Below are 57,671 nucleotides of genomic sequence, written 5' to 3'. Positions count from 1 at the left end.
TGGTTCGGAAAATGGGAAACAAAAGACGGCGTCAGGATTTGCATATATCTTGCCAGAACGATAAGTTCAATCTGATATCTCTCTAACAATTCCAGCTGTTTTGTTTCAACTTCCTTGCGAATTTCTTTATTTGCTTTCATATAATGGAAAGGAATATGTAATGATTCAACGATTTCCCTGGCTTCCTCATGGTTGCTGATCACAAGCGCAATATCCGCCATTAAATTCCCGCTTTGCCACTCCCAAATCAGCTCATGGAGGCAGTGAAGCTCCTTCGAAACAAAGATAGCCATTTTTTTCAGCTCGTTTGCCAAAGTAATTGACCAGTGCATTTGGAATTGCTCAGCAATCGGCGTGAATTTTTGTTGAAGCTCCAAGATTTCTTCTTTTATATTATTTTTCTCAAATAAAATTCTAAGAAAAAAACGGCCGTTTTCAGGATCGGTCGTGTATTGATGTGATTCAATAATATTCGCTCCGTTTTTAAAAAGAAAGGCAGATACGGCTGCGACAATACCCGGCTGGTCAGGACAGCTAACCAACAGCCTGACATTTCCTTCATTCGATGTTTTGTAATGATCTAATTTCTTGTTCATATACGATTTCATTTGCAGTTACCCTCATTATTGTAAGAATTTAAAGCCATTATACTGAAATTTTCATGAAAAATAAATCTGATTTTCTTAAGCAAAGAAAAATACAATCATTCAAGAGGATGAATGATTGTATTCCACTCTGCCGAACCATTGATACCGATTTTCAGAAATAAACTTGTAAACAGGATCTCCGATTTTCGAAACAAACGGAAAAAAAAGAAGGATGCCTATCGGGAGAGTAAGCGGAAGAAGTGATAATATTTTTCTTACGGTATCAAAGCCTTTGATTAGCTCCCCTTTTGAAGTTACCATATGGATTTCATCATAAATATTCCGATCCTTTAACGTTTGATAAAAGACGGACTGATCAATTTTCTGTACTGGAAACCATTCCAATCGCTTTGCCCAATCCAATTTGAGAATGACAGCTCTCACACTTCTGCATAGCGGGCACTCCGCATCATAAAAGACAAGATGTTTTTTCATCAGACGATATGCCTCCTTTATACTCCTATTCACTAAATAAAAGCAAGTTAAACGTATGGTTCAGCGCATTTCTTCTCCAATTGCTTTTGCCAGTGCTTTGCTGTGTTGAAGCCGATTCTTTCTCTCTTTTCCCCTTTGGACAGCGGTATTGAAAAGCATAATTTCTTCAGGTGATTCCGGAATCACCTGGGGTACTTTTTTGGGTTTTCCTTTTTCATCCAATGCAACAAACGTAAGAAAGGATGTGGCAGCAAGCGTACGTTCCCCCGTAATCAGATGCTCTTTGATTACTTTCACAAATACTTCCATAGAGGAATTGCCGACCCAGGTCACATATGATTCAAGACAAACACAATCTTCCTGGCGAATCGGCTGCAGGAAATCAACAGAATCTGTAGAGGCGGTAACCGTTTCGCAGCGAGAATGCCTGGCTGCAGAAATCGAGGCATTGTCGTCGATATAACTCATTAGCTTTCCGCCGAATAATGTATTGTGGTTATTTGTATCTAATGGAAAAACCCTGCTCGTTTTTACGACTCTGGAATCAGAGCAATACTTCGGTTTTAGGTTGTTCATATGTACCATCTCCTATTCAGGCATTTAATTTTATTTAACACGAACGATGCAATTTTGTCTAAAATTTAAACTTTATCCATTTTGTCATATTTTTGCACACTTTACTATACAGGACGTTTAATTTAAGCTTAAATAAGGAAAATACGATTGAATACGCATTTTAGGAGGTTTCTATGGCTTCTACGATCCCGCTAAGTGATAATCAACCATTTTGCTATAACGAATACGACATGCTGCAAAAGGTCGTTTTATGTTCACCTGAGCATATGTCGATTAAACGAATTATCAATGAAACACAAAAGTACTATGAAAATGAAAATATTCAAGCAGAAATCGCCATCAAGCAGCATCGAGAACTCTTGGCTGTACTTAAGAAGAAAGGAATTAACGTCATTGTTCTCCCTGCTTTAGAACGTTTTCCTGAGCAGGTATTTACGAGAGATATCGGTTTTACGATAGGGTCTGACATATTTATAGCTGAAATGGCAACAGATATTCGCGAAGGAGAACAAGAGGCGCTTATCGAGTGGCTGAAGACGCAAGGGATGCAATATCGCCAAATCACCGAAGCGAAAATTGAAGGCGGTGATGTAATCGTACATGAGGATACGGTTTACGTCGGGATCAGCAATCGAACTGAAATGGCAGCAGTCAATCAGCTGCAGAAGATGCTCCCCTCCTACCAGGTAATTCCTTTGCCAATTCATGATGAATTTTTGCATTTAGATTGTGTTTTCAATATTATTTCCCCTACAGAAGCGATTATTTATCCGGATGCATTCAATAAAAAAGAGTATGACATGCTTGCAGAACGATTTGATTTACTGCCCGTGACAGAAGATGAACAGTTTACGCTTGCTACAAATGTGTTGTCGCTTGGAAATAAACAGCTAATCAGCCTGTCTATTAACAAAAAAACAAATCAAGAGCTCATCAGCCGGGGGTATAAGATCATCGAAGTCGATATATCTGAAATCATCAAGTCGGGCGGCTCATTTCGCTGCTGCACTCTGCCAATTGTTCGGAAACAAGCGTAAAAAGAGTCTAAAAAGGCTCTATTTTTTGAACGTGGCGTAATGCTTGTTCATCCTAAAAAAAGGAACATTATTTTAGGCCAAAGGAGAACTATGATGATTCGTTTTGAAAATGTTTCAAAGCTATACGGAGGCGGAACGAAAGCCGTTAACGAATTAAATCTACAGATTGATGCTGGTGAATTTTTTGTTTTGATCGGTCCGAGCGGATGCGGAAAAACGACATCGTTAAAGATGATTAACCGCTTAGTTGATTTATCGGAAGGCACTATTTCGATAAATGGTAAAAAAATCAGCGATTATGATATCCATGAATTGCGCTGGAATATCGGCTATGTCCTTCAGCAAATCGCCCTTTTTCCCCACTTGACGATCGAGGAAAATATTTCGATTGTTCCAGAACTGAAAAAATGGAGCAAACGGAAAATTTCAGACCGAGTGGAAGAGCTCATGCATATGGTCGGGCTTGATCCAGACAAATACCGGCACAGAAAACCAAGTGAACTTTCAGGCGGACAGCAGCAGAGGGTCGGTGTCGTTCGTGCATTGGCGGCTGATCCTGAAATCCTTTTAATGGATGAGCCTTTCAGCGCACTAGATCCTATAAACAGAGAAAAGCTTCAGAAGGACATTGCAGATTTGCAAAGAAAAATTAAAAAAACGATTCTTTTTGTAACTCACGATATCCAGGAGGCGCTTGAGCTTGGTGATCGTTTAGCAATTATGAACGAGGGGGAACTTGTTCAATCCGGCACCCCTGAGGAAATCATCAATCATCCAGTAAACGATTTTGTCAGAAATTTTGTCGGGCTTCGTGCATCCAAACATCAATTTCTTGATCAACTTACGGCAGAAAGCTTGCTTGATCATACTGGAGATGAAGTGGCCGATCCGTTGCCTACTGTCTATTCGAATGCCTCTCTTGAAGAAGTTATCCCGCTTTTGGCCGCTGAACCAAGGGCAGCGGTTATGAAAAATGGTGAAGTGATCGGGACTATTACGAGGAAATCGGTGTTTCAGTATATAGCGAATCGAACGGTTAGAGAAAGGGAGAGAGGATGAATAGTTTTATAGATGCGTTTTACGGAAGGAAGGAGCAGCTTGCCAGTGCACTCATTGAACATATTCAAATCTCATTTGTTTCCTTGCTGCTGGCCATTCTTATTTCTATACCGCTTGGAATTTTTCTTACACGGAAAGACAAACTCGCTGAACCAATAATCGGTGTTACCGCCGTACTGCAAACGATTCCTTCCCTCGCACTGCTTGGTTTGTTGATTCCGTTAGCCGGGATAGGCAAAATTCCGGCTGTCATCGCGTTAACGATTTATGCGCTTCTCCCGATTTTACGGAATACATACACGGGAATTAAAGAAGTAGATCCGTCTCTCATTGAAGCTGCGAAGGGAATGGGAATGAACAGCAGAAAACGCCTTTCCAAGGTTGAAATCCCGCTTGCATTTCCTGTGATTATGGCTGGAGTTCGTACAGCCATGGTACTAATCATCGGCACCGCCACCTTAGCAGCATTAATCGGAGCTGGAGGACTCGGGGATATCATCTTGCTTGGAATTGATCGAAACGATAATGGGTTAATCTTAATTGGTGCTGTTCCGGCAGCTGTTCTAGCCATTCTATTTGATCTTCTCCTGCGTTTAATCGAACGAGCTTCTTCGAAAACAACTATAAGGATTGCTGGCCTCTCTCTAGCAGCTGTTATCCTGATCATATCAGCTCCTTTGGCTTTTGGCTGGGGAAAGAAAGACTTAGTGATTGCAGGAAAGCTCGGATCAGAGCCGGAAATTTTGATCAATATGTATAAGCTTCTTATCGAAGAGGATACCGATTTAAAGGTCGAATTGCAGCCCGGCCTTGGCAAGACCTCTTTTTTATTCAATGCACTAAGGTCCGGGGACATTGACTTATATCCCGAATTTACAGGAACCACTGTCGTCTCTCTCTTAAATGAAGATCCTGTAAGTACAGATGCAAAGGAAGTATTTGAACAGGCAAAAAATGGGGTGAGAGATCGATTTAATTTTACCTATCTTGAGCCTATGAGCTATAACAACACGTATGCTGTTGCTGTTACAAAGGAAGCAGCCGAACAATTTGGCCTGAATACAATATCAGATCTTACTCAGGCAGAAAGACAGCTGAAAGCAGGATTCACTGCCGAATTTGCTGATCGTGAAGATGGGTATAAGGGGATGCAGAAGCTATATGGGCTGAACCTTCCCAATGTCAGCAAAATGGAAGCCAGCGTGAGATACTCTGCCATTCAGTCCGGTCAGCTCAATCTTATAGATGTGTATTCAACAGACAGTGAAATCGAAGAATACAGGCTGAAAGTTCTTGAGGATGACAAAGGATTATTCCCTCCTTACCAAGGAGCACCTTTATTAAGAAATGAAACGCTGGAAGAATTTCCCGAGCTGAAGGACATTTTAAATCAGCTGTCGGGGAAAATTACCGATGACGAAATGAGAAAAATGAATTATGCCGTCAATTCAGAAAATCGGTCTGCCGAAGAAGTTGCTAGGGAATACCTTGAGCAACAGGGTCTGCTTAACAAGTAAAGCTGACAGAAATTTGTTTTCTGTCAGCTTTTTTCTAGAAGTAGCTATTTTCGAAGGACTTTATGAAAATTCCGGCGATTTGACGTGGCTTTCCGGCGATCCCCTCAATATTCAAGCGATCTTCAATCATCTGCTGCCAATCGTCACCTTCATCGCTTCGTTACGGTCTCCACTCGATTCTTTGCTGTACAAATGACAGGCCACATAATGATCGGAAGCAACTTCCTGCATCTCCGGTTTCTTCATTGCACATACATCCATGGCGGCGGGACAACGTGTTCGGAAGACGCAGCCTGAAGGAGGATGAATCGGGCTCGGAAGCTCTCCTTTTAAGATGATCCTCTCCCGTTTGTCTTCAATATCTGGATCAGGTATCGGAATCGCAGACAAGAGCGCTTGTGTGTATGGATGGAGCGGATTTTGATACAGTTCTTCACTAGCCGAAATTTCAGCCATATGCCCAAGATACATAACCCCGATTCGATCGCTTATGTGCTTTACCATTGACAAATCATGGGCAATAAATAAATATGTTAATCCGTTTTTTTTCTGAAGGTTTTTCAAAAGGTTGACGACTTGCGCTTGTACGGAGACGTCAAGCGCCGAAATTGGTTCATCTGCAACGATAAATTCCGGCTCCAAAACAAGTGACCGGGCAATTCCGATTCTCTGCCTCTGCCCTCCACTGAATTCATGGGGATATCGGTTCGCAAAATCACGGTTTAACCCGACGGATTCCAACAGCTCGTCCACTTTTTTCATCCGGTTTTTCTTCCCTTGGTGCAATCCGTGGATCTCCATTGGCTCTGTCAGTATTTCTCGGACGGTTAATCTAGGATTTAACGAAGCGTAAGGATCTTGAAAAATCATTTGTATTTTACGTTTGAATAAAAACTGGTCCCCTTCATGAACGCTGTGAAGATTCTGGCCATCGTATGTAATGGTACCTTCTGTCGGTTCATAAAGTCGCATTAGCATCCTTCCTGTTGTTGATTTTCCGCACCCTGATTCGCCGACAAGCCCAAAGGTTTCCCCTTTATAGATTTGAAAAGAAATGCCGTCAACAGCTTTTAGTGTAAGTCCTTTGGACAAATCAAAATGCTTTTTAAGCCCCTCTACCTTCACTAATACTTGATCGTTACTCATCGAATCCCTCCGCATCATACGTACAGCGGCGAGCTGCACAAAGCTCTTGTTCATATATCGTGCCGCTTAAAGTAATGATTTCCACAGTCCGACCTGTTTTAGGAGAATGAAGCATTTTGCCATCGCCATAATAGATACCGACATGATGAATACGGCCTCTCCCCTTCTCATAGGCAAAAAACAAAAGATCCCCCGGCAACAGTTCGTGTAACGGAACTTCTTTGCCATCCAGAACCTGATCGCTTGCATCTCTTGACAATCGATAGCCGTTTACTTTGCACATACTGTAAACAAAGCCTGAACAGTCGAACCCGAATCCGCTCATACCGCCCCAAAGGTAAGGCAAACCGAGAAATGCCTCACCGCTTGTAACGATGTCTGTTCCTGATCCTGGCGAAACAGGCTCTTTATGATCGATGATTGCTGAACCTTCTGTTTTTATCAATCTTTCTCCTCTTGGAGTATGTACATGAAGCCATTCCCCGCCATTTTTTGTTATGGGCAGCTCTGTTAAAAAACTAATCTCAAAATCAATTGAATCCGGATTGTGATATAGATTTGCCGTCGGCTTACTAATGACTGCCGTATGATCAGATCGGACCTTGCCTTCATTCGAAAGCTGGCAGCTGGGAATCCACCCCGGATATCCCCATGCATTCTTCGAGGACTTCTGTGCAGGAACAACAACCTTAGACCATTTCTCTCGTTCTTCCGTCACGATTACTTCCTGTCCGAACAAAGCTTGGGACTGGAGCAAATTTTTTGTGCAAAGCTCAAGTCTCTGATCATAATTAAGCATATCCAGCCATTCTCTTATATCAACCGGATTAGAAGTCACTAGATGATCGATTTCTCTCGGAGATTCAGGATCTGTCCATACATTTGCAATCGAAGTGCTGACAAACATAGTAGTATTTTGTTTCATTGCGTTTGCTCCTTTCTTGTATGAACTTGACTGATTCCGAGTCCGGGCCGGTCAAAAAAGGATATCATTCTTCCCGTATATTCAATACCGCCAACAACCCACTCTTCTTTAAGCATGAGAGGGGCATCAAAATCATATCTTGTAATATTTTTTTTGCTGGCCGCAAAATGAGCAGCAGCGCTAATGCCAATCTTCGTTTCAATCATGCTTCCAACCATGCACTCTACTCCGCAAGCCTCTGCAAGTGCATTGATTTTCGTTGCCCTGTGGATTCCGCCTGCTTCTCTGTAAAAACACTTTCATCAGCCATAATCAGTGTTTCAACGGCATCAGTCACTGCCTTTAGCCCTTCTATGTCATCTTTATGGACAGGCTGCTCAATAAGCTCGATTCCAAATCCAATGTCTTCCATTTTACGAATGGCAAAAATGGCCTCCTTAACGCTCCAGCCTTGATTCGCATCCAGTCTGATTTTTATGTCCTTCCCTATACGCCTTCTGATTTCCTTTATTCTTTCGATATCCTTATAAATGCTGTCTTTGCCAACTTTTATTTTAAGGACTTGAAAGCCTTCCGCAATATATCGCTCTGCATCCTCTGCCATCTCTTTCGGGCTGTTTACACTGACTGTATAGTCGGTTTCCAGCTGGTTTCTGTATCCACCCAAAAATTGATACAGAGGCATGCCGCAATATTGTGAAATTCCGTCGTATACCGCCATGTCAACAGCAGCTTTTGCACTTGAATTATGAATGAGCAATAGATTCATATCTTGGAGGATAGCTTCAAAGTTTAAAAGGTTTTTTCCGATAAGAAACGGCTTTAACACATTGTGAATCGCCGCATCTATACTTTCTGCACTTTCGCCTGTAATAACTACGGTAGGAGGAGCTTCTCCCCAGCAGATGATCTGATTTTCAATGGTCATTTTTACGACTACTGATTCAGCAATGCTGACTGTTCGGAGTGCCGTTTTAAATGGTTTCTTTAAAGGAACAGCGATACGAAATGTTTCGACGTCAGTAATTTTCATTCAACGATCCTCCACCCGTTGTTATTTCACGCCGGATTCAATGACCACTTCTTTATTCCGTGTCTCCATTTTTGCTTTTGCTCCCACCGGAATCGCGAAGTTTGGCTTTGAGTGGCCGATCTTAAACCCCATGATCGCAGGTCTATTTACACGGATTACATAATCATTGATCACTTCTTCAAGAGTAAGAGATTCTTCTCGATTCTTTGGCTCACAGCCGTTGAAATCACACACAAGAATTCCCGCAGCCTCTTCTAATTTTCCTGCCATATGTAATTGGTTCAGCATCCGGTCTACCCGGTATGGTTCTTCATCAATATCCTCGAAAAAAAGCAGCTTGTTCTTCGTATCGACCTCGTACTTTGTTCCTAATGTGCTCGTTAAAAGAGCCAAATTCCCCCCAATGAGCCGACCTTCAGCAGATCCCGCTGCCAAGACGGTTAATGGAGAAATCGTCTCGTCATACTTCAGTTGATCCAATTGAAAAAGCTGCTTGAACGACTCTTTCGTTAAGTCATGAACGTCTTCTTTTCCAATGTCAGAGCTGAGCATCGGACCATGAAAGGTGACAAGCCCCGTCTGCTGGTGAATCGCTGTGTGCAAAAAGGTAATATCGCTATATCCCCAAAATATTTTCGGATGTTTCTTCAGTAAGGAATAATCGATCTTTCCGGCGATTCTCCCCGTTCCGTAGCCGCCACAGGCACATATAATCGCTTTGATCGATGGATCCCGAAACATAGTGTGTAAGTCTTTCAAACGGCTCTCATCATCTCCGGCTAAATAGCCAAAACGTTGGCGAATGGAAGTACCCAACTTAACGTTTACCTCTAATTCTTCTAAAAACGATAACGCTTTGTTAAGCTTGCTTTCATTTGGAGGGCTTGCCGGTGCAATAATTCCGACAGTATCCCCTTTATTCAGCTTTTCCGGTTTTATCATTTTCAAATTTGATCTCCCCTTAAAAAATACCCTTAGTATACACAAAGAGATCGGCAAAAAGGGCGATGATTTTGTATATACGGGCAGATGAGTGTTCAACTGCCCGAGATACAATAGAGTAACTGTAATCTGATTAGGATGATTTTTCCGCCCACTTTAATTCAAGGTAACCGACAGGATGTCGGACGATCCCTTTGACACCTTCCGCTTCTAAGTTCACTTGATTGTAGAAGTGAATTGGAATGATCGGCATCTCGTCAAATACTAGTTTTTCTGCCTCATACATGAGCTGAAATCGTTTAGTCTCATCCGCTTCATTTTTGGCGTCCTTAATGAGCTGATCGTATTTTTCATTGCTCCAGCCGGTCCGGTTCATCGAATGTCCGGTCTGGAAGTTCTCGACAAAATTAATCGGATCGGCATAATCCGCTAAGAACGAGCTTTGCGAAAGCTGGAATTTTAATTTCTTTTGTTCAGCTGAGAAGACTCCCCATTCCATATTAGCAAGCTTTACTTCTACTCCAAGAACATCTTTAAATTTTTGCTGAATCGCTTCTGCCATTAGTTTATGCTGAGGAGTTGAACTATAGGTCAACGTAATCTCAGGTAGTTCAGAGTATTTTTCTTCTGTCATGCCTTCCTCGAGCAATTTTTTTGCTTCATCCGGATTATAGGTAATGAGATCTCCGCTTGTTTCTCTAAAATCGTTTCCGCTTGGATCGGAAAATCCAGGAGATACATAGCCTCTTGCAGGTTTTTCACCGTTTTTCGTAACATAGTCTACAATCTCCTGCTGATCAACAGCCATAGCAAATGCTTTTCTGATTTTTTCGTTTTGGAAAGGCTCCATCTTCACATTAAACCTGTAGTAATACAACCCAGCCTGATCATCTACTTTCACGTTATCCTGCTTAAGCAATTGCTCAGCCATTTCTGCGGGTACACTTGCCGTATCGAGCTCGCCGTTTTGGAACATTTGATAGTCGGTATTTTCATCATCTACCATTGCCCACGTAACCTCATCAAGCTTCACCGTGTCTTTGTCCCAGTACGTGTCGCTTTTCGCCATTTTTATGCTTTCGTTATGCTTCCATTCTGTCAGCTTGAAAGGTCCGTTTCCGACAAACGAATCATCTTCTGCAAACCATTCTGGATTTTCTTCATCAACTTTTTTATTTACCGGAAAAAAAGCCGGATTAGAGATGACACTCAAGAAATACTTCTGCGGGCTCGTCAATGTCACTTTAAGGGTCTTTGCATCCTCGGCTGAAACCTGAACATCCTCTGCAGAGCCTTTATCGCTGTTATAAGCTTCCCCGCCTTCAATAAAATAGCCTAAAAATGCTGAATCATATGCTTTTTCAGGGTCTAAAAGCCTTTTCCAGGCGTATTCAAAATCCTCTGCAGTGACATCGTCTCCGTTCGACCATTTGGCATTCTCACGAATTTTAAACGTATACGTTTTTCCGTCATCAGAGACTTCCCATTTTTCTGCGGCAGCTGCTTCAGGCTCATGGTTTTTCCCCAGGCGGGTCAATCCTTCCATAATATTATTCAGAGATTGCCAGGAGAGATTATCAAACCCTTTTGGCGGGTCATAGGATGTAGGTTCCTTTGTATTGTTGAGCCTCAGAACCTGCTTCTCCTCCGAGTTTCCTCCGCTATTTTCACCTGCCTGCTCATTTGCTGTACATCCTAATAAGGCAAAAGCAAACAGCAATACACTTAGAAAAACACTTAATCTTTTCAAAGAAATTCCCCCTTTTTCATTATCTATTTAAAGGCTTTCGCCTGCTAATAAAGTGTGGTTTTTACGGGCAGTTATCCCCCACCTAGGAATACTCGTTTACACTCAAAACCTTGAGGTGGGGGTCTTACTGCCCGTTAATACTGGATAACTGGACTGCCTTTGCCCGTTTGTCCTGAAGCCAGCAATAAACATGGTGATGATCTGACAAATAGGTTTCTACCGGATAAACCTTCTCACATACCTCCATGGCATAAGGGCATCTGGCGGTAAACGGACAGCCAGAAGGAGGTGAAAATAAATCCGGCGGTGTACCAGGCACCGGAATTAATTCCGCACCTTTTAGATCGAGCCGAGGCACAGAGTGTAAAAGACCTTTCGTATAAGGATGCTGAGGATGATAAAAAATCTCTCTCCTCGTTCCGGTTTCGACCATTTTCCCTGCGTACATTACGGCAATACGATCTGCAACTTGAGCGACGATACCCAGATCATGCGTTATTAAAATGATCGCTACGCCGGTTTCCTTTTGAATTTTTTTAAAAAGCTCAAGAATTTGCGCTTGGATCGTTACATCTAATGCCGTAGTTGGTTCGTCAGCAATGATAACCTCCGGCTCGCACATTAACGCCATGGCAATGACAATTCTTTGTCTCATTCCCCCGCTGAATTCGTGCGGATACTGTTTAAACCGTTCGTCAGGATTCGGGATACCTACCAAATCCAGCATAGACAATACCGCTTTTTTTGCTTCTTTTCTAGTTATCTTTTTGTGCTGAAGAACAGCTTCCATCAATTGATCTCCTACAGTTAATGTCGGGTTCAAGGCTGTCATCGGATCCTGAAAAATCATCGAGATTTCCGCACCCCGAATCGTTCTTATCTCTTTTTCAGACACTTGAGTCAGATCCGTTCCTTTAAATAGTATAGAGCCTTTCGTAATTTTTGCTGAATATGACGGCAAAAGCCCCATAATGCTTTGCGAGGTGACACTCTTTCCGCAGCCAGATTCGCCAACAATCGCAAATGTTTCCCCTTTATTCAGAGAAAAGCTGACTCCGCGGACCGCTTGAATCGTGCCTCCATAAGTTGTAAAAGTAACGTGAAGGTCTTTAACTTCGAGTACACGCTCCATATCATTACCTCCTTAATTTAGGATCCAGCGCATCCTGAAGCCCGTCTCCCAACACGTTAAAGGAAAACATTGTAAGTGAAATAAAAAATGCCGGAAAGAACAGCCTCCACCAATGTCCCGAAAGGATCGTAGGCAAACCATCATTCGCCATAACACCCCAGCTTGCAAAGGGGGCTTGGATTCCAAGTCCCATAAAGCTTAAAAAAGCTTCAGCGAAAATGGCACTTGGTACTGTAAGCGTCATCTGTACAATGATTGGACCCATCGTGTTAGGCAAAAGGTTTTTTCGAATGATTCGGAAGGTCTTCGCTCCAAATGTTTTTGACGCGAGGACATATTCATAATTTTTCAATTGCAGAACCTGGCCTCTGACAATCCTAGCCATGCCTACCCAGCCGGTGACTGTAAGCGCAACAATGATCGTGCCAAGCCCTGGTCCCATTAAAACCATTAATAAAATGACCACCAATAAATATGGCAGCCCGTACAATATTTCAATGATTCTCATCATGATATGATCCGTTCGTCCACCTTTATAGCCGGAAATGCCGCCATAAATCACACCAATGACAAAATCAATGATCGCCGCCATGATCCCGACAAAAAGAGAAACACGTGCCCCATACCACGTTCTTGTAAATACATCGCGCCCCAGCCCGTCAGTTCCAAACCAATGCTCAGCCGAAGGAGGTTTGTTTTGCTGGGTTAAGACTTGGAAATTTGGATCGTGCGGCGAGACGTGCGGTCCGATTATGGCCATAATGACTAATCCGGCTAAGACTCCAAGTCCCGCCATCGAGAGCTTATTCTTTCTCAATCTTCTCCATGCGTCACCCCAGTAGGATAAACTAGGCCTTCTAACAGACTCTGCTTCTGCACTGTCTTTTCTAACAGGGTTGAACCATTCATCAGGGATGTCTGTTGAGACTTGGTCATTGTGCTGAACAGGCATCGACATCGTCACTCATCCTTTCTTATGAAGCTTGATCCGCGGATCAAGAATACCGTAAGCAATATCAACTAAAAAAAGCATTACGATCAAAAAAATGCTGTAAAACACCGTCGTGCCCATAATGACCGGATAGTCTCTTGAATTAATGCTCTCTACGAAATATCTCCCCATCCCCGGTATCGCAAAAATTTTCTCGATAACAAAGCTTCCTGTTAATATTCCGGCGACAAGAGTTCCTAAAATCGTAATGACTGGCATCAATGCATTCTTTAGTGCGTGCTTAAAGACAATTTTTGCGGGCGATAATCCTTTCGCTTTTGCCGTTCGAATGTAATCCTGGGTTAAAACCTCGATCATACTCGAACGGGTCAGCCTTGCAATGATTGCCATAGGTCCAGTAGCAAGTGCCAGCGTCGGAAGCACCATATGCATAGGGCTTGTCCAAGTCGCCGTTGGAAATAGCTTATATGTTACTGCGAGCTGTTGAATCAGCAATGAAGCAAGAACAAAGTTTGGAATAGATATTCCCAAAACAGCGAAGGTCATCGCCAAATAATCGATGAACCCATTGTGTTTTAACGCGGCTATTACCCCTAGTAATATCCCGGAAACGACAGCCACTAACAATGCAAGCATTCCAAGCTCGAACGAGATCGGAAACCCTCTGCCAATCAAATCATTAACGGTTTGGGAAGGCTGTTTAATAGACGGTCCAAAATCAAATGTTATAAGTGATTTCATATAATCAAGATATTGCACGATTAAAGGCTGGTCGAGCTTGTAGTACGCTTCAAGATTTCTTTGAACGTTCTCATTGGTGTTTCGCTCTTCATTAAATGGAGAGCCAGGAATAGCCTTCATTAAAATAAACGTTAACGTTGTTATTACCCAAATCGTAAGAAGCATTGCGACCAGACGTTGTCCTATGTATTTTGCCAATTGTTATCCCGTCCTTTAACAAAAAGCCGTGTGCATCGCCAGCTCTGTCATGACTAGCATCGCTTTATAGGCTTCGAGGATATTCTCAGCCTGAAATTTAACTTTTGTCGTACCGCTGATGATTTCCGTTCCCGGCATCAACGCTGCCCATTCGGCTTGTCCGTAATTCGCAAATTCAATCGTTAATAGAGGATGATCAAGGGGAATTAAAGGCTGTACACTATTTCTGTTCTTTATCGCTTCTGCCGTTTTTTCCTTTAATAGCTTGCCTGACTGCTCAGGTGTAAGACTTAAGACAGAAGATCGGGAAATCGTTTCTTTTACAACTGCAGTTGTTACGTTTGGAATTAATTGCTCCGCCTCTAGAGCCGCTTTGTCATCTCCGGCAACCATTAAAACCGGTACCTCGTAATACCCCGCCACATAGGCATTAAATCCAAGCTCACCCACTTCAATATCATTAATGTAAAAATGCCGGACACCGAATATCATACTGTGAGACATTACACCTTTCATTGAGGCGCGGGCATGGTAGCCGATAAACATGGCGCCCGTATATGTATCGTCCAAGCACTGAACCATTGAAAAAGGCTTAACATCACCCGTTATCAGTTTTGCATCCGGGTGAAGCCGCTCAATCATCAGATTATTCATCTTTGAATGGCTGTCATTTACGATTACATCCTTGCAGCCTTGGTCAAACGCCTCCGCGATCACATGATTTGCCTCATCTGTCATCAATCGTCTGCCGCGCTCATAATTCAATTTGCGGCTGTCAACAAACGTGTCATCCCCTAATCCTGTAATCCCTTCCATGTCAACTGATAAAAATAGCTTCAACTCTATACCCCCCTAACACAAAACTTTTCTGAAAATATACAATGTTGCGATTATATTAATATTCTTACAAATTATATTGGAAAATCTCTTGGATTGCAAGGCTATTAGAAGATTTTTCCGCAAATCATGTTAGATTTTCTGACAAATTTTAAGAAAAATGATTACTTTTCATAAAAAGATCCACCTTTCCTTATTCATTTCTAAATCTTTATTGTCGGAGATTGATATTTTAAAAAAATGATATTGAACACATTTTTGTTGATCTGCTATTTCACTTGATCTGCCCGAGGGTAAATCTATCACGATCCACCAAAAAGCTATTAAATTATCCATTACTACTTTCCCAGCTGACTGCAAATGTAAAGAATCCCCTCAGACAGAAGGGATTCCTATTGGAATTGGCAGCTCTTATGCAAGATAAGCTTCATGAATTTGCTTATCATGGATCAGGTCACTGCCAACCCCTTCTAAAATAATTTGCCCTGTTTGCAATACGTATCCCCGATTCGCAATTTGCAGTGCTTGAAAGGCGTTTTGTTCAACCAGCAGAATTGTAACGCCTGCATTATTTAACTCTTTAATGATTTCAAAAATTTGTTCCACAATGATCGGTGCAAGGCCCATGGAAGGTTCGTCCAGCATTAATAAAGCAGGATCCATCATAAGAGCCCTTCCTATTGCCAGCATCTGCTGCTCTCCGCCGCTCATCGTTCCCCCTCTTTGATCGAGTCTTTCCTTTAATTTAGGAAAATAGTGAAATACTTTTTCCATTCTCTCCTCGATCAATTTTTGGCTCTTCACTGAAAATGCACCGATTCTTAAATTCTCTTTTACCGTCATTCTAGGAAAAATCCTTCTCCCCTCCGGAACATGGGCGATACCTAGGAGGGTTGTATCATGAGCAGGCATCGAGGTAATGTCCTTACCATTATACAGAATGCTTCCTTCTTTCGCTTTTACCAGCCCGCTGATTGTTTTTAAAGCCGTCGATTTTCCAGCACCGTTGCTTCCGATTAAGGTAACAATCTCACCTTTATCCACTTCAACATTCATTCCATTTAAGGCCTGGATCACCCCATAATAAGCAGACATGTTTTTTATTTCAAGAAGTGCCATTGTTCTACCTCCTATGCCAATTCCGCTGCTCCCTTGCCAAGGTAAGCTTCAATTACCTTCGGGTTAGTACGGATGTCTTCCGCATTGCCTTCTGCTATTTTTTCGCCATGATCCAAAACAATGATGTGATCAGAAATCTGCATAACGAGCTTCATGTCATGCTCGATTAATATGATCGTTATTTCAAGCTCTTCTTTTATTCGGTTAATTAATTCTGTTAATTCTCGTGTTTCCCGCGGATTCATCCCTGCTGCAGGTTCATCAAGCAGTAATACCTTTGGTTTAGTGGCCAGTGCACGGGCTATTTCGAGCCTTCGCTGAGCCCCATACGAGAGACTCCCTGCTTTTTCATTGTAATATTCCTCCAATCCTACGTATTGAAGGAGTTCATACGCATTTTTTTCCGCTTCATTTTCTTCCTTGCGAACGTGAGGAAGATTGAACAAAATCCCGAATATCCCAGCTTTCAGATGATTGTGCATACCGGAAAGAACATTCTCCAACACGGTAATTTCGCTAAATAAACGGATGTTTTGGAAGGTACGGGATATTCCTTTTTTAGATACCTCATGAGGCTTAAGCCTTGTAATCGATTCTCCATTTAAATGAATGGTTCCTGAAGTCGGCTGGTAAACACCTGTAATCATATTGAAAAAAGTAGTTTTTCCGGCTCCGTTTGGACCGATAACAGCTGTAATCGAATCTTTTTTTATATCCATTGAAACGTCTTTGTTTGCAACTAAGCCGCCAAATTGTTTCGTAAGCTTGTTAACCTCCAATATTCCCATGCTTGCTTCCTCCCGGGAGTTCTTTTTCGATCTTTTGAGTTTGAACTTCTTTTCCTTTAGAAAGGAATTTATTTTTGTCGTATTTGACATTTTTATATGGAATTAATCCCTGCGGTCGGTAGAGCGCAAATAGGATGAGCAGTCCTCCAAATATAAATCGCTGCATTTTCGAAGGAGACAATGCTCCCGGCAGTTGAAACGAACCGCTTTGGCTCATCTCATTAAACCAGCTTGTCATCTCAGTCAGCACTTGTGTGTTCAGAATCGTTACAACCGCTGCACCCAGAATGACTCCCGGTACACTTCCCATTCCACCTAAAAGCACCATGACGAGTACCGTAATGGACTCTAAAAGTGTAAAGCTGGTTGGATCAATAAACGCTTGCTTTGCTGCAAAAACAACTCCCATAAGGCCTGAGAAGGAAGCTCCGATTGCAAATGCCTTTAGTTTTGTTCTTACAAGCGGAATCCCCATTGCTTGCGCAGCAATCTCGTTTTCCCGAACAGCTTTCCATGAGCGGCCAAGCTTCGAAGCTTCAAGTCTTCGAACAAAAAATACCGTAAAAACAAGCAAAATTAGAACGATAAAATAGTAATCACTCGGAAACTTGATTTGGTAGCCAAATATTGACGGCGAAGCTATTGAAGTCAGCCCCATTGCACCTCTCGTGATATCGACCGGCTTATCAAGGTTGTTAAACACAATCCGAATGATTTCACCAAACCCTAAGGTTACAATCGCGAGGTAGTCGCCTTTTACCCGCAAGACAGGTATACCTAGCAAAACTCCGAATAGTGCAGCAACAAACACTCCGATTATGAGAAATATCCAAAAGCTTTCCCCCGAGAGCGGATAAGTTCCAAACGGCATAAAGTTTGCCGCTTGTGCGGTAGCAAAAATCCCGTATGTATAGGCTCCGACTGCAAAAAAGGCAATGAATCCAAGATCTAGCAGCCCTGCAAGGCCTACGACAATATTCAGACCTAATGCCATCGCGACAAAGATTCCTACCATCACGGCTACGTTCATATATTCTTGATAGGCAGGTCCCTGACTTGCCGAAAAAGGCAGAACGAGAACAAGGATCACCAGCGCTGCCGCCCATTTAATCCGATTGCTGAAGGAGGTAAGATAAAGCAGCAGCAACGAGAAGAGAATCAATAAAAATGATGTCACAGACCTTTGGGCGAAAAACAGACTTGCGCCAGTGACAGCTACGTAAAGAATGAGAAGGCCGCCTTGCGCTTTTTTGTTTTCTTTAAGAAGGTTTTTTATGTGTGTCATTTCTTTCACCTACACTTTCTCAACTACGGCTTTTCCAAATAAGCCTTCAGGTTTAAAAATTAATACGATGATTAAAATCGAGAAAGCAAAAACGTCTTTATATTCCGCTCCGAATACGCCACTTGTGAGCAAAGACAGGTTTGCGGCTGCGAACATTTCCAATACTCCTAGCAGCAAGCCCCCGACCATTGCGCCGCGGATGTTTCCGATCCCCCCGAGCACTGCGGCAGTGAAAGCTTTCAGCCCAAGAATAAAGCCAATATAAGGATCGATCGTACCATAATGGACTGCAAACAATACACCGGTTGCTCCCCCAAGTGCTGATCCAACAAAAAAAGTGATCGATATGACTTTGTTTACGTTGATGGACATTAGCGAAGCCGTATCCGGATCCTGAGCGACTGCTCTCATTGCCATGCCCCACCTCGTTTTGTTGACAAAAATTTCGAGTCCTACCATTAATATAATTGCTACTATTAGCACAACCAAAAAGGAAGTTTTTAATGATACATCGCCAAAAACGGATGAAATGGATGATGTTTGCAAATTGAAATTCCCGGGAAATATCGAAGGAGTATTCACGATAAAATTCCCTCTGCTTAACTCGGTAATGAATCGCACAATATCCTGTAAAAGAAATGAAACACCAATCGCAGTAATCAAAGTAATCAGTTTTGTTGCTTTTCGTAAAGGGCGGTAAGCGATCCGTTCAATGCCCATTCCTAAAAATCCTGTTGCCATACTTGTAATAAGCAGTATGAGTACGAGTGTGACAACGCCTGGCAGAACAGAGATCCACCCCAATCCAGTCATGGCAAGAAGTATAGCTGTGCCGATAAATGCCCCTGTCATGAAGATTTCTCCATGGGCAAAGTTTATAAGCTCTAAAATCCCATAAACCATCGTATATCCGAGGGCAATGATGGCATAAACAGCCCCGAGAGTAAGTCCGTCAATTAAAACTTGCGGCAGGGTTTGAAGTAAATGCTCCATACGCATTCTACCTTTCCGAATATCTTGTTTTTTTTAAAAAAGTGCTGAACAATAGCTTCTATTAAGAGAAAAAGAGTATAGGCGTGAAGACTATACCCTTTCTTTGATTCTTATTTTGAGATTTCCCCCTCTAATTTTGGAGGGTATGCAGCTTCTGCAAACTTGTAAATAAAGATTTTCGCGAACTTGTTGTCTCCTTTTTCATCAAAGCCAACCTCAGTCATTTCCCCTTTGTAATCGGAAACAGATCGGACTGCCTTTGCAACAACATCTTTTGCCGGAATCTCTCCGTCATTTTCTTTAATCGCATTTTCAATCCCTAACAGCATAACCTTCATAGAATCATAGCCATAGATCGAATATGATTCAGCGTCTTTATTGAACTTTTCTTTGTAGTTTTTCGCGAATTTCGTATCTGTTGAAACCCCGGCTACTGAAGTAATGTACGTATCTTTTACTGCGTCGCCTGCTATATCTACAAGGCTTGATGAATCAAGACCGTCTCCGCCCATAAATTTTGCAGTAATCCCTTTTTCACGAGCCTGTTTGATCAGCAGCCCGCCTTCAGCGTACAGACCGCCAAAATAAACAAGATCAGGCTTAACTGAAGCGACTTGGCTTAATACGCCATTAAAATCCTTTTCCCCAACTGTGATGCCTTCTTCACCAATAATTTCTGCGCCAAGCTCTTCTGCTTTGCCTTTAAAATTTTCGGCGAGTCCTTGTCCATAGGCCGTTTTATCTTGAATGATAAATATCTTGTTGACTTTAAGGGTTTCCATGGCAAATTGTGCACCGGCAGGACCTTGGAAATCATCTCTTGCGACGATTCGGTTTGCCGTTTTCAATCCCCTGTCAGTCACATCAGTAGCTGTAGCCGCAGGAGAAATCATTGGAATGTTGTACTTTTCGTAAACTTCAGATGAAGGAATGGTAACACCGGAATTTAAATGGCCGATGATCCCGTAAACGTCACTGTCAGAACCAATCTGTTCGGCATTCGCAACTCCTTTTTTAGGATCTCCCTGGTCGTCAAGCGGCTCAAACTGCAACGTATACCCCAGTTCTTTAAACTTGTCCTTTTCTTCATTTAAAGCCAGTTCAGAACCATTCTTCAAAGCATCTCCAAGCGTTGCGCTTCCGCCTGATAACGGAGACTGCGATGCGATTTTAATAACTTTATTAGATGAATCCCCTGATGCTCCGCTGTTGTTTCCGCACCCTGTAAGTGCAGCTATTCCTAAAGATGCTGTTACCAATAACGATAATGCTTTCTTATTAAGCATTGTTCCCCCTCCAAATCCATTGTTTTAAATTTACAAGCATATATGTAGGTCTTAAGGACTCCCTCCTATCCCTAAACAAAAGTAATCTTTTTCAAATTATAAAATTTCGTAGATTAGATCACACCAATTGTGAGAGATAATATGACAAAGTTTTTTGAATTTTATTATTTTTCTGAATAAATTACTGTTCGCCAATTGATAAAAGTATATATTTTACAATGCGAAAAATAGGGCATCCTAATCACACTAGGACTTTTTACGCCTATACATGAGTCTTACAGCCCGTTAGCGCAGGATGAAATTTAAATCTCTATGATTTCCAATCTTTTTTTTCTACAAATTCTGTTTTTTTTCGACAAGAAAATGTATAATGAAAATTTGTGAAGGAATTGGCTATATAAAGATGGAGGGTTTTCAAATGATAAAAAGAAAAAAAGATAAATTTTCATTGCTCTTAATGGAAATGGCAAAAATTCTTGATGAGACAGCGGAATACTTTGTTAACTATAAAGTAACCAATCTTACCACACTGAAAGAATTTGCTGATACTTTAAAGGAGTATGAAACGAAAGGCGACAATCAAGTTCACATTATCATTAAAGAATTAAACCAAGCATTCATTACACCGATTGAAAGAGAAGATATTCTTCAGCTGACAAATAGTTTAGATGATGTATTGGATGGAATCGAGAATTTTTCCGCTCAAATGGAAATTTATTCGATTACTTCATCTGACGAACATATTGATAAATTCTCAAGTAATATCCGAGAGTGCACGAAAGAAATCTTAATTACAATGGATCTGCTTTCGAATAACCGCCTAAAAGACATCCGAGAGCATGCGATCAAAATTAAAGAACACGAACATAACTGTGACAATCTATTTAGAAAATCGCTAAAAAATCTATTTGCTAAAGAAACAAATCCAATCAAAGTCATTCAATACAAAGAAATCTATGAAACGCTTGAGGAAATTGCTGATTCCTGCCAAAGCGTTGCAAATAACCTTGAAACCATCATTATGAAGAATGCGTAGAGTGTAAAGTCATGGATATTCTTTTTGTTTTAACCATACTTATAGTAATTTTCGCTTTAGCTTTTGATTTTATCAACGGTTTTCATGATACAGCAAACGCGATTGCCACATCTGTCTCAACAAAGGCGTTAAAGCCCCGCCATGCGATTATATTGGCTGCAGTCATGAATTTCGTCGGCGCGATGACCTTTACAGGTGTTGCAAAAACGATAACGAGTGATATTGCGGATCCTTTCAAGCTTGAAAATGGATCAGTTGTCATTCTGGCGGCTCTTATTGCTGCTATCACATGGAACCTTTTAACATGGTACTACGGAATACCAAGCAGCTCATCACATGCCATTATTGGTGCGATTGCAGGTGCAGTCATTGCTTCAGCAGGATTTGCAGCAATTAACTTTAAAGGGTTTCTTAAAATTTTACAGGCCTTGCTCTTTTCACCTATCCTTGCTTTTGTTATGGGATTTATCGTCTACAGCATTGTTAAGGTGATATTCAGAAACAGCAATCTGGCAAAAACAAACCAACGATTTCGCCATATTCAAATCGTTACAGCTGCTTTGCAATCATATACGCACGGCACTAATGATGCACAAAAAGCAATGGGGATCATTACGATGGCATTGATCGCAGGGAATCTTCACAGCTCAACCGATATTCCCTATTGGGTTCAAGTGTCCTGTGCTATCGCCATGGGGCTCGGTACGTCTGTTGGGGGTTGGAAAATCATTAAAACCGTCGGAGCAAAAATTATGAAAATTCGCCCGGTAAATGGGGTTTCCGCCGACTTAACCGGCGCTGCAATTATTTTCGGCGCAACCTTTATCCACCTCCCTGTGAGTACGACACACGTTATTTCTTCTTCTATATTGGGAGTTGGAGCGTCTCACCGGGTAAAAGGCGTAAACTGGGGCACTGCAAAACGGATGCTGATTACGTGGGTGATTACATTGCCGATTAGCGGAACGCTTGGAGCAATTGCTTATTATATCTTAAATATCTTTTTCTAAAAGATTAGATTTCTTTGCCGCCATAATAGGCGGTTTTTTTTATTCCAATTTTTCTTAAATTTTTCTGTTCAATTCTTTAAGAGAATGGTATAAATGAACTGGATAAACTATTTCATCCAACCCTAAATTCAAATTGGAGGCAGCAACAGATGACAACACATCCATCTTCAGCATTATTGAAGCTGTCCGTTATTTTATTCCTTTTTCTATTATTTGTATCTAATCCTGCTTTTTTGAGGGCAAAACCTACCGTGGACAAAAATCCGATCATTTTTGTTCATGGCTATGGAGGATCCGGTTCCAGCTTTGCCACGCTTCAATCATATTTGATCGATCAAGGCTGGAATAAGGATGATTTATATACGGTCAATTTCACAGACCATTTTGGAAGCAATGTAAGAAACGCGGCCGAGCTCTCCTATCATATTGAGATGGTAAAAAAACGGACGGGAAAATCCAAGATTGATCTTATTGCTCACAGTATGGGCGGGCTGAGTGTCCGCTACTATCTTGAGCATATGAATACGCACGATTCGATTGATCATGTTATTACCTTAGGCTCTCCTCATCACGGGATCCCAGGTGACAGATTCAAAGGCACAGACGGCGGAAATGAAATGGCTCCAACCAGCACGTTTTTGGCGCAATTAAATAAAAATGATGAAACTCCTGATGGATCAAATCGTGATCATATCATAAGATATACGTCCATTTATAGCAAAGGAGACAAAGTCGTTCCTTATCTTTCTTCCCCGCTTAAAGGAGCGAATAACATACAAGTTTCGAAACCCAGCCATGTTGGAATACTGTCAGACTCGCTCGTGATGTCTTACGTAGCAGAAGCCCTAAGATAGACATATAAGCTGTAAAAAACCCCACAGACATTTCTGTGGGATTCTTTTTTATATTTAATGTTTTTTCCTAAAAGAAACAAAAAGACTGACCGTATAACACGAATTTGGAATTAAAGTAATTGTGGCCTGTTAACACTATATTTGTGTTTTTCGGACACACCTTTTTTTACAAAATCCACAGTGGGAGTTAGCTTATACCTGGCAAAGAAGAACGTATAATTAAAAACTCTCTGATTTCCTGAGAGGATATTCCTGCCTCTAAGGCTTCACGTATTAATTCTATCCATTCTTCATCCAAATGCAATTGTCCTTCTTTACTCACCACAGGCACTCCTTTGCTGCTTTTTTGCATAATCATAACGCTTTGGGAGTGAATTTTATGTAACTCTTTGTCGATAGAAAAAAATTTTTCAAAGCTTGTTTTTTTTAAAAAAACATGCAGATTAAATAAATAACAATAAGCTAAGTGCCATCACTGCCATTCCGCCAATCAATCCGTAAATTGACATATGAGCCTCATCATATCGTTTAGCAGCCGGAAGCAATTCATCAAGGGATATAAAAACCATTATGCCTGCAACAGAAGAAAAGATTAAACCAAACATTAAGTCATTTAGAAAAGGCATTAATATCAAGAAAGCAAGGAGCGCGCCAATTGGTTCCGACAATCCAGACAAGAACGACAGCTTGAATGCCTTCTTTCTATCACCTGTGGCAAAGTAAACAGGGACTGATACGGCAATTCCCTCCGGAATGTTATGAATCGCGATTGCAAATGCAATTGCGATGCCGAGCCCCGGATCTTGAAGAGCAGATGTAAAAGTAGCTATCCCTTCAGGAAAGTTATGGATAGCAATTGCGAGCGCGGTGAATGTCCCCATTTTCAATAGCTCAGGATCTCTCACTACCGATTTTTCCGGCTTTTCCATATCCTCCACTTTTTTCAGCTCATGCGGATTTCCCTGCTTAGGAATAAATTTGTCAATCATAGCAATCAAAAGCATTCCGCCAAAAAAACCAGCCACTGTCAGCCAATTTCCTAATTGAACCCCCATTGATGATACAAGCGCATCCTTTGCTTTCACAAAAATTTCAATCATTGATACATAAATCATGACCCCAGCAGAAAATCCAAGAGTTAGTGATAGAAATTTTGTGTTTGTGGTGGATGTTAGAAACGCAAGAACACTTCCGATACCCGTCGCAAGGCCAGCGATTAATGTTAATAAAAATGCGACAATCAAATTTTCTGCCATCAATTATATCTCCTTATACAGGTTATTATGTGTAAAATATAAACCGTCTTAACAAATCATTCACAATTATTTCAAAAGGCACGAGAATATATCATTATTGATTTTTCGAAACATTTTTGCTATTTGCTTCTCAAGCGGTAAGGAAACCATTACAATAATCATATGTAATGACTATTTTAGGATGCAACTATTTTAACATTTATTATCTTACAAAGGGACTTCAATAAAAAATTCACCATAAGACAGAGTCAAGCTGAAAATCTGACGAGAGGAATGGAGAAAAAATGAGTGATAATCACTATTATGTAAACAGGCGTAAAATCCAGGAAACTCTTAATAAGACAGAAGATATTGCTGATTTTGTAATAACGAATAATTACATCGTGGTGAATCTAAAAACCGGAGAAAAGATCGTCATCAGCGGCAAGGAAGAATCAGGATTGCGATTTGATATATTAAAACAAGGCCATAAAAGTTCATAGCATTATTTTGTTGAAAGCTTTATGGTGAGACATTTAAAAGCATGATCTATCATTACGATTTCATCCTCTTCTGCTCAATCGTAATGGCTCCAGAAAAAAAACCCGACAAAGTCGGGAGACGGCCATTAAAACTCAATTTTAATTTGCCTAGAATCGGTGATTTTTTTCTTATCTTTGTCAAACAACCTGCTCTATCTTGAATCAGAATCTGCTAACAATTTGTCTATTTCAGCCGCAGCACGATCCAAACCTTCCTTGACGGATAATTTCCCTTTGAATATTTCACTTAAGTAGTATGTGTATACTTCTTCGATTTTGCTCCAGTTCTTGACCGGAGGCCACGAGAAGGCCTGATCAGCAGTTTCTGAATAAGGAAAGTGATAAGAATCCTGCATTGATGTAAATGTATCGACTGCCGCCTTATTCGTTGGTATTAATCCGCTTTTCGTCATGGTGAGCTGCGTTTCTTTTTCTGTCATCCATTTTAAAAAGGTCCAAGCTTCTAATCTGTGTTTGGTCCCCTTCATCATAACTAAATTTTCGCCGCCAATGACGTTAGCAGGTCCTTCATTATGTGGAAAGGGTGCAGGAACGGTCAGTTTCAAGGCTCGATTCAATTCCTCTTCACTTTGTAAATTGTAGTAAAACCAGGGACCTTCATCAACCATCAACATTTTTCCGTTCATAAGCTCGTCCCAATTTTCAATTTGATCCAAATTTACGTCGGAATATTCAGGAATATTAATAACATGTTCCTTGTTAAGTGATTTCAGTTGCTCTACCGCTTGAATTGTTCTTTCACTGTTCAAATAACCGGAAGTCTTACTGAACTTCTCGTCTGAAATAACCCCGCCAAGACTTTCAATATATGGTATTGTGTCCCAAGTATCCAACCCTCCGAGACCAATTGTATAGTTATGCTTGCGGGCAATCTTTAATACGTCATCCATTGTACTTGGAGGTGTAGAATATCCTGCATCTTTTAATAACTCTTGGTTAAAGATAGCCGCCTTCGTATATAAGTTAAGCGGAATGGAGTAATAGTCACCTTTATAATAGCCTGTTTCCATTGCTTCAGGTTGAAACCTTTGGCGTATACTTTTGAAATCCGGCAGCTCTGATAAAGGTTCAAGAAGCTCTTTATTTGAAAATTCGGCAATCAAGCCTACATCTAGCCTGGCAACATCCGGACCGCGCTTTGAAGATGTTTGGGCCACCAGGATGTTATTTAATTCTGAATTTGAAGCTAAATTAATCGACTCTACGTGAATGTTCGGATGTGCCTTTTCAAAAGCTGGAATGATATTCTGTTCAAGCAGATCGGTTTCTTTGTCGTTATATGTGTGCCAAAACGTAATGGACGTTTTTTGGTTCTTATGAAGCTTTTCAACCTCTTTTGGATTAGAGATCACTGACTGGTTTCCGCAGCCGGCAATTAATCCTATGATCAGAAAAATCGATATCCACTTGAGGGCCATTCTTAATTCCAACCTTTCTTAATCGATAGACATTCGTTTTTTATGGTGCTTTTCCCTGTATTCATGAGGAGTAGATCCAGCTACTTTCTTGAACACCTTACTGAAATATTTAACGTCTTTAAAACCTGCGGCCTTGGCTACATCGTAAATCCGGCTATCATTTTGCGTCAATTGCCGCTTGGCTTCCCTTATCCGCAGATCAATTAAATAATCAATAAAGTTTCGTCCGGTGTGTTTTTTGAAAAAGAGGCTGAAATAACTTCTACTTAGATGAACATACTCGGCTACACTCTGAAGCGTTAAATTCTCTCGATAATTAGCGGCAATATATTCGAGCGCCTTCGTGATTAATTGCCCATCTTGGCCGTTATTAGGCAATTTCGGAATAAAAGGCTTCGTAATTTCTTCCAAGTGAAAAATTAGAAGGGATACGAGTTGTTCCAATGTCTCTGTTCGTTTGAGTTGATCATGTTGTTCAGAAAGCAGAATGCCCGAATCCTCATACAGATCATATACTCCCTTAAGCAGGCTGCATGCTTCTTGTTGTACTTGTTCCGGATTCAGATCCCCGCTATTCCACCGTTTGAGTACAATTTCAATAGCGGATGAAACCGGATCGCCATTACGAATCAATTCATAGAAAGATGTTAAAACATTTTCACTATCTATTTCAGCATCCTTGATTTCAGCCTCTTTTTTTGCACCATCCATAATATATAGCTTACCCAGCCCTTCGAAAAAACGTCTGTGGCAGGCTGATTTGCTTTGCATGTATCCTTGGATAATGCATTCCTTTCCTTTCTTCCTCACAAGACCGATTGAAGTTGAAATGTTCCACTGTTTTTCCACTGAATCCTTCCACTGAAGAAGCTCTTGCTCAGATTCACCATTGTTATCAGGGAGAATTAAAAACATGCCCGTTTCAGATACTATCAGTGCCATACCTGTATCTATCTTATTATAGAAATCTTCTTGCAAATCCTCTAACAGGACATTCACATAAAGATATCCTTGATTTTCTCTCCATTCTTCGGCATGATCCAACATAAGATAAATACAGTCATATGTTTTTTCCAACCAATGTGGTGCCCAGATCATTGGCAATTCAGGACTACGTTCCTGAACGATCAATCTTTTGATTTCATGCTCTACCTTTTTTCGTTCCAGATAGATTGCTCCCTCTTGATAATCATTCATCTCACGTTCTAATTTCTGTTCTTTCTCAAGCATGGAAATACATCTCCGAAGGACAGAAAGAAGATCTTCTTGTTTCAAGGTTAGCTTCAATAAATAATCGACAGCCCCAAGTCTCATCCCTTCTTTGACGTATTCAAAATCGCTGTAGTTGCTGATCATGATTACTTTTATCGAAGGATAGCGTTTTAATGCTTGCTCCATAAGTTCAATCCCGTCAATTATCGGCATTTTAATGTCGGTGATGAGAATATCACAGGGGCTTCTATCCAAAGCATCCATTGCTTCCTTTCCATTAGCGTAATGGTCTTCAGCTTGCATACCTTCCTTTTCCCAATCAATAATGGAAGCTATCCCTTTTCGAATGGCAGGCTCGTCATCTACAATAAGAACTCGATACATGATTATTCCCCCTGTTTGCTAATTCTAGTAGCAGATTTCATAACGTTTTTCAATACAATACATACTTCTGTTCCTTGATCTGGTGTACTTGAGATCGACCATTTCCAATCTTTTGTATAATAAAGCCTCAGCGTATCAAAGATATGGCGGAGCCCAATTCCGATTTTTCCCTTTAAGGCGGCCTCCGGATCGTTTAATATCTTCAGCTTCTCTTTTTCAATACCTACGCCGTCATCCTTGATAAGAAATTTCAAGTCACCTTCACTTAGACGAATTCGTATAAAAATTAGGCCGTCCTTATTTTTCGGCACAATGCCATGAAATATGGAATTTTCCACAATAGGCTGCAACAGCATTCGGGGAATGATGAATTTCTCTGTACCCGATTCAACATCTAAATCCAAGTGGAATGTTTTTTCGTAACGAAGCTCTAATATCGTCAAATACTTCCGAATAATGTCCAGTTCTTCTTCAACGGTTATCATGTTTCCGCTTTTGCTCATATTTGCCTCTAACAAGTGGTTAAGTGCCGATAAAACATGAGAAGCACGATCGTTTTGATTCGAATGAATAAGCCAGCGGAGTGTGCTGAGTGTGTTATATAAAAAATGAGGATGTACTCTATGAATGACAGCACGAAGCTCCGCATGATGCTTCTCACTCTGTTCTTCCTCTACCTGTTGCATTAAAAGTTCGATTTTATCAAGCATTTTATTAAATTGCATACTTAAAAAACCAATTTCATCTGATGATTTGACGGGCGTTCTAACTTTTAGTCTCCCTTGCTGTACAAGCTGCATACTCTGGGTTAGTTTTTTTACTGGGCCCGTGACCCAACCGGCAATAATAAGTCCGATACCGATAGCTATCAGCGAGAAAATAGCCGGAGAAAGAAATATCCAAGATTGCAGCCTGTCCAACTGACCGCTGATTTCATGAATCGGGACCGTACCAACAATTATCCAGCCATTGCTTAATAACTGCTTTACACCGTAATAAGGAACGCCATTAACGTCATATTCGAATTCTGCTGCATTCCCAGACACAATATGTCGATATAACTCAGGATTGTCCACTTTTTTATTTATCAAATCGAGATTAGAATCAATCATGATCCTTCCTTCGGTATCGACGACGAAAAATTTTCCAGTTTTACCCAGATTTAATTGGCTGATCGTGTCCAAAATCGAGCGGCCATCTAAATGAACCTGTACGATCCCTATATTATTCAGAGTTTCAAAATCCTTTAGAACCCTACCCATTGGCAGAACTAAATCTGTATTGGCACTCCCGCCTTTGAAACGGTCATACTGAAGCCCCTGCCAAACCAATTCTCCGTTCTTTCGTTTGGCTTCCTTTACAAGCTGTTGATTGGAAAAATGCCCTTTCTTAAGCCTGGCTTCAGAAAAGGTGCCGCTCCCCCATCCTTCTCCTTTCTCGTTAAAAATGTAACCGATACTGACAAAGGAATTGGAATAGACCAAATTGTTTAGTAAGCTATTTATATATTGGGAATTCTCTCCTTGTTCGTATGAGGAACGTTCATCCAATTGTAAAACGGCTTGTTGAATCTTCAAATCGCTGCTAATGAAATCTGAAGTATCTATCCCCACGTTTAAGATAAAAGATAGAGATTCCGCGGTCTGTTTCGTGATTTGTATAGTGGACTCCCTTACGTTCTTCTTCAAAATAGTATTTGATTCCCAATAGAAAGACAAACAAGTAAAAAGAATCGGAATGAGAATTAGAAGAAGAAAGGGTACGATTATTTTAGTTGAAAAGCTCCAAGTTGTAAAAAATTTTCTGGACATAACACCCCACCTAGTTCAAATCTTTCTTTCACCATTGTACAGGTATAGACACGTATTCTACCAATGCAGGATATGGAAATTAATATCCCTATTCTTCATATCCAGATAACACCTTATTGTTTTTTCTTACAAACTTCATAAAATATCCCATTTTTACAATTAATTCAATAAAAAAGGTGCCTTGGTGTTCTTTTTTTACAATATATCCATATATAAGAGAGTATTAAAATGCAATAAAGCATTAAAGACTATAGTCCTTTAGTTCGTACAGGCTATTTTTTCCCATATTCAACCACGATTACATTAAAAATCGTAAAAAATTTACCTGTTAGATAAACAATGCCCTAATCCTTTAGTCACGCTAAATTAGTTCTGTTAAATCGTAATATTGAAACTATTTTTATTCTTTTGAAAGCGCTTATCAATTTAATAGGATTTAATCCCCATTGTTCTTGTCGAATTTTGTTGCTAATTTTGAATAGGCGTAACGCAATATATCTATTTTTACTATTTTTTTAGTTAACTCCTTTTCTTGGAGTTTTCTATAAAAATTTTTTGTAAAGTCGGTGATAAATAAAAACGAAATGAACTAGTGAAAACGAGAAAAATGTTGCCGTAGACCGTATCTCTCAAAAATGTATTACAAAAAAAGAATAGTTTGAGGTGTTTTTGTGTTAAAAGTAAAGAAATCACTCAGAGCATTATTCGTAGTAACTATCGTAACAATTGTCGCATTAACTTCCAACATTAACGCAGCATTTGCAGCAGAGCCAGATCCAGACACTCCGCTGAATCAGGAAAACTTGCAAAAGCTCTCTGCCACAGAAGTTAAAAAATTAGAAAATGGTGTCCAATTTGATCTGGGAGAATATAATGCTTTTATTCGTATTTACTCTGAAGATCTAGTAAAGGTTTCCGTGTTAAAAGATGGCCAAGAGGAAAAAGATTCTCCAGCTATTCAAAAGAAAGATTGGAAGACACCTAGATTTAAAACTACCGATGGCGAAAATGAGTATACGATTTCAACTAAAGAACTCACAATTAAAATCAGCAAATCGCCTTTTGGTGTGAAATTTTTAGACAAGCAAGGTAACGTGATCAACGAAGATTACATGAAAAATGGTGCAAGTTCCGGTTACGAGAACGGAAAGCCTTACGTTTACAAAAAAACGTCCAAAGATGAGAACTTTTATGGATTTGGAGAACAAACAGGCAGTACGTTAAATAAACGTGGTAAAAGTTTGGGCATGTGGAACATGGATTCATATGGATATACCAATAAAACAAAGTATGTTTATGCTTCCATCCCATTCTTTATGGGCCTAAAAGATGGGAAAGCATATGGAATTATGTTCGACAATTCACACCGCTCTTATTACGAAATGGCAAGCAAGTCTGACGATTACTACTATTTTTATGCAAATGGCGGTCCGTTAACTTACTATTTTATGAATGGACCTGAAATTTCCGACGTTCTTGAACAATACACAGAATTAACTGGTAAGATTAAGCTTCCGCCAGAATGGTCTTTGGGTCTCCAGCAAAGTGCATGGGCTTATACGCCAGAACAACTTGTTGACATTGCCAAAACTTATCGTGATAAAAAGATTCCGCTCGATACGCTGAATTTTGACATTGATTATATGGATGGATACAGAGTCTTTACGTGGAGCGACCGATACAAGAACGCTTTTAAAGAAATTGAAAATATGAAAGGCCTTCACACTGTAGCCATTAATGATCCAGGTGTCAAAAAAGATGAAAATTATTCCATTTATAATGAGGGAATAGAGAATAACTACTTTGTGAAACAATCAGACGGAAAGCCTTATATCGGTCCTGTCTGGCCAGGAGATTCCGCATTCCCTAACTTTTTGAATAGCGATGTGAAGAACTGGTGGTCTGACCATATTGCCTCCTCCCTTCTGAATGAGGGTGTTGATGGTATTTGGAATGATATGAATGAACCAGCTGTATTCAATGACGCTGATGGATATTTCCACACGCTGCCGCTCGATTCATATGGAGAAGATGATCAGAACAACAAGGTGCTTCATTCTGAATTCCATAATCTATATGGACACTTAGAAAATGAAGCAACTTATGATGCTTGGAAGAAGAGCAAGCCAAATGAAAGACCATTCATCTTAACTCGTGATATGTTTGCCGGATCCCAGCGTTATGCTGCAATTTGGACAGGCGATAGTATGAGTACTTGGGAACATTTACAAATGTCTCTACCAATGAATATGAACCTTGGTCTCTCCGGAGCATCTTTTGTCGGAAATGACATCGGTGGATTTGGCGGCCAAGCAAATTCTGAATTATTCGCTCGCTGGATCGAACTAGGCTCATTCTTGCCGTTTGCACGTGTTCACTATGACCAGTGGAGTGATCGAAACTATCATCAGGAGCCATGGTCATTCGGAAAAGATGTAGAAAATATCAGCAAAAAATATATTGAAATGCGCTATCAGCTCATGCCTTACCTATACAATGCATTTAAAGACGCTTCTGAAACTGGTAAACCAGTTCAACAGCCGCTTGTCTATCATTATCAAGAAGATGAGAACACTTATAATATTAGTGACCAATTCATGTTCGGTGACTCTATGATGCTTGCACCAGTTGTTGAAGAAGGAAAAACGAGCCGTGAAGTTTACCTACCTGAAGGCGAAACATGGATCGATTACTGGACGAAGAAAGAATACGAAGGCGGTCAAACGATTTCTGTCGACGCTCCGCTTGATCACTTGCCAATCTTCATGAAAGAAGATTCAATTGTGCCTACTCGTGAAGTTCAGCAGCATACGGGTGAAAAAGATTTAACAAACCTTGTGCTCGATACTTACGTAGATGATGAAGCAAGCTATAGCTTCTATGAAGACGATAGCAAATCGCTTGATCATGAAAAAGGTGAATTCGATGTAACGAACTTCAACATTGAACAAAAACGAAACAAAATCGAATTCTCGAAATCACTGGAAGCTGATCATTTTGATTCTAAAATTGAGCAATATACAATTAAGCTCAACAATGAAGAAGCTCCGGAAAAAGTACAGGCAGGCGGCAACAAATATCAAAAGGTTAACTCTTTAGATGACCTGACAAATACAAAACGTTCCTTCTTCTACGATGAAAAGACGAAAACAGTCTATGTTAATATTCCTGTAGAAGAAAAGAAAAAAGTGCAAGTGAACTTCAACAACAAAGTGGAAGTGAACGCCAATTTAACAAATAACTAATCACTCTTGTGATATGTTCCTGTTAAATTATTAAAACTCATAAAAAGCTTAAATTCGACTAGTTTATCTAGTTCGAAACTAGGCATAAAAAGGAAACTTGGCTTTCGCTAGTAGTAATAGGCGAAGCCAAGTTTTTCAATAAAGTTGGTGAAACAAAATGAAATGGAAAACAATAATTTTAATTCTCGGTGCAGTACTCCTCTCCCTTTTTGCAATCTATAGCAATAAAACACTTTTAAGTGAAAAGGCATCTCCCAAAATCGATCTCATTCCAGTACAAAACCTATTTACCAACCTGCAAACAAATAAATCACACTACTCTCCCGGTGATGCAGTCACTTTTAGCCTAAGCAATCAAACGAAGTCCGAAACAATAAAAATAGCTTACTATCATTTAGATCGCAAAATAGAAGAGCAAACTCTTTCAGTGAACGATTCAACCGAACAATCGTGGTCATGGAATCCTCCTAATGATGATTATAAAGGATACTTAGCTGAGATCACTATGTTTAAAGGTAATCACGTGCAGACGGAAACGATTGCAGTCGATGTTTCAAGCGATTGGAGCAAATTCCCCCGCTATGGGTTTCTCTCTGAATTCGGCGAATCGACTGGGGAAAATGTAAGCCATGTCATCTCTTCTTTAAACCGATATCACATAAATGGATTGCAATTTTATGACTGGCATGAAGAGCATCAACAGCCGCTTAAAACAGAGGGAGATTCCCCTGCCTCACACTGGCAGGATGTCGCGAACCGTGACATTTCACTTGAAACCGTCAAGCAATACATTGACTTTGCCCATCAGAAAAACATGAAAACAATGGCTTATAACTTATTGTATGGTTCTTTCGAAAACAAAGACATTCCACGAGAATGGCACTTGTTTAAAGACAGTCAGCATGAGATCATTGACCAGCACCCGCTGCCTGACCAATGGAAAAGCAATGTAAATATTATGAATCCGACGAATCCTTGGTGGCAGGATTATATTATTAATCAACAAAAAAACGTATATCGTCGTCTTCCGTTTGATGGCTGGCATATTGATCAATTGGGAGATCGCGGTGATGTATTTAACGAGTGGGGAAGTCCAGTACAAATTGTTGACGGCTTTCAACCGTTTCTCTCAAAAATAAAACAAGAGATTCCCGATAAAGAGATTGTGATGAATGCTGTCAATCAGTACGGGCAATCAGCGATAGCAGAAGCTTCACCTTCTTTTCTATATACAGAGGTGTGGGATGAATACAAATCATACAGTGATTTAAAACGAATCCTGGATGAAAATGCTTCCCTCTCAAAACGAGATGAAAGCTCTGTTCTAGCAGCTTATATGAACTATAATCATTCCAACCAGCCTGGTTCGTTCAATGAAGCAGGAATACTATCGGCGAATGCAGTGATTTTTGCAAATGGAGGAGCCCATCTCGAGCAGGGAGAGCATATGCTGTCAAAAGAATACTTCCCCCTTCATCAATTAAATATGGAGGCAAGCTTGCAAGAGAAAATGATTGATTACTATGATTTTTTAACAGCATACGAAAACATCCTGCGAGAGAATGTGACAAATTCAAGCATTGAATTAACCTCTAATGAAGGAATTCCTTTATCATTCGGGGATGCTGTGCAAGGACAAATATGGATCTTGCCTAAACAAAAAGAGAAACAAAAAATCATTCATTTTATTAACTTTTTAGACGCCAAAACGATGGAATGGCGCGATTCTGATGCTGCTCAGCCCGCTCCGTCTGAACGTACCAATTTAGATTTCACGATAAAGGAAGAAAAAAAGATTAACAGAATGTGGCTGGCATCTCCGGATACAAAATCCTCAATGCCGATTGCTGTTCCATTTGTACAAAAAGGCAAGGACGTATCGTTCACTCTACCTTCGTTAACGTATTGGGACATGTTAGTTATCGAGTACGAAGAATAAGATTGTATAAAAAAACATCAGTTTCGCTAATATTAAGCTTACTGACGTCATGAAAGCATTCCAACAGGGCATGTCCAAAAGGCATTTGCCCTGTCGATTTTTAATAGTGATAATTATTTGTTAATATCTGCTGTACTTCTATTCCTCATCTTCCTTCACTCGATATGCCTTATTAAACAGCATCAGCTGGCTATCTATTTCCGGATCATCCTCGTTTCTTTCTACGTAATGATACTCTCCTGTATCGTCCTGCTCGCGTGCTTTCATATTATCTGCAAGTGAAGCATCCAAAATTTCACGAATACGCTGCTTATTAGGACCGTCAAATATCGGAAATAAAATTTCTACACGTTTTTCCATATTACGGGTCATCATATCAGCAGAAGAAAGAAAGATTTTCTCTTCGCCGTTGTGATGAAAATAATAAATACGACTGTGTTCTAATAATCTTCCGACAATACTGCGTACTGTAATGTTTTCACTGGCTCCTTTAAGTCCCGGACGCAAACAGCAGGTTCCGCGTACGATTAAATCAATTTTAACCCCGGCATTTGATGCTTCATATAATTTCATAATTATGACTTTATCGGTTAATGAATTCATTTTTATAATGATCCGGCCATTCGAATATTGTTTTTGAAAGTTGATTTCCTCATCGATCAACCGAATAAAGTCATCTCTAATTTCAAATGGTGCCACGGATAAATGGTGATAGGTCGGATTTTCTGTATATCCGCTTAAATGATTAAAGAAATTGGTAGCGTCAATTCCAAACTTCCTTTTAGAAGTAAACAAACCTAAATCGGTATACATTTTTGCTGTCTGATCGTTATAATTACCGGTGCCGAGGTGAACAAAACGCTCGATTCGATTATTCTTCTTACGAACCACAAGCGTAATTTTACTATGTGTTTTTAAATAAGTCATTCCGTAAATAACATGGCAGCCCGCTTTCTCGAGCTCTTTTGCCCACTGTACATTGTTTTCTTCATCAAATCTGGCTTTTAACTCAAATAGGACAGTCACCTGTTTTCCTTTTTCTGCAGCTCTTTTTAACGCATCAATGATCGGAGAATCTCCGCTAACTCGATATAAAGTTTGCTTAATCGCTAATACGTCTGGGTCATCGGCTGCTTCAGATACGAATTCAACTACCGGTTCAAACGATTCGTATGGATGATGCAGCAAAATATCTTGTTCGGTAACTTTTTTGAATATATCTTCTTCAGAATTTAAATCACGGGGGGGTTGAGGAATTAGTGCCTGATACATTAAGTGCTCTCTCGTTTTACTAATTTCTTTGTAGAAGCTAAAAAGCATGGTTAGATCGATCGGTCCGTCAATCTCATAAACATCCTTTTTATGAATTTCAAGTTCTTCCGTTAAATACTTCAAAATGTTGTGATCATAGCCGTTTTGTTGAATTTCAAGTCTTATTGCAGCGCCCCATTTACGTTTTTTTAACTCTTTCTCAATCTCCTTAAGTAAATCGCGGGCCCCTTCTTCATGAATTGTTAAATCAGCATTTCTTGTAATGCGAAATACCGAGACTGAAACCACCTTATATCCTTTAAATAATTTATGAATAAAGTTGCTGATCACATCTTCCAATAATAAAAATTGCGCTTTAGTATCAGAAGTTTGCAGGCGGACAAACCGCTCCAGTACAGAAGGGACCTGGACGATTGCCGTTTTTATCCGTTCATCTATACTTTCACTATGGTCTTCAATCACAATAACAAGATTTAAGCTTTTATTTAAAAGCATTGGAAAAGGACGATATGCATCAACTGCCATTGGAGTTAGAACAGGAAAAATATTCTCGTCAAAATAATCCTCCATCCATTTCAGCTGTTCTTCCGGCAAGTCTTCCATTTTTAGAAACTCTATGCCTTCCTCCTTAAGCCTTGGCAATAGGATTTGATTAAAAGCCTCATATTGTAATTTAACCAGGGAATGTGTTTTAATTGCAATTTCATTTAATTGTTCTTTCGGAGTCATACCTGCCTTATTCTCAGGTTTATTAAATCCAGCTTTTACTTGATCCTTAAGTCCAGCCACACGAACCATAAAAAACTCATCCAAATTAGAGCTGAAAATAGCTAAAAATTTCAACCGTTCCAATAAAGGGTTCCGATCATCAAGCGCTTCTTCTAATACACGATTATTAAAGGCAAGCCAGCTTAATTCTCGATTGTTGTAATACTTCGGACAGCTAAGATCGATTTCATTTTCTATTCTCTTATTCAATCGTAATGCCACCTTTTTTCGACAAATTTCTAGGATAATTATAACATTAATAGCTAATTGTGAATGTCAAATATTCGTAAAAATTAACACTATTGTACTTCAATTATTAATAAAGGTGACAAGCTGAATTATTCTTCTGTGAAAAATATATTAATTGACTTTTTTAATTGCTTTTCTAAATGTTTTTTCTGTTTTTCAGTTTGATACTGCTCAAGTTTCCAATCTTGATTACAAGTCACGAAAAAATTAAGATCGCCTTCATTTTCTTCCAGCTCTATCTTCTTCACGATATTCCGTTTGGTAGCATTTAAGCTATGAGCAAATTTAAGAATTGCTCCCAATAAACGATACTTCGCAAGCTCACTTTTTGAAAACCATTGCTGAAACGGGTCAGCATTTCGCTTGAATTCCGATTTGTTTTTAAACGATGCTAATAATGCAAGTAGGATCCTTTCTTTATGAAGCAATCCATCAATAGTTCGATTTGCCAATAAATAAAACGTATGCTGGCTGCTCGTTTCTGAATCAATATACGACCCCAGATTGTAAACATATGCACCTCGTTTAAGAAGAGAAGTGTCCTGCTCATCAATCCTTGTCAGACCGGCATCATGCAAGAGACGGGCAAGCAGTATCGAAAGATCGATCATTTTCCAAGCGTTATTAATGTTAATTTCATAATCTGTAGCTAATTGACTAAAGCTTTTTTCGATTACATTAGGAAAAAGAGAGGTTCCATTTTCTTTTTTCAATTCTTCGTAAAAGATTCCATCACGAAGCCCTTTTCTGCTAAGAACAAACTGATCTGTATTGACGGTATCCAGTAAGCACTTAAATACTTCGATCGCCGGGAGGATAATATCTGCTCGATCCTTTGACAAGCCATCGACCCGCTGTAATTCTGAAAAAGTCATTGGCTTTAAAAAGTCGTTTATTTCGCAGATATCTTTACTGCTCATCATATATTGATGCAGTCCGGAAAGCGGATATCCCGTGTACTCTTGGTGGATCTGAACCATGTTTCGTGCACTCCCGCCTATGCCAATAATCGGTAATCTCTTGTCCTGAACCCATTCAAGTGATTTAAATTGATCACTGATAAAATTGCTTATGGCTTTTAGCTCAATGTCTGTAGGTTTTTCTGCTTCTACAAATTGCTTTTTCAATGATAATGCCCCAAAGGGAAAGCTGTGGTAACTCACCAATTTTCTATCTTCAAAATATGTAAGCTCCGTACTTCCTCCACCGATGTCAATTGTGACACCGCTTGTAAAAGGCGTCGAATTAACAACAGCCAAGTATCCGAAGTAGGCTTCTTCATATTCGGATAAAATTCTCATATCAAAATCTGTTTCATCCTGAACTCTTTTAAGGATCGTCTGTTGATTTTTCGCATGCCGGATCGTTGCCGTTGCCACACACTTTACTTCCTTCAACTGGTGGTGTCTCGTCACCTCTTGAAAGCTTCTAAGCGTCGAAATTAACTTTTGAATTCCCTCTTCTGTTAGAAAACCATCATTTGACAAATAATTACGCAAACGAGCTACAGCTTTTGCATTTTCTATTTCTTTTAACCTACCGCTCTTATCAAGCAAATAAATTACAAGCCTCATTGTGTTAGAACCTATATCAATAATTGCATACTTTTTTTGCATCATTTTTTATAGACCACCCTAGATCATTTTAGACAATTTTATTATATCTTAGATTTATGGGTGGTTAGAGTCAATCTTTATCTTCTAAAAAAATTTTATTACTAATTTCACATGACTTTAGCATATACAACAGAATCTCTTCTAAAATATATTGAAATGGAGCCTCCTTTGTAACTGGCCAAATTATTATGGTTGATGGAGGATATTCCACTCAGTGAATTTACGGATTTTTCTCAATCGATATTTTTCCACTCATGTCTATTGATACTGACCCAATCAGGTTAATCACAAAACTCATATAATTAATATAAAACTTGAATGGAGTGAAAACCATGTGCAATCAGTTATCTGTCTGGGAGATTCCAACCCGAGTCTTAGTTAAAGCTCTAACATCAGAATCCCGACTCCCAGATGAGCATGTACCCCCAACTGAAAATGAACATTCCTCTAAACATGTATCTATGACAGAACAAGAAACTACAATTGAAAATGAGCTTATATCTTGTGATGAAAGTGTGACTGAGCAAGAAGAACAAGAACCTGTAACTGAAAATGAACCTGCTGATGATGATGAACCAGCTGTTGAACATAAACCTTCGTTAATGGAAAGTAAGTGGCTTAAGCACTAAATCTACCAAATATGCGGCAACTCTTTTATGTAATCAAGGATACATCCTAATCTTTTTTCATAATTTAGGACATGCTGACAGTAAAATATCATATTTGAATAAGGATCATTAATCAACTTTTAACCAGGTGTATCATTCAGTTCAAATATGTTTTAAAAAAGTATCGTTTATCATGATGCTTTAATTTTTTGTAGTTTTTATCCTTGTTGACAGTATTTTTGCGTATTACAGAAAATTACAAAGAATCCGTTTTAAAAAATTTAATTAAAATGGATTCTTTTTAAGTTGTTTGATACTTAAACAATGAATAATTTCTAAAATATGTTAAAATATCAATTAACCAAGAATTTCTCATTTCTCCTTGTAGCAGAATCATGCTAATCACAATACATAGAAAAAAACGAAGCAGCAAATAAGATTCCTTTAAAGATTGGGTTAGGAGGGCTTCAAAAAAGATGAAAAAAACAAAGAGAAGGAATGACAGAGACAACACTGTAATGATTCATATATTTGATATTCTTATTCAATTTATTGAATATTTAATCTATCCAATCAGATGGTTAGGAAAAGTTATATTAAATTTATTTAATTGAAACTCAGAAAGGTTTGGCGCAAAAAAGCGTTGGTCCCTAAAGGCTTATTTAAACAAACTAGCACCCTTCAAATAAAGCGGGCTATTAATGTAAAAATGTCTCCCCATAAGGGATAAACACTTCAAATAGAGATCTATCAAGATCAAATTAGGCAATATTGGCAGGCTTCTTCTCGTATGATTGACCATGTCAGTAGTCTTCTGGTGTCTTTTTTCTTACAGCGCTCCCTCCTACTATTTCCCTTTTTAAAACCCATTAAATTCAAAAAAAATGATGTATTTTATTCATGGTAAACTTTGTATAATTAATGTAAAATTATATATAAAATTTTCATAAAATTGTGGGAGATGGTTAAGCATGGAGCGCAATTATTCAATTGACTTCATTAAATATTTTGCAACACTATTCGTCGTAGCTATTCACGCAAACCCGACAAATGATGAATTCTTTCAAAGTGTTAAAGAAACACCTCTAGACATCGTTGTTGATACTTTCGCTCGGTTTGCTGTTCCATTCTTTTTTATAGTTTCAGGCTACCTTTTTACACAGAAGCTAAAAATGACACCTAACCCTTTTGCGTATTTTAAAAAATACACATTGAATATCACAAAGCTTTATATATGCTGGTATACTTTTTATTTATGTTTTGGTGTTTTACTTCGTTTATTCCAGGAAAGTGGAACTTGGGCAGATAGAAAAGCAGATGCACTAAACTATGCTACCTCAGCTTTAGCACTGGAAAAAATTTTTTATTATTGCGAAACCACCAGCCACGGGTTTAACGGATTTCAATTATGGTATTTAATTGCTCTTATCTGGTGTATTGGCATTGTATACATTTTCTTTAAAATGAAGCGAATTTCTTTATTGTTAGTGTTAAGTTTGTTTCTGTATATAGTCGGGTTATTCGGTCAATCCTATTCGGTCTTTTTTAACATTTCTTTTGAAACACGGGATGCTCTATTTTTCGGCTTATTTTATACGGTATTAGGAAGCTTCTTTTCTTATTATTATGAATCAATCAAAGCCCGATTGTCCGCTAGGCCCTCTATTTACTTACTATTATTTTTACTATTCTCTTGTCTGGAAGTGGCCGAAAGGTTTTTGCTTGTAAATATTCTAGGAGGTCATAAAGGCGATTACTTTATTAGTACGATCTTTCTATCAATTTCATTGTTTTTATTTGTACTTAACAGTCCTAAACTAGGAAAAGACATTAATTTATCTAAAATAGGAAAAAATTCAGTAGGCATCTATATTGTCCACGTAGGTGTTTTATTTGAAACGTACAAAATTTTACTTTCTTTAAATAAACCGTTCTTTACTAACAGTGTCGTAGATTACTTTATCATTACTCCTATAGTGTTTATTATTTCTTATTTCGTATATAGATTGCTACAAGTTTTAAAGAAATATCTTTATCTTATACCTAACGGGTTTAATAAAAAGACTACTTAATTACTCACTGATTTTCAGAATTAATTAATCTGTTAATGGTGTATATATTCGGAGAAAACGAAAAAGCTCACTGATTGGTGGGCTTTTTCTTGTATGATGGATCATGTCTGCACCATCTGTGTTGCATCGACCCAGATCAACACGTCAGAAATAAAAATGGTCAGTTGTTTTTCACTCCATAATTCTTCACGAATATCCGTTTTAAACTTAACGAGGCTATCATATGGAACTTCAAATGTTTTTCCCGTTCTAATGACGAGGGTCTTGAAGTTTTTCTAATGAATCATATTTATTTGGATGTGGCAATTTCGGGCTTTAATTCTTAGAGAGAATTATCTTTCAGTGCATAGAACTTCAAATCTTCACATATCCTAGCTTTCGCTGGTTTGTAGTGTTTCCACTCTTTCTTGAGGTCTCCAACGGCTATCTACTTGACGGGATCCAGACCAAAGCCTAGATCCTTTTTTCATTCAGTTGGTGAATTAATCATAAAAGATTAAATGCATATCACTGCTAGTCCTTGATTTCGCAAAAAATTCCGCTTCATCTCCTCCATCAACAAAGCTACCAATACCTCTGAAAACCCCACATTCGCCTGATCCTAGATATCTTGTTCCTACATAATCATTATAACTTGTAGGATCGTATTCCCATAATTCAACTTTTAACTCACTATCTGGACCCACGTATTTGTCCCGACAAATCCTATAATCTCCACCAGTAGAGGCATACACATGACTTTCAGCACCGTTAGAATAAAGAGTTTCTTCTCCTAAGTAATCCCATTCCCCAGCACCCAAAGTTCCTATGCTGCTTGCAAAAGTATAAGAAGGTACCAACAACGCAGCGACCAATGCCACGACAATCATTTTAAACTTTTTCATACTCATACCTCCTCTCCCGTTTTGACTTGAAAAATCTTATTCGCCATATACTACTAAAATCTTCCTTATTTCTCCAATAAAATCATTTTTTGAATGATGGCATTTTCACTGGAATTCGTGAAATTGAGGGATTTGTTCATTGCATAAACCCTTACATCAAGCAAATTCATGTTACGGATATGAAAGGCGATACGAATTTTATTGGGTTTGTGGATTTGAAGAAGAAAAAAAGCCCACCATTCGATGGGCTTTAATTCTACGTATGGAAGACCGTAATAATCTTCTAACAAAATTTGAAGTTCTTCTTTTGAATGAAGAGATATCTCTCCTGGATCTTCGAAAAAGTCAACTTTTAAAATGGCCCTGCATTTCCTTTATAGTTGTAATTACCTTCATTGCTTTTGTAAACTTGATAAGCGAGATACAATACATAAAAGCTTCCGATTATCTGCATAACAATCAAAATTTTGGGTATTATCGTTACAAGTATATTATTCAACATAGCAGAAATAGCAAGTAATAAACCAAAAGCAATAGTTGCTCCATACGTATATTCCATTGCCTTTTTTGTCCCAGAATTATGCACGGTGGATAATATGACGATATTAGTAGGTCCTGGTGTAAAAGTAACAATAAAACAGTACACTACAAAAGATGTAATATTCATGAGGAAAATTCCTTTCGAGCTATTCTCATATAAATATACATCTTAAAATTAAATCGCTAAAGTATATTATGGCAGATTATATAACTCTACAAATTTAGGGTGCTGATACGTTATATTTCATTCTGTAGCACAAAAGGATATTTTCTTTATCTCCAGTCATCTTTATTATTAGCATTTTTCAACGGGGAATGCTGGAAATGCATTTTTACGCGTCCGCCAAATAAAATGGTCGGTTGTTTGGTCGATTGGAAGAAAACAAAAAAATAAAAAACCACTTCCGAAGAAGTGGATTTTTATTGAGAATCCCTTGTAAATAAGGGTTCTCAGGGTTTGGCACCCAATGATTCCAACTGGGCTCGAATCAGCGACCTCTACCCCTGTCAAGGTAAACAAGCTATTCTGTACCTCTAGAAACCTCTAGGACAAACCCTTATTTTATAAGGTTTGTTTAATTACATACCTGAAGAAAAATGCCCTCTTTTGAACAAAAATGAATTAGTTCGTCCCCATGCCTCCCCAATTATTAATTCAGTACCCTAGAGCCTGAGTCTTATGCCGGGCACACAGGAAAAACCGTCTGATGGAATCTCCATCAGACGGTTTAACGTTTTACTGCACTTGCTTTGTTTTTCGTTCTATTCGTTTTCTTGTTTTCATCTCTTCCCTAAAGGATTTAATCAACGAGAACATCATAAAGATTAGGATGAACGCAAAAGGGAAGGCGGCGATAATTGACGCCGTTTGCAGGGCGGTCAATCCACCGGACCAAAGCAGAACCAATGCCGCTGCAGATACAAGGATTCCCCATACAATTTTAATGATGTTTGGAGGATTTAAACTTCCGTTTGTCGTTTGCATACCTAGAACAAAGGTTGCTGAGTCTGCCGAAGTTATAAAAAATGAACAAATAAGTATTATCGCTAATATAGACGTGAAAGTGCTCAATGGGAAATGCGCCAATACAGCAAATAATGATACTTCGATACCTTGGGTGTTGATCATGTCCCCGAGGTTTACATTCATGATCCGTTCTAAGTACATGCCCGAGCCGCCAAAAATTGAAAACCATAATGTACAGAAAATGGATGGAACTACTAATACACCGATAATAAACTCGCGTATTGTGCGCCCCCTTGAAACACGGGCGATAAACGTCCCTACAAATGGAGCCCAGGCAATCCACCAAGCCCAATAAAAAAGTGTCCAGCTTTGCATCCATTCACTGTGCTGATGGTCAAATGGAGAGATGTTCAAACTCATCTCAGGAAGATTTTGGATATAGCTTCCGAAGGTTGATGTGAAATAATTAAGCAAGAAACCTGTATTGCCGGCAAATAATAAAAAGAGCATCAGAATAACTGCGACGATTACATTCGCGTTACTTAGCCATTTTATTCCACGTCCTAACCCGGATATAGCTGACAGTATAAATAATACTGTAACGATAGCAATAATAATAAATTGAACTGCAATGCTTTTTGGGATGTTAGGAAATATAAAATGTAAACCGCCATTAATTTGGGCTGCACCAAGCCCTAATGACGTAGCGACACCAAATACCGTTGCAATAACGGCAATAATGTCAATGAGCTTGCCTATCCACCCTTTTACCCTATCTCCTAATAATGGATAAAAAGTGGCACTAATTAATCCGGGTGCCCCTTTTCTAAATTTAAAATAAGCTAGGGCGAGGGCGATCACGGCATATATTCCCCATGGGTGGAATCCCCAATGTAAGAAGGAATACCTCATGGCATCGGTTGCGGCCTGCTTTGTACCGGGATCTCCATAAGGCGGGCTCATATAATCCTGTAATGGTTCGGCTACGCCATAGAAAACAATGCCAATGCCCATACCAGCGCTGAATAACATGGCAAACCAACTGATGAGATTATATTCGGGCTTTTCATCGTCCTTGCCAAGTTTAATTTTTCCATATTTAGAGAAGATTAAATAGATCGCGAAAAGCAAGATGACACTTGCTACTATTAGATAAAACCAGCCAAAATTCGTTTGAAGAAATTTTTGGATATTGCCTGTGACACTTGCAAGATTATTGGGCGCAAAGGCACCCCAGAGAACAAATAAAACGGCAATAATAACTGAAATCGTAAAAACAATCGTTACTTTTTTCATCAAATCCACCTTTCAAGATCTTGCTGTTCATAACATGCCTCATCCATGGTCAGTCCTCTAGGAGACTATATTGAAATTCCCATATTTCACTATCTTTTAACTCATTCAAGGATAGCTCTAAATTGTTTCCCAAAAAGATTGTTTCGCCGTTGATGGCCACCACCATCGCCTCAATGGAATGATCGCCATCTCGTTTTTTATATACATCACCAATATTCGGCATTTCACCTTGGGTACTTTTTGCAGGTTGATCAGGAACATTGCTCGTTAAATCAACACTATCTACCATATTTTTATCTAAATAATCTATAGGTTGACTGTCATTATCACGGCCTGGAACCATCAGTAAATATTCGTTATGTTTGACCCCATTAGCCTTAGTTGTGATAACCCCTTTGGTTTCAACAGACGATACAATTTCAATTTCGTTTAAGGAATAGTGATCCAAGTAATCGGGACTTGGATTCGTAATTAAGATATAGTCCCCTTCTTCAGCTTTTTTATCTTTGTAGAGTGTATAAGCCTTATGGTTGAAAATAAAGCTGTCAAGCTGTTTGGGTTTATACTTTTCAACTTTCGAGGCAGTGGTTAAATGCTGTGTTAAATCTTTCAGCCTGACAAGATGGACAGACTGTTTGTATACAGGCTTTACAGAATATACTCTGTGCAACTCATTGTTAAAATACACAAATTGTCCTTTTCTTACTTGATACAGTTTCACGTATAACTCTCCCTTCAGATCATTCAACTTTAAAAAGCAAATACATTAAATAATACCCGATGTCGGTTAACTTTCCCCTGAAGTTATGTAAATATTACCTCCACAAAATATTTTTTTCTTTGGTCTATAAACTCAACACGGATATACAAGGAAAGCACTCATTAATGAAGTAATTCTTTTATGGTAACATACATTGATCCTGATTGCCGAAACATCGGCATTACCCTTTTTTATATTATTATTCGTATAAGAATTCACATTATAATTTAGTCTTATAAAAGCTACGTTTTAAATCTCCATTTAGACAGTTCATCAAGATTACGATTTCCATTTCCTCCTATACCTTTCCAAAAACAGGTTTTCCTAGTATCAGGATCAAGTTTATACCTTGATTTATCGGCACGTGAACCATACGCTAATGAAATTGCGACCCATTGACCAGACGAGAAGCCTAGAGTAAATAACCACTCCATCAACTATAAATCCAGCAAGAATGCCTGCTACAAATACTGCCGTTACCACTACTAAACTTTGAGTCCCTAATTCGCCATTATCTGAGCGTAATTGAGAAATCTCACCATTAGCAATTGCATTACCGCCATGCTTAGGGCAAACAAAAAGCACTCTCTTTAGAGAATGCTTGTTAGTTGTTATTGTCTTACTTAGTTCGTTCATTACATTCTTCAACAATCGCGTACGATTGTTAAAGAACAAAGGCTGTTGAAGCTGTCTCGTACTTATTGAACTCCAGCACACATTAACTATTTATTAAAACGCAAAATTATCGATTTACCACAAGTAAAAATGGCTTTGTTACCTTTTAGGATTTATCTTTTTGTAATGACTTATTGCCAGGTGCAAACCAACCGATTAGGGCAATACCGACTAATACTCCATAGAAGATCAGACTCCAAGCGGTACTGTGAGGAAAATGATGATCTAAGACACCAATATCCTCATGGGCAAGGGTAATTACAGCCAGTTTGACACCGACCCATGCAACAATTGCATATGCTGTTGTTTCCAATGCTGGACGTTTTTCAAGAAGCTGTACAAACCAGGTTGCTGCAAACTTAATCAAGACAAGACCAGCAATACCTCCAAGAAGAACAACAATAAACTGCCCTCCATCCATACCACCGAAATCGTCTAGCGGTGAATCTGGAAGACCAAGGGCAAGAGCAACTGCAGCTAGAATCGAATCAATTGCAAAAGCGAGGTCAGCTAATGCAATCTTCCCTACTGTAGGCAAGAAACCTTTACCAGCGGATTCCTTTTCATCGTCCTCATGAATATTCTCATTTTCTTTCCCGAACCGTGCCTTAATGACATGCTTTAATCCTAGGTAAAGAAGATAAGCCGCTCCTATCGCCTGTATCTGCCAGACGTTTGCAATGAAAGAAATTGCAAAAAGTGCAGCAAATCTGAAAGTGAAAGCCATAATGATTCCGTAATTTATAGCTCTTTTTTTCTGTTGTTCAGGTAAATGCTTGGCTATAACTGCTAGTACAAGGGCGTTGTCAGCCGATAACAATCCTTCCAATCCAATTAGAATTAACAATGCCCAAGCATACTCTAACCATAGTGACTCCATCTACTTCTCTCCTTTCAATAACGAAAATGTCATGTAAAAGTTTCGCTAACTATAAATTTCCCAATTAAGTAACAGGTAATCCTAGAGAATAATGCTAAAAATGATTTATTCAGTTACTTCTAGTCCTCTATATTTTCCTTTTTAAACTACACCTTTAGTTTAATTACATTTCTTCACAATCTCATACAATAATAACATAAATATTCAATTTTTGGTGATTTTACTCGTTAATCGAATAAGTACACATTTTTGTTGCACTGTAGTGCAAACAAAATATCCATTTACATAAATAATCTTTTATTAGGTTACACTTTTTACTTTTTCCTTCATTGCTTCTTTAACCTGCGACGTTACTTTAATTACATTTATTCACAATCCCTTCAACTGAATCTCCCACTATCTGGCCCAATTTATAAAGAAGGACACATTTCTTGTTACAGAAATGCGCCCTATTGCGGAAGATCGTTATTAAAGGAAAGCACTTGTTAGTTGAATAAATTTGTTTTCTATTATTGTCATCTTAAAAAGAGAAAGACAGGAATAATGAACTCTAATGGTGCAATATCAAACCTAATTTAGTGAGCCTTTTCTTCAAAATGTTAAATATATCCATTTTATTATCCTTGAATGAAATCGTCACTTTTGTATTCTAAAATATCTCCAGGTTGGCAGTCCAAAGCCTTACAAATCGCCTCTAAAGTTGATAATCGAATCGCTTTTGCCTTTCCATTTTTCAATATAGAAAGATTAGCCATTGTATTCCAACCTTTTCCGAAAGTTCTGTTACGCTCATTTTCCTTTTAGCCAGCATGACATCAATATTTATTATAATTGCCATGTTATCCACCTCAGACCGTTAAATCATTATCTGATTTTATATCTATGGCTTCTTGTAGAAGTCTTTGAAGAACAGCAGCAAAGGTTGCAATTACACTTGAAGCAAAAGTGCATATTAATCCCATCATTATAACACCTGTTCTGTCACCTTCAATAAATAGAATTACAAATATTATTCCTAATATAATTAAGACACAAATTGTGATTGCACAGTACTTTATATACCTCAATGCTCTTACAGATAATACCGAGAAAGCCTTGTTCCTATCTATATAAGTTAAAAGTTTAAATGCTTGAAGGGAATAGACAATACATACGCGCATACTAAAAAGGGATATTGCAAGTAAGCAGTCTCTGGATTCGCTTCTGCATCTCTACTGGCTATCTCAGGCAATAAAAATATACACAAAGCAAGCACCACAATTCCAATAAGAAAAACAACTACCTTCAAGAAAATTGTTGAACCACTTTTTTGTTTCATAAAAAGCACCTAATTTATCGATTTGCAATAAATTATTATCAATTTTTATTATATTTTTATTGAATAATATTCTTTTTATTTTAGACAAAGATATGCTTTGACAGCTCTTTCTGTACCCGAGTGGTATAGGGAGGAACTTAAAGAATACTATGATTTGCGGGAGCAAGAAAAAGAAAATTTGGGTGATGCATGGGAAGGCGGAAACCATCAATTTGTATTTCACAGTGGAACCGGAAAACCATATTACTTTACTACTCCTACAAGTAAGTGGAGCAAATTTGCAAAGAAATTGGATTTGAAGTATATTCGACTTCATAACTTAAGACATATAATGGTAAACCCACTTATAGAAGAAGGAGCAAAAAATGAATGCAATACAGAAAAGAACTGGGCATGCAAATTTAAAAGTTCTTTCCGATACATATAGTCATGTAACGCCAAAAATGGAGCAGGAGACTTCGGAAAAATTCGATAAGCATAAACCAAAAAAATCCGTTCGTCCCCATAATTAGATGAAAAAAGCCACTTCCGAAGAAGTGGCTTTTTATATGAGAATCCCTTGTTCCATAAGGGTTCTCGGGGTTTGGCACCCAATGATTCCGACTGGGCTCGAACCAGCGACCTCTACCCTGTCAAGGTAAACAAGCCATTCTGTACCTCTAGGAACCTCTATGACAGACTCTTATTTTATAAGGTTTGTTTAATTACTTATCTGAAGAAAAATGCCCTCTTTTGAGTAAAAATGAATTAGTTCGTCCCCAATTCGTCCCCAATTCCTAATTTGAATGAGTAGAACTTGTTGAACGATTTGGAGCCTTTGGTAGCTGGGATTTTAACCGATGAGAAAAGAAGTTCCTAAACAATAAATAAAGAAGCCTTACTCCATCGGTAGGCTTCTGTTTTAATGAAAATTCAAGCTTTAATCTTTATAAGGATTATTTTGATTTCCGTCTTCGATCTAAGCGATCTTATGACAAAAATTTAATGGTTGTTGAACCTATTAAAAATCATTACCGTTAAGCTCCAGATGTTTTTTCAGGTTATTAGAAACCTTACGGAGTTCCTTCTTATCGGGCATATAATAGTAAGTACCCTTTATGATTTTATCTGATCCTTCAATTTTGTGCTGCTGTATGTTTTCTCGTGCAACTTTATAATTTGATTGGATCCTCCACATATCATTGAAGGTCATGTTTGTTTTCACGTTCTTTTCAACAACTTTGACTAATTCGCCAAATTTCGTGATTGAAGATGTACTCGCTCCTTTTTGTATTAAAGCTTCAATAACTTGGCGTTGGCGCTTTTGTCGACCGAAGTCTCCTCGTGGATCTAGCTTTCTCATTCGAGCATATTTTAAAGCTTCTTTGCCATTCAATTTAAGTCGTCCTTTAGAAAAGTGCACATTCTCAAAAGTGAAATCTAAATCATTATTTACCTCTACTCCACCTAACGCATCAACACTTTCTTCAAAGCTCTTGAAATTTACTTTTACAAAATAATCAACGGGAACATCTAAGAGATTTTCAACAGAATAAATTGTCATCTCTGTCCCTCCCGCTTGATAAGAACTGTTGATTTTGTCTTCTGCCGCTCCTTTTATCTTTGTATACGTATCGCGAGGGATACTTACCATATGCGTTGATTTAGAATGAGGATTAATTGTTAATAGAATCAATGAATCGGCCCGCCCGCTTTTTTCACCTGGACGAGAATCAAGCCCCATTATCAGAACAGATATCGGATCACCATCCTTGAAGTTGATGTTTTTCAGACGTTCTTCAAATTTAGGATTTCTGTCGATATCCTCGTGAATATCTGATGAAGTTGACATTACAAACTGAAATGCATAACTGACTGTCCCTAACATTACTACTGTAAAAAAGGTTAAAACAAACAACAGTACTTTTTTCCCCATTAACCTGGCCCCCACAATAAAACCTATAACTGTTTTTGTTACAAATATATTTTGAAATTAGCGAGTAACTATGCAGCAGAATTCTTCCCATGATAACTTCGCCCTGTCCGGGCAACTTTGTTCCATTTTTTGTTGAAGAAATAAGAAATACTTCCATACATGACAAAATACATCGATACAAATCGATAGACAAAAATATCAAAAATAATGGTGAATAGTAATCGTAACCCATCTTTCTTTTGAAATGAAAACCCGTAGTGCTTATTCATTCCAATTGCTGCCAAGTCATATGCTAACCCAAATAAAAAAATGAAAAACAAATAAGAAAATACGTAATACAAATACGAATGTTGAGGACTGTAAATCATATTTACAATAAATATCCCTGTCATTACATAAGACGCAAGGGTACCTACTAGTATCGTTTCAAATATATAAAAAAAGGAAACAGCTTTCGTAAATAAAGTTTTTCCGAAGAAGGACCGGAAATGAATAAGGCAATCTATGTATGCTTTTTGCCAACGCAAACGCTGCTTTGTTAAATCCTTCAATGTTTCAGGTAATTCCGTGTAACCAACGGCATCTGCTATAAAACTAATTTTTAAATTTTTGTGTTTCGCTATGTATCTATGGATCTTCAGGGTGATATCAATGTCTTCTCCTATTGTTTTTCGGTAACCATTCACATCTAGAAGTACTTGTTTATTGAATACACCAAATGCTCCTGAAATTACTGACAAAGCTTTAAAGCGTACAAGAGACAATTTTGAAATATAGAATGCTTTTAGGAAATCCAAAACTTGAACCCGTACTAGAATGTTTGCATAAAGTAACGACAAACGTTTCAAAGGTTTATCTGTTTTTGTTTGCAACACATGTACCATCCCACCTGCTGCAACAACATCTTTATCTTCCAATGCATCGTTTACAGCTAATAATGCATTTTCTGTCAAAACAGTGTCTGCATCTAATGTGATAATAAAATCTGTACTGGAATATTCAATTCCTGCATTTAAAGCATCAGCTTTTCCGCCATTCATTTTATCTATTACGTAAATATTTGGGTAAAGCTCAGATTGATATAATCCCTCGATTTTTTCATAAGATAGCTTACCGTGCGGAGACATTGAACATGGTTTCAACTGTAGTAATTTATTCAAATAAATCATTGTTTCATCCGTTGATCCGTCATTAATATAAATGACTTCAAATTGAGAATAGGATAATGACTTCATGCTCTCAATCGAAGTTACTATAATTCCTTGTTCATTGAAACATGGGACTAAAATGCTTATTCCCTTTTCTTCTATATATCCATGGTCGCTCATCCCTTTTTCCAGTCTGGGATTTCGGTTGATCCTTTCATTAGACTCACGGAACCACGGCAAGCAATGGTATAAATGTAACACTGGGAACGTAACACTTAAGAAGAAAAAAACTGTGATAAGTACATCCAAAAAATAACACTCCTTAATTAAATAACAGTCCGAATCAAAATTATTATCAACTAACTATAAGTTCCCGTAACGATACCTTTTTTAGTGGGTAGCAGGATAAATTAATTCATTGGTTATTTTTTGAATTCTTATTTAAAAATGTATTAAATTCAATTAACGTATTAGATTCAGCTCATAAAAAGCTTTCATGATTCACCTAGAAGGTAAAACCTTTCCTGAGATAAATTTCTAATTGTTTGATAAAACGACTCATATTTGTTCCCATTACTTCATGAGAAATAGTAGAAGTAATGTAAAGGTAGCGATGGTAGTTTGCGAAATTGGCAGATAACGTAACCAGGATTTAAGTTTGTAATACCGACAGCATCAAGTTTAAATAAGAAATCTTCTTTTATTTTTTGTAAATCCGATATGTTTTCTTTTTCGCTCGACTTCGATTTTATTCCAGGTTCTATGGAGCCCAAAAGCTTTAAACGTACATTCTTTGTGGGAAATTTATTCCTACCTATCTATGAAAATTTTTTGATGTAAGGATCAGGGAATAAATACTGTAGTGAATTCAGGGTAGCGAATAGAACTAACGGAATAATGCAATAAACAATACGTAAAATGAAAAGAGATAGTGGTGTAAAAAACGATGTCTCATCAACTTGTTAGGAGGTAGCAGTTTTGGCTGTTCAAGGTGATTGGGCTTTTTGCGAAAAATGTTACGGGTTGTTTTTTAACGGATACGAACGTAAGGGGAGATGCCCTGGAGGAAGAGGTGGCCACAAACAGGAAAGGGTTACAATTACCAGCTAAACCACAGTAACCCTGGTAACCAATATTCTCAACCTGACTGGGAATTCTGTGTAAAGTGTCATGGAATGTTTTTTAACGGGTATTCAGGAGGGGCATGCTCCGCAGGCGGTGTCCATACGCGTCACGAACAAGCGTATAGATTTGTTCTAGTGCATGATTACCCAGAGCTAAGGTAGGGTGAACAACCTTATTGGGAATTTTGTGTGAATTGTCATGGGTTGTTTTATAACGGATTTAATAATAAAGGAAGATGCTCTGCAACCACCAGTGTTATTCTTCAAAACGGTGATCGTGGTCACAAGAGGCATCCACAAGCGTTTCACTTTGTTCTTAGATACTGGATGGCATCTCCTCCGACAACTGAGCTTCCAGCGCACCATTGTGGATGGCCACCTAATCCAAGTGTTTGCCCAGGTTATTAAGTAAAAATTGAAGTTTCCTCGTAAAAGTTAGGTTGAAAATTGCTTTTTGCTTAGAGCATAATGTCATTTTAGTCTATTTTTCCTCTCCCAAAATTCGTTTTTTCCGTTATTACTGTCTCTCCAATAGTGGATAAAATGAAACCATTCTATTGGAGAGGGTGATATTTATGAAGGGAAGGCTGTCTATCGTTGACTTAACTCCTACAGCAAAAGATAAGAGCCGTAAAGTATATAAAATTTCATACCATGTAAAAGGAGAAACAATTGAAGGTCACTATTTAGAGGTTCAAATGGGAAATGAGTTCGAATGGATGCTTATCCTCAAGAATTAGAAATATATAGATATGAAAACTTATAAAAAACAAAGATTCCTTTGCCGCCATCTCAATTCATTTCTTGAAAGTGAGTATGGATCAATTAGATGAAGAGTGGAAAGAATTGATTTTGGAGGCATTAGCAGCAAGAATCACATTGGAAGAGATACGAATCTTTTTAAATACTTGTCGCGAACGACAGAAAATAATAAATGCATAAAAAAGAAGCCTAACCTCACTGGTGGGCTTCTTTTCGTATGATGGACAATGTCCTTGGCTGTCCATGCCGCATCATTACTCCAAATACTTGTTGGGGAACAAACTGGATTATTCCATTGTATCTTTTTTCTTAGTTAGTTGCTCTTTGTCTATTGTCCCTGGCGGTTGCTCTAGCCATGCATTACTAATTACAATATCAGCCCCATCTTTTGCATATTGAGCAATTTCAAGCGATAAGCGTTCATAGTTTACAATAAGATCACTTCTTTGACTTGCAGCCGCCGCGGTTGCATAGTTTCCCGTTCCTGCTGCACTCATGAATGACATGTGAAACATATTTAATTTGTCCGAAAATGGTGGCGTTGTTGAATCAGTAATAGAAACATCTGATGGACAAGGTGCCTGTATATCATTATCGATAAGGGTCTTTGTAAATATTTGCATATGCTTTTGCGAAATGTCTCTTCCTCTTAACATCCATTTACGTATGTTATCTCTCGGAGTTCCCTGAGCAAAACTAATTGCGAGTTTACTTCCAATAAGATTGGTTTGAATGTTTAAAAATAAATGGGATATTTCAACTGCATTTAATGGTCTACCACTACTTAGATATTTTTTAGTGTCTATATAATTGGTTTTTGTTGGATAGGGAATATAAGGCGCTCTAGTAAATACTCCTTTTGAAAGGGCTACTTTCGAACTTTTCTCAAACAATTCTGATGTTTCATTAAGACCTTCTCTGTAATAATTTCTTATATCATCCCTAGCACTTATAGAAACAAATCCACTGTATCCAAGTAATCCTATCTTAGCCATATGGTTTATATAAGTTAGCATAAATAGGTCAGTATACATTCGTGGAGCGTTTAAATTCACATCATTATCATAAGTAAATCCTGTTGGCGTTGGAATCTGTTCCTCTTGAAATATGGTTGTTAGCTTCTCTATATGAGAAGACGACAGGTCATAAGAAAATTGAACAACGGAGCGAATTGCTTCATCTTCTACATGTTTTAAAAAATAATCTAAAACACATTTGGACATACTATCTTGCATATAACTAGTCCAAATTGAAGCTATTTCTGATGAAGTTAATTGGGCGCGATTTTCAGTCATATTCAGTTTCCTCCAAAGACATGTTTTTTATGGATGGACATATTTTTTGCAAATAACCGATAAATTATGAAAAAGCCAAGAAAAATACTTTTCGTTGGCGGGTATTTTTTCTTGTTGTATAAAGAACATACATGCCTATAAATTTCGTATGAAAGGATGTACAAAAATTAAAATCCCATCAATTAGAGAAGAAAGGACCATTTTTGAGGTACTGCCGACAAAACGCGGATTTACAACGTGGAGAGGTTCCAATATACAAATGACGGGGGTCCTAGAAATGGTGAAACCAGGTATAACAAGCGAACTAGCAGTTTCATTTGGTTAATATCCTTTGGGAGTGCATTGTTTTAATATGAATTGGAGATGTTAAAAAAAGGGTTAATATTGAGAATCCAATTACTGAATTCTCAATATTTATAACAGCTAATTTACATTATTGCAGTATGTTTTGCTGTCCCATTTGACCATATTGTTGTTGACCTTGCTGATTTCCCATTTGTTGACCAGACTGTTGCTGCCCCCCGGTCATTTGTTGTAACTGTTGTTCCGCTTGTCTTACAGCTTGATTCATTTGATTTAATGCTCGATTACTTTGAACATATTGAGAAGCTTGATTTAAAGTTTGAATTGCTTGTTGAATACATTGCTGAAGTTGCTGATCTGCTTGTTGTAACTGTTGTTGTGTTTGACCACTAAATTGTTGAATTTGTTGAGATAATTGATTTTGTTGACCTTGTGGTTGTTGTTGATTTTGTTGTCCGGATTGTTGTTGACCTTGCTGTAGATTAGAAATAGAACTTTGCAGAACATTTAATTGACTTCTAAAATCACTTAATTCATTTGCAATTTCAACATCCACATTTTTTTTTACCTCAGATTCAATTTTTTTCTTGGTGTTATTATCCATAACAATCCCTCCATATTTAATAATTAAACCCTTAAAAAGGTCCTTTAATAAGATGCTCGATTGGTTGATTAAATATCCATTTAAATTTCTCCGAGATGATTAAATTGTTTAACCATAGAACAAAGATTGATCTAATCAAAATAAATTAACGGATGCATCAGGAAGTAACATCTCGATGGTGAAAAGCTCACACCAATCATCTGAATTTTCAAGTGAATATTCAACAATCTCTTTTGCGATAGGATGTGTTGAATAATCTTCTAGTGTAAGGCTATGAAAAGCAATTCTTCTTCTGTTACGTTCAATGGCCATGATTGTCTGACACATTAGGTTTTCCCTCAGTTAGAGTACCTTTATCTAATGCATTTGGCACTGATGGATCCTGCACAAAAAACGAGAAGGCTTCTTGCCTTCTCGTTAAACCTGTGACAGTTTATTAAAAAAGTTTATCCACTAAATCTTACTAACCGGAATTTCTATCTTTATTTTTTTGCTTCAAGCTTCGAGTGTGGCTCTTTATTTTTAAAAAGAAGAGGTCACTTTTTAGGTGACCAATGAAGCTAACTAAGCTAGAGTGATAAAAATTGAAAACATACTTTAAGTTATGCAGAATTTAAAAAATGGATAAATTAAAAAACTCAATTGGAAATTTTACACGAAATTACGTATAAAATGTACGCTGTTGATACAACTTAAAACAGAAGGCTGTTATGCTTTCACTAAGGTTATATGTGTTTCACTAAAAGATGGTTCTTTTCGAAAAAGAGCCATCTTTTTTCAAGCCGAAATAGAACATATGCTCCTATATGATTAAGACAAAAAGGAGTTAAGTTAAATGAGTGACATTGAAAGGAAGGTCTTTCGGATCATTTTCAACAAGACTCTTTCTCATGACCCTGTAACTCTAAAGCTACTGAAAATCAAAACTGGCCGGACAGAAAAAGAACTGCGGCAAATCGTAAAGAACCTTATCGTTCAAAATAGGATTATATGGGATAAGGAAAAGAATAAGTGGTTTGTTTACATGGAGGATAAGTTTATCATCTCAAAAGTTTAAATAACCAGAAAGGACTTGAAGAAAGCTCACTTATTGTGAGCTTTCTAAACTTAGACAAATGCATGGCTAACTGTTTGAAATTAGCATACAATTTTCTTTACTGTTTATAAAAATTACGAATCCATCTGTGAGGCTTCAATTTTTCTAGCTGCTCCGGAGACAATCCCTTTCCATCCCCTACTCGACAATTCATTTCGGTATGACGAACAGAACGCATTCCAAGAATGACTGTTGACACTGCTGGATGACTCAAAATGAAGCGAAGTGCTGTTTCCGGCATCTGCTCCAAAGAGATATCCAGATTAGCAGTAATCCTTTGTACACGATCAAAAACTTCCTGTTTCCGGTCTCCTCTGAAATAATTATTTCGAAAATCACCTTCAGGAAATATCGTATCAGGAGTAATCCTTCCTGTCAGACCTCCTTCATCCAATGGTACTCGGACGATAACAC

General features: G+C 38.5%; 49 protein-coding genes and 4 pseudogenes (3 of these 53 only partly in view). 15 read left to right on the top strand and 38 right to left on the bottom strand.

The window, feature by feature from the left end:
- From purU to JOC74_RS01155, 3 genes are all read right to left on the bottom strand, one after another.
- Nucleotides 1–608, bottom strand: the 5' portion of a protein-coding gene (gene purU, locus JOC74_RS01165) for a formyltetrahydrofolate deformylase (RefSeq protein WP_053602573.1). 295 nt of this gene lie to the left of the window's left edge; the window shows 608 of its 903 coding nt (coding positions 1–608); the start codon lies at nucleotides 606–608; its stop codon lies off the left edge, out of view.
- 99 nt (nucleotides 609–707) lie between these two features.
- Nucleotides 708–1,082: a thiol-disulfide oxidoreductase DCC family protein gene (locus tag JOC74_RS01160; RefSeq protein WP_053602572.1), complete on the bottom strand. Its 375-nt coding sequence runs from the start codon at nucleotides 1,080–1,082 to the stop codon at nucleotides 708–710.
- Between the two features lie 60 nt (nucleotides 1,083–1,142).
- Nucleotides 1,143–1,658, bottom strand: a complete 516-nt coding sequence (locus tag JOC74_RS01155; protein WP_053602571.1) for an acyl-CoA thioesterase — start codon at nucleotides 1,656–1,658, stop codon at nucleotides 1,143–1,145.
- A 173-nt stretch (nucleotides 1,659–1,831) separates the two neighbouring features.
- Between JOC74_RS01155 and JOC74_RS01150 the strand changes: the two genes are divergently transcribed.
- The 3 genes from JOC74_RS01150 to JOC74_RS01140 all read left to right on the top strand — a co-directional run bounded on the left by JOC74_RS01150 (nucleotide 1,832) and on the right by JOC74_RS01140 (nucleotide 5,271).
- Nucleotides 1,832–2,695: a dimethylarginine dimethylaminohydrolase family protein gene (locus JOC74_RS01150; RefSeq protein ID WP_053602570.1), complete on the top strand. Its 864-nt coding sequence runs from the start codon at nucleotides 1,832–1,834 to the stop codon at nucleotides 2,693–2,695.
- Nucleotides 2,696–2,788: 93 nt separating this feature from the next.
- Nucleotides 2,789–3,754, top strand: coding sequence for an ABC transporter ATP-binding protein (locus JOC74_RS01145; protein WP_053602569.1), 966 nt, complete (start codon nucleotides 2,789–2,791; stop codon nucleotides 3,752–3,754).
- Nucleotides 3,751–5,271 carry an ABC transporter permease/substrate-binding protein gene (locus tag JOC74_RS01140; protein WP_211086019.1) on the top strand — a complete coding sequence of 507 codons (1,521 nt, stop codon included), beginning with the start codon at nucleotides 3,751–3,753 and terminating at the stop codon, nucleotides 5,269–5,271. The genes JOC74_RS01145 and JOC74_RS01140 overlap by 4 nt, the downstream gene beginning before the upstream one ends.
- 126 nt (nucleotides 5,272–5,397) lie before the next feature.
- On the opposite strand, the gene JOC74_RS01135 is transcribed toward JOC74_RS01140, so the two are convergent.
- From JOC74_RS01135 to JOC74_RS01070, 14 genes and pseudogenes are all read right to left on the bottom strand, one after another.
- Nucleotides 5,398–6,417 carry an ABC transporter ATP-binding protein gene (locus JOC74_RS01135; RefSeq protein ID WP_245212776.1) on the bottom strand — a complete coding sequence of 340 codons (1,020 nt, stop codon included), beginning with the start codon at nucleotides 6,415–6,417 and terminating at the stop codon, nucleotides 5,398–5,400.
- Nucleotides 6,410–7,342, bottom strand: coding sequence for a C40 family peptidase (locus JOC74_RS01130; protein ID WP_245212775.1), 933 nt, complete (start codon nucleotides 7,340–7,342; stop codon nucleotides 6,410–6,412). The genes JOC74_RS01135 and JOC74_RS01130 overlap by 8 nt, the downstream gene beginning before the upstream one ends.
- A pseudogene (locus JOC74_RS01125) lies at nucleotides 7,339–8,375 on the bottom strand (dipeptide epimerase). The gene JOC74_RS01130 and the pseudogene JOC74_RS01125 overlap by 4 nt, the downstream one beginning before the upstream one ends.
- A gap of 21 nt (nucleotides 8,376–8,396) precedes the next feature.
- Nucleotides 8,397–9,317 carry a S66 peptidase family protein gene (locus tag JOC74_RS01120; protein ID WP_053605971.1) on the bottom strand — a complete coding sequence of 307 codons (921 nt, stop codon included), beginning with the start codon at nucleotides 9,315–9,317 and terminating at the stop codon, nucleotides 8,397–8,399.
- Between the two features lie 133 nt (nucleotides 9,318–9,450).
- On the bottom strand, nucleotides 9,451–11,067 hold the full coding sequence (locus tag JOC74_RS01115; RefSeq protein ID WP_053602565.1) for a peptide ABC transporter substrate-binding protein: 1,617 nt from the start codon (nucleotides 11,065–11,067) through the stop codon (nucleotides 9,451–9,453).
- A 124-nt stretch (nucleotides 11,068–11,191) separates the two neighbouring features.
- On the bottom strand, nucleotides 11,192–12,199 hold the full coding sequence (locus JOC74_RS01110) for an ABC transporter ATP-binding protein (RefSeq protein ID WP_053602564.1): 1,008 nt from the start codon (nucleotides 12,197–12,199) through the stop codon (nucleotides 11,192–11,194).
- 4 nt (nucleotides 12,200–12,203) lie between these two features.
- Entirely contained in the window at nucleotides 12,204–13,157 is a 954-nt protein-coding gene (locus tag JOC74_RS01105) for an ABC transporter permease (RefSeq protein ID WP_053602563.1), read from the bottom strand.
- Nucleotides 13,158–13,163: 6 nt separating this feature from the next.
- A complete protein-coding gene (locus JOC74_RS01100) occupies nucleotides 13,164–14,090 on the bottom strand; it encodes an ABC transporter permease (RefSeq protein WP_053602562.1) in 927 nt (308 codons plus the stop codon).
- A gap of 15 nt (nucleotides 14,091–14,105) precedes the next feature.
- Nucleotides 14,106–14,930, bottom strand: a complete 825-nt coding sequence (gene dppA, locus JOC74_RS01095) for a D-aminopeptidase DppA (RefSeq protein WP_053602561.1) — start codon at nucleotides 14,928–14,930, stop codon at nucleotides 14,106–14,108.
- Nucleotides 14,931–15,338: 408 nt separating this feature from the next.
- Nucleotides 15,339–16,046, bottom strand: a complete 708-nt coding sequence (locus JOC74_RS01090) for an ABC transporter ATP-binding protein (protein ID WP_053602559.1) — start codon at nucleotides 16,044–16,046, stop codon at nucleotides 15,339–15,341.
- Between the two features lie 11 nt (nucleotides 16,047–16,057).
- Nucleotides 16,058–16,834, bottom strand: a complete 777-nt coding sequence (locus JOC74_RS01085; RefSeq protein ID WP_211086018.1) for an ABC transporter ATP-binding protein — start codon at nucleotides 16,832–16,834, stop codon at nucleotides 16,058–16,060.
- Nucleotides 16,815–18,119: a branched-chain amino acid ABC transporter permease gene (locus tag JOC74_RS01080; protein WP_053602557.1), complete on the bottom strand. Its 1,305-nt coding sequence runs from the start codon at nucleotides 18,117–18,119 to the stop codon at nucleotides 16,815–16,817. The genes JOC74_RS01085 and JOC74_RS01080 overlap by 20 nt, the downstream gene beginning before the upstream one ends.
- A 9-nt stretch (nucleotides 18,120–18,128) precedes the next feature.
- Entirely contained in the window at nucleotides 18,129–19,112 is a 984-nt protein-coding gene (locus JOC74_RS01075) for a branched-chain amino acid ABC transporter permease (RefSeq protein ID WP_053602556.1), read from the bottom strand.
- Nucleotides 19,113–19,222: 110 nt separating this feature from the next.
- Nucleotides 19,223–20,398, bottom strand: a complete 1,176-nt coding sequence (locus JOC74_RS01070; protein WP_053602555.1) for a branched-chain amino acid ABC transporter substrate-binding protein — start codon at nucleotides 20,396–20,398, stop codon at nucleotides 19,223–19,225.
- Nucleotides 20,399–20,816: 418 nt separating this feature from the next.
- On the opposite strand from JOC74_RS01070, the gene JOC74_RS01065 reads away from it, so the two are divergent.
- The 3 genes from JOC74_RS01065 to JOC74_RS01055 all read left to right on the top strand — a co-directional run bounded on the left by JOC74_RS01065 (nucleotide 20,817) and on the right by JOC74_RS01055 (nucleotide 23,298).
- On the top strand, nucleotides 20,817–21,434 hold the full coding sequence (locus JOC74_RS01065; RefSeq protein WP_053602554.1) for a DUF47 domain-containing protein: 618 nt from the start codon (nucleotides 20,817–20,819) through the stop codon (nucleotides 21,432–21,434).
- 11 nt (nucleotides 21,435–21,445) lie between these two features.
- On the top strand, nucleotides 21,446–22,444 hold the full coding sequence (locus JOC74_RS01060) for an inorganic phosphate transporter (protein ID WP_053602553.1): 999 nt from the start codon (nucleotides 21,446–21,448) through the stop codon (nucleotides 22,442–22,444).
- Between the two features lie 149 nt (nucleotides 22,445–22,593).
- On the top strand, nucleotides 22,594–23,298 hold the full coding sequence (locus JOC74_RS01055; RefSeq protein ID WP_053602552.1) for an esterase/lipase family protein: 705 nt from the start codon (nucleotides 22,594–22,596) through the stop codon (nucleotides 23,296–23,298).
- A 187-nt stretch (nucleotides 23,299–23,485) separates the two neighbouring features.
- Here the strand turns inward: JOC74_RS01055 and JOC74_RS01050 are convergent, their stop codons facing one another.
- Nucleotides 23,486–23,620, bottom strand: a complete 135-nt coding sequence (locus JOC74_RS01050) for an anti-repressor SinI family protein (RefSeq protein WP_225970327.1) — start codon at nucleotides 23,618–23,620, stop codon at nucleotides 23,486–23,488.
- Between the two features lie 121 nt (nucleotides 23,621–23,741).
- Nucleotides 23,742–24,554, bottom strand: a complete 813-nt coding sequence (gene zupT, locus JOC74_RS01045) for a zinc transporter ZupT (RefSeq protein ID WP_053602551.1) — start codon at nucleotides 24,552–24,554, stop codon at nucleotides 23,742–23,744.
- A gap of 284 nt (nucleotides 24,555–24,838) precedes the next feature.
- On the opposite strand from zupT, the gene JOC74_RS01040 reads away from it, so the two are divergent.
- The gene (locus tag JOC74_RS01040; protein ID WP_053602550.1) at nucleotides 24,839–25,036 is read left to right on the top strand and encodes a hypothetical protein; all 198 of its coding nucleotides are present in this window, start codon (nucleotides 24,839–24,841) and stop codon (nucleotides 25,034–25,036) included.
- Nucleotides 25,037–25,227: 191 nt separating this feature from the next.
- Here the strand turns inward: JOC74_RS01040 and JOC74_RS01035 are convergent, their stop codons facing one another.
- The 3 genes from JOC74_RS01035 to JOC74_RS01025 are packed head-to-tail and all read right to left on the bottom strand — an operon-like array spanning nucleotide 25,228 to nucleotide 29,921.
- Nucleotides 25,228–26,514: an extracellular solute-binding protein gene (locus JOC74_RS01035; protein WP_053602549.1), complete on the bottom strand. Its 1,287-nt coding sequence runs from the start codon at nucleotides 26,512–26,514 to the stop codon at nucleotides 25,228–25,230.
- Between the two features lie 18 nt (nucleotides 26,515–26,532).
- Nucleotides 26,533–28,110, bottom strand: a complete 1,578-nt coding sequence (locus JOC74_RS01030; protein WP_053602548.1) for a response regulator transcription factor — start codon at nucleotides 28,108–28,110, stop codon at nucleotides 26,533–26,535.
- 2 nt (nucleotides 28,111–28,112) lie between these two features.
- On the bottom strand, nucleotides 28,113–29,921 hold the full coding sequence (locus JOC74_RS01025) for a sensor histidine kinase (RefSeq protein WP_053602547.1): 1,809 nt from the start codon (nucleotides 29,919–29,921) through the stop codon (nucleotides 28,113–28,115).
- A 671-nt stretch (nucleotides 29,922–30,592) separates the two neighbouring features.
- Here JOC74_RS01025 and JOC74_RS01020 point away from each other — a divergent pair.
- Together JOC74_RS01020 and JOC74_RS01015 are read left to right on the top strand one after the other, a co-directional pair.
- Entirely contained in the window at nucleotides 30,593–33,166 is a 2,574-nt protein-coding gene (locus JOC74_RS01020; RefSeq protein ID WP_053602546.1) for a glycoside hydrolase family 31 protein, read from the top strand.
- Between the two features lie 157 nt (nucleotides 33,167–33,323).
- Nucleotides 33,324–35,105, top strand: a complete 1,782-nt coding sequence (locus tag JOC74_RS01015) for a glycoside hydrolase family 66 protein (RefSeq protein WP_053602545.1) — start codon at nucleotides 33,324–33,326, stop codon at nucleotides 35,103–35,105.
- Nucleotides 35,106–35,243: 138 nt separating this feature from the next.
- On the opposite strand, the gene JOC74_RS01010 is transcribed toward JOC74_RS01015, so the two are convergent.
- Together JOC74_RS01010 and ppx are read right to left on the bottom strand one after the other, a co-directional pair.
- Nucleotides 35,244–37,355 carry an RNA degradosome polyphosphate kinase gene (locus JOC74_RS01010; protein WP_082363701.1) on the bottom strand — a complete coding sequence of 704 codons (2,112 nt, stop codon included), beginning with the start codon at nucleotides 37,353–37,355 and terminating at the stop codon, nucleotides 35,244–35,246.
- Nucleotides 37,356–37,483: 128 nt separating this feature from the next.
- Nucleotides 37,484–39,013 carry an exopolyphosphatase gene (ppx, locus tag JOC74_RS01005; RefSeq protein WP_053602544.1) on the bottom strand — a complete coding sequence of 510 codons (1,530 nt, stop codon included), beginning with the start codon at nucleotides 39,011–39,013 and terminating at the stop codon, nucleotides 37,484–37,486.
- Between the two features lie 329 nt (nucleotides 39,014–39,342).
- Here ppx and JOC74_RS01000 point away from each other — a divergent pair, with 329 nt between their 5' ends.
- Both JOC74_RS01000 and JOC74_RS00995 read left to right on the top strand, forming a co-directional pair.
- On the top strand, nucleotides 39,343–39,639 hold the full coding sequence (locus tag JOC74_RS01000; protein WP_053602543.1) for a hypothetical protein: 297 nt from the start codon (nucleotides 39,343–39,345) through the stop codon (nucleotides 39,637–39,639).
- 950 nt (nucleotides 39,640–40,589) lie between these two features.
- A complete protein-coding gene (locus tag JOC74_RS00995; RefSeq protein WP_053602542.1) occupies nucleotides 40,590–41,690 on the top strand; it encodes an acyltransferase in 1,101 nt (366 codons plus the stop codon).
- A 482-nt stretch (nucleotides 41,691–42,172) separates the two neighbouring features.
- On the opposite strand, the gene JOC74_RS00990 is transcribed toward JOC74_RS00995, so the two are convergent.
- The 7 genes and pseudogenes from JOC74_RS00990 to JOC74_RS00960 all read right to left on the bottom strand — a co-directional run bounded on the left by JOC74_RS00990 (nucleotide 42,173) and on the right by JOC74_RS00960 (nucleotide 49,010).
- Nucleotides 42,173–42,574, bottom strand: coding sequence for a YndA family protein (locus tag JOC74_RS00990; RefSeq protein WP_053602541.1), 402 nt, complete (start codon nucleotides 42,572–42,574; stop codon nucleotides 42,173–42,175).
- Between the two features lie 385 nt (nucleotides 42,575–42,959).
- Nucleotides 42,960–43,241, bottom strand: a pseudogene (locus JOC74_RS00985) (LysE family translocator); the annotation flags it as partial.
- 609 nt (nucleotides 43,242–43,850) lie between these two features.
- On the bottom strand, nucleotides 43,851–45,377 hold the full coding sequence (locus JOC74_RS00980) for a glycine betaine uptake BCCT transporter (protein WP_053602539.1): 1,527 nt from the start codon (nucleotides 45,375–45,377) through the stop codon (nucleotides 43,851–43,853).
- Nucleotides 45,378–45,426: 49 nt separating this feature from the next.
- Complete coding sequence (locus tag JOC74_RS00975; protein ID WP_053602538.1) at nucleotides 45,427–46,098, bottom strand: hypothetical protein; 672 nt, start codon at nucleotides 46,096–46,098, stop codon at nucleotides 45,427–45,429.
- Between the two features lie 820 nt (nucleotides 46,099–46,918).
- Nucleotides 46,919–47,692, bottom strand: coding sequence for a MeeY/MeeF family manganese export membrane protein (locus JOC74_RS00970; RefSeq protein ID WP_053602536.1), 774 nt, complete (start codon nucleotides 47,690–47,692; stop codon nucleotides 46,919–46,921).
- Between the two features lie 617 nt (nucleotides 47,693–48,309).
- Nucleotides 48,310–48,530: pseudogene (locus JOC74_RS00965) on the bottom strand (helix-turn-helix domain-containing protein).
- Between the two features lie 10 nt (nucleotides 48,531–48,540).
- Nucleotides 48,541–49,010 (bottom strand): annotated as a pseudogene (locus JOC74_RS00960) (DUF2975 domain-containing protein).
- 97 nt (nucleotides 49,011–49,107) lie between these two features.
- On the opposite strand from JOC74_RS00960, the gene JOC74_RS00955 reads away from it, so the two are divergent.
- Nucleotides 49,108–49,437, top strand: a complete 330-nt coding sequence (locus JOC74_RS00955; protein WP_211086017.1) for a site-specific integrase — start codon at nucleotides 49,108–49,110, stop codon at nucleotides 49,435–49,437.
- 573 nt (nucleotides 49,438–50,010) lie between these two features.
- Here JOC74_RS00955 and JOC74_RS00950 read toward each other — a convergent pair.
- Both JOC74_RS00950 and JOC74_RS00945 read right to left on the bottom strand, forming a co-directional pair.
- Nucleotides 50,011–50,925, bottom strand: a complete 915-nt coding sequence (locus tag JOC74_RS00950; protein WP_053602534.1) for an LCP family glycopolymer transferase — start codon at nucleotides 50,923–50,925, stop codon at nucleotides 50,011–50,013.
- Between the two features lie 68 nt (nucleotides 50,926–50,993).
- Complete coding sequence (locus tag JOC74_RS00945) at nucleotides 50,994–52,253, bottom strand: glycosyltransferase family 2 protein (RefSeq protein ID WP_225970372.1); 1,260 nt, start codon at nucleotides 52,251–52,253, stop codon at nucleotides 50,994–50,996.
- Nucleotides 52,254–53,772: 1,519 nt separating this feature from the next.
- On the opposite strand from JOC74_RS00945, the gene JOC74_RS00940 reads away from it, so the two are divergent.
- Both JOC74_RS00940 and JOC74_RS00935 read left to right on the top strand, forming a co-directional pair.
- Nucleotides 53,773–53,937 (top strand): hypothetical protein, encoded by a 165-nt coding sequence (locus JOC74_RS00940; RefSeq protein ID WP_158320288.1) that lies wholly within the window; start codon nucleotides 53,773–53,775, stop codon nucleotides 53,935–53,937.
- A gap of 76 nt (nucleotides 53,938–54,013) precedes the next feature.
- Nucleotides 54,014–54,139, top strand: coding sequence for an anti-repressor SinI family protein (locus tag JOC74_RS00935; protein ID WP_082363693.1), 126 nt, complete (start codon nucleotides 54,014–54,016; stop codon nucleotides 54,137–54,139).
- 107 nt (nucleotides 54,140–54,246) lie between these two features.
- Here the strand turns inward: JOC74_RS00935 and JOC74_RS00930 are convergent, their stop codons facing one another.
- The 3 genes from JOC74_RS00930 to JOC74_RS00920 all read right to left on the bottom strand — a co-directional run bounded on the left by JOC74_RS00930 (nucleotide 54,247) and on the right by JOC74_RS00920 (nucleotide 56,488).
- On the bottom strand, nucleotides 54,247–55,254 hold the full coding sequence (locus JOC74_RS00930; protein WP_053602532.1) for a DUF3231 family protein: 1,008 nt from the start codon (nucleotides 55,252–55,254) through the stop codon (nucleotides 54,247–54,249).
- Nucleotides 55,255–55,687: 433 nt separating this feature from the next.
- Nucleotides 55,688–56,161 carry a hypothetical protein gene (locus JOC74_RS00925; protein ID WP_192841136.1) on the bottom strand — a complete coding sequence of 158 codons (474 nt, stop codon included), beginning with the start codon at nucleotides 56,159–56,161 and terminating at the stop codon, nucleotides 55,688–55,690.
- Nucleotides 56,162–56,296: 135 nt separating this feature from the next.
- A complete protein-coding gene (locus JOC74_RS00920; protein ID WP_053602531.1) occupies nucleotides 56,297–56,488 on the bottom strand; it encodes a hypothetical protein in 192 nt (63 codons plus the stop codon).
- 508 nt (nucleotides 56,489–56,996) lie between these two features.
- On the opposite strand from JOC74_RS00920, the gene JOC74_RS00915 reads away from it, so the two are divergent.
- A complete protein-coding gene (locus tag JOC74_RS00915; RefSeq protein ID WP_053602530.1) occupies nucleotides 56,997–57,218 on the top strand; it encodes a hypothetical protein in 222 nt (73 codons plus the stop codon).
- A 97-nt stretch (nucleotides 57,219–57,315) separates the two neighbouring features.
- Here the strand turns inward: JOC74_RS00915 and JOC74_RS00910 are convergent, their stop codons facing one another.
- Nucleotides 57,316–57,671, bottom strand: the 3' portion of a protein-coding gene (locus JOC74_RS00910) for an aldo/keto reductase (RefSeq protein ID WP_082363690.1). It continues 43 nt past the right edge of the window; the window shows 356 of its 399 coding nt (coding positions 44–399); its start codon lies beyond the right edge, outside the window — the gene reads right to left on this strand; the stop codon is at nucleotides 57,316–57,318.
- A protein-coding gene (locus JOC74_RS00905) for a DUF4355 domain-containing protein (protein ID WP_312883780.1) crosses the window boundary here: on the bottom strand, nucleotides 57,644–57,671 show its 3' portion. It continues 347 nt past the right edge of the window; only the last 28 of its 375 coding nucleotides appear in the window; its start codon lies off the right edge, out of view; its stop codon occupies nucleotides 57,644–57,646. The genes JOC74_RS00910 and JOC74_RS00905 overlap by 71 nt, the downstream gene beginning before the upstream one ends.

The organism is Bacillus capparidis (assembly GCF_017832095.1).
Lineage (GTDB): Bacteria > Bacillota > Bacilli > Bacillales > Bacillaceae > Bacillus > Bacillus gobiensis.
Note: the sequence above shows the minus strand (reverse complement) of the source record. Positions and strands in the feature narration are given on the sequence as shown.

Excerpts from the sequence above, each read along its gene's own strand:
- JOC74_RS01160 (WP_053602572.1), bottom strand. The coding sequence starts at position 1,082 with ATGAAAAAACATCTTGTCTTTTATGATGCGGAGTGCCCGCTATGCAGA.
- JOC74_RS01155 (WP_053602571.1), bottom strand. The coding sequence starts at position 1,658 with ATGAACAACCTAAAACCGAAGTATTGCTCTGATTCCAGAGTCGTAAAA.
- JOC74_RS01150 (WP_053602570.1), top strand. The coding sequence starts at position 1,832 with ATGGCTTCTACGATCCCGCTAAGTGATAATCAACCATTTTGCTATAAC.
- JOC74_RS01145 (WP_053602569.1), top strand. The coding sequence starts at position 2,789 with ATGATTCGTTTTGAAAATGTTTCAAAGCTATACGGAGGCGGAACGAAA.
- JOC74_RS01140 (WP_211086019.1), top strand. The coding sequence starts at position 3,751 with ATGAATAGTTTTATAGATGCGTTTTACGGAAGGAAGGAGCAGCTTGCC.
- JOC74_RS01135 (WP_245212776.1), bottom strand. The coding sequence starts at position 6,417 with ATGAGTAACGATCAAGTATTAGTGAAGGTAGAGGGGCTTAAAAAGCAT.
- JOC74_RS01130 (WP_245212775.1), bottom strand. The coding sequence starts at position 7,342 with ATGAAACAAAATACTACTATGTTTGTCAGCACTTCGATTGCAAATGTA.
- JOC74_RS01120 (WP_053605971.1), bottom strand. The coding sequence starts at position 9,317 with ATGATAAAACCGGAAAAGCTGAATAAAGGGGATACTGTCGGAATTATT.
- JOC74_RS01110 (WP_053602564.1), bottom strand. The coding sequence starts at position 12,199 with ATGGAGCGTGTACTCGAAGTTAAAGACCTTCACGTTACTTTTACAACT.
- JOC74_RS01105 (WP_053602563.1), bottom strand. The coding sequence starts at position 13,157 with ATGTCGATGCCTGTTCAGCACAATGACCAAGTCTCAACAGACATCCCT.
- JOC74_RS01090 (WP_053602559.1), bottom strand. The coding sequence starts at position 16,046 with ATGGCACTTCTTGAAATAAAAAACATGTCTGCTTATTATGGGGTGATC.
- JOC74_RS01085 (WP_211086018.1), bottom strand. The coding sequence starts at position 16,834 with ATGGGAATATTGGAGGTTAACAAGCTTACGAAACAATTTGGCGGCTTA.
- JOC74_RS01080 (WP_053602557.1), bottom strand. The coding sequence starts at position 18,119 with ATGACACACATAAAAAACCTTCTTAAAGAAAACAAAAAAGCGCAAGGC.
- JOC74_RS01075 (WP_053602556.1), bottom strand. The coding sequence starts at position 19,112 with ATGGAGCATTTACTTCAAACCCTGCCGCAAGTTTTAATTGACGGACTT.
- JOC74_RS01070 (WP_053602555.1), bottom strand. The coding sequence starts at position 20,398 with ATGCTTAATAAGAAAGCATTATCGTTATTGGTAACAGCATCTTTAGGA.
- JOC74_RS01065 (WP_053602554.1), top strand. The coding sequence starts at position 20,817 with ATGATAAAAAGAAAAAAAGATAAATTTTCATTGCTCTTAATGGAAATG.
- JOC74_RS01060 (WP_053602553.1), top strand. The coding sequence starts at position 21,446 with ATGGATATTCTTTTTGTTTTAACCATACTTATAGTAATTTTCGCTTTA.
- JOC74_RS01055 (WP_053602552.1), top strand. The coding sequence starts at position 22,594 with ATGACAACACATCCATCTTCAGCATTATTGAAGCTGTCCGTTATTTTA.
- zupT (WP_053602551.1), bottom strand. The coding sequence starts at position 24,554 with ATGGCAGAAAATTTGATTGTCGCATTTTTATTAACATTAATCGCTGGC.
- JOC74_RS01040 (WP_053602550.1), top strand. The coding sequence starts at position 24,839 with ATGAGTGATAATCACTATTATGTAAACAGGCGTAAAATCCAGGAAACT.
- JOC74_RS01035 (WP_053602549.1), bottom strand. The coding sequence starts at position 26,514 with ATGGCCCTCAAGTGGATATCGATTTTTCTGATCATAGGATTAATTGCC.
- JOC74_RS01030 (WP_053602548.1), bottom strand. The coding sequence starts at position 28,110 with ATGTATCGAGTTCTTATTGTAGATGACGAGCCTGCCATTCGAAAAGGG.
- JOC74_RS01025 (WP_053602547.1), bottom strand. The coding sequence starts at position 29,921 with ATGTCCAGAAAATTTTTTACAACTTGGAGCTTTTCAACTAAAATAATC.
- JOC74_RS01015 (WP_053602545.1), top strand. The coding sequence starts at position 33,324 with ATGAAATGGAAAACAATAATTTTAATTCTCGGTGCAGTACTCCTCTCC.
- ppx (WP_053602544.1), bottom strand. The coding sequence starts at position 39,013 with ATGATGCAAAAAAAGTATGCAATTATTGATATAGGTTCTAACACAATG.
- JOC74_RS01000 (WP_053602543.1), top strand. The coding sequence starts at position 39,343 with ATGTGCAATCAGTTATCTGTCTGGGAGATTCCAACCCGAGTCTTAGTT.
- JOC74_RS00995 (WP_053602542.1), top strand. The coding sequence starts at position 40,590 with ATGGAGCGCAATTATTCAATTGACTTCATTAAATATTTTGCAACACTA.
- JOC74_RS00990 (WP_053602541.1), bottom strand. The coding sequence starts at position 42,574 with ATGAAAAAGTTTAAAATGATTGTCGTGGCATTGGTCGCTGCGTTGTTG.
- JOC74_RS00980 (WP_053602539.1), bottom strand. The coding sequence starts at position 45,377 with ATGAAAAAAGTAACGATTGTTTTTACGATTTCAGTTATTATTGCCGTT.
- JOC74_RS00970 (WP_053602536.1), bottom strand. The coding sequence starts at position 47,692 with ATGGAGTCACTATGGTTAGAGTATGCTTGGGCATTGTTAATTCTAATT.
- JOC74_RS00950 (WP_053602534.1), bottom strand. The coding sequence starts at position 50,925 with ATGGGGAAAAAAGTACTGTTGTTTGTTTTAACCTTTTTTACAGTAGTA.
- JOC74_RS00945 (WP_225970372.1), bottom strand. The coding sequence starts at position 52,253 with ATGAGCGACCATGGATATATAGAAGAAAAGGGAATAAGCATTTTAGTC.
- JOC74_RS00940 (WP_158320288.1), top strand. The coding sequence starts at position 53,773 with ATGAAGGGAAGGCTGTCTATCGTTGACTTAACTCCTACAGCAAAAGAT.
- JOC74_RS00935 (WP_082363693.1), top strand. The coding sequence starts at position 54,014 with ATGGATCAATTAGATGAAGAGTGGAAAGAATTGATTTTGGAGGCATTA.
- JOC74_RS00930 (WP_053602532.1), bottom strand. The coding sequence starts at position 55,254 with ATGACTGAAAATCGCGCCCAATTAACTTCATCAGAAATAGCTTCAATT.
- JOC74_RS00925 (WP_192841136.1), bottom strand. The coding sequence starts at position 56,161 with ATGGATAATAACACCAAGAAAAAAATTGAATCTGAGGTAAAAAAAAAT.
- JOC74_RS00920 (WP_053602531.1), bottom strand. The coding sequence starts at position 56,488 with ATGTGTCAGACAATCATGGCCATTGAACGTAACAGAAGAAGAATTGCT.
- JOC74_RS00915 (WP_053602530.1), top strand. The coding sequence starts at position 56,997 with ATGAGTGACATTGAAAGGAAGGTCTTTCGGATCATTTTCAACAAGACT.